At 36.1% G+C, this 57,671-nt stretch carries 61 protein-coding genes and 1 tRNA gene (1 of these 62 running past the window's edge); 23 read left to right on the forward strand and 39 right to left on the reverse strand.

Going from position 1 to position 57,671, the window contains the following annotated elements:
• Positions 1-166: 166 nt before the first annotated feature.
• The 4 genes from CIN_RS09265 to CIN_RS09280 form a co-directional block, all read right to left on the reverse strand.
• Positions 167-991 (reverse strand): calcium-binding protein, encoded by an 825-nt coding sequence (locus tag CIN_RS09265; RefSeq protein WP_008854828.1) that lies wholly within the window; start codon positions 989-991, stop codon positions 167-169.
• A gap of 136 nt (positions 992-1,127) precedes the next feature.
• Entirely contained in the window at positions 1,128-2,000 is an 873-nt protein-coding gene (locus CIN_RS09270) for a hypothetical protein (protein ID WP_008854829.1), read from the reverse strand.
• Between the two features lie 28 nt (positions 2,001-2,028).
• On the reverse strand, positions 2,029-2,646 hold the full coding sequence (locus tag CIN_RS09275) for a phosphatase PAP2 family protein (RefSeq protein WP_040364339.1): 618 nt from the start codon (positions 2,644-2,646) through the stop codon (positions 2,029-2,031).
• A 26-nt stretch (positions 2,647-2,672) separates the two neighbouring features.
• Positions 2,673-3,371, reverse strand: a complete 699-nt coding sequence (locus tag CIN_RS09280; RefSeq protein ID WP_008854831.1) for a nucleoside/nucleotide kinase family protein — start codon at positions 3,369-3,371, stop codon at positions 2,673-2,675.
• A gap of 261 nt (positions 3,372-3,632) precedes the next feature.
• Between CIN_RS09280 and CIN_RS09285 the strand changes: the two genes are divergently transcribed.
• Entirely contained in the window at positions 3,633-4,328 is a 696-nt protein-coding gene (locus CIN_RS09285) for a nucleoside/nucleotide kinase family protein (RefSeq protein WP_040364341.1), read from the forward strand.
• Here CIN_RS09285 and CIN_RS09290 read toward each other — a convergent pair.
• Complete coding sequence (locus CIN_RS09290) at positions 4,325-4,756, reverse strand: hypothetical protein (protein ID WP_008854833.1); 432 nt, start codon at positions 4,754-4,756, stop codon at positions 4,325-4,327. The genes CIN_RS09285 and CIN_RS09290 overlap by 4 nt on opposite strands.
• A gap of 117 nt (positions 4,757-4,873) precedes the next feature.
• Positions 4,874-6,325 (reverse strand): carbohydrate porin, encoded by a 1,452-nt coding sequence (locus tag CIN_RS09295; RefSeq protein ID WP_008854834.1) that lies wholly within the window; start codon positions 6,323-6,325, stop codon positions 4,874-4,876.
• A gap of 243 nt (positions 6,326-6,568) precedes the next feature.
• On the opposite strand from CIN_RS09295, the gene CIN_RS09300 reads away from it, so the two are divergent.
• Positions 6,569-7,105, forward strand: a complete 537-nt coding sequence (locus CIN_RS09300) for a D-glycero-alpha-D-manno-heptose-1,7-bisphosphate 7-phosphatase (protein WP_040364342.1) — start codon at positions 6,569-6,571, stop codon at positions 7,103-7,105.
• Positions 7,106-7,662: 557 nt separating this feature from the next.
• On the opposite strand, the gene CIN_RS09305 is transcribed toward CIN_RS09300, so the two are convergent.
• From CIN_RS09305 to CIN_RS09315, 3 genes are all read right to left on the reverse strand, one after another.
• On the reverse strand, positions 7,663-7,899 hold the full coding sequence (locus CIN_RS09305) for a hypothetical protein (protein WP_008854837.1): 237 nt from the start codon (positions 7,897-7,899) through the stop codon (positions 7,663-7,665).
• A gap of 100 nt (positions 7,900-7,999) precedes the next feature.
• Positions 8,000-8,260 carry a hypothetical protein gene (locus CIN_RS09310; protein ID WP_040364343.1) on the reverse strand — a complete coding sequence of 87 codons (261 nt, stop codon included), beginning with the start codon at positions 8,258-8,260 and terminating at the stop codon, positions 8,000-8,002.
• Between the two features lie 82 nt (positions 8,261-8,342).
• Entirely contained in the window at positions 8,343-9,251 is a 909-nt protein-coding gene (locus tag CIN_RS09315) for a LysR family transcriptional regulator (protein ID WP_008854838.1), read from the reverse strand.
• 127 nt (positions 9,252-9,378) lie between these two features.
• Here CIN_RS09315 and CIN_RS09320 point away from each other — a divergent pair, with 127 nt between their 5' ends.
• Positions 9,379-10,014 carry a YceI family protein gene (locus tag CIN_RS09320; RefSeq protein ID WP_008854839.1) on the forward strand — a complete coding sequence of 212 codons (636 nt, stop codon included), beginning with the start codon at positions 9,379-9,381 and terminating at the stop codon, positions 10,012-10,014.
• A 322-nt stretch (positions 10,015-10,336) separates the two neighbouring features.
• Here the strand turns inward: CIN_RS09320 and CIN_RS09325 are convergent, their stop codons facing one another.
• Positions 10,337-10,786 carry a hypothetical protein gene (locus CIN_RS09325; RefSeq protein WP_008854841.1) on the reverse strand — a complete coding sequence of 150 codons (450 nt, stop codon included), beginning with the start codon at positions 10,784-10,786 and terminating at the stop codon, positions 10,337-10,339.
• Between the two features lie 534 nt (positions 10,787-11,320).
• Here CIN_RS09325 and CIN_RS09330 point away from each other — a divergent pair.
• Positions 11,321-12,097: an L-iditol 2-dehydrogenase gene (locus CIN_RS09330; protein ID WP_008854842.1), complete on the forward strand. Its 777-nt coding sequence runs from the start codon at positions 11,321-11,323 to the stop codon at positions 12,095-12,097.
• A gap of 52 nt (positions 12,098-12,149) precedes the next feature.
• Here CIN_RS09330 and CIN_RS09335 read toward each other — a convergent pair whose 3' ends face one another.
• On the reverse strand, positions 12,150-13,070 hold the full coding sequence (locus CIN_RS09335; protein ID WP_083813390.1) for a cytochrome-c peroxidase: 921 nt from the start codon (positions 13,068-13,070) through the stop codon (positions 12,150-12,152).
• Between the two features lie 17 nt (positions 13,071-13,087).
• Positions 13,088-13,675 (reverse strand): hypothetical protein, encoded by a 588-nt coding sequence (locus CIN_RS09340; protein WP_008854844.1) that lies wholly within the window; start codon positions 13,673-13,675, stop codon positions 13,088-13,090.
• A gap of 147 nt (positions 13,676-13,822) precedes the next feature.
• Here CIN_RS09340 and CIN_RS09345 point away from each other — a divergent pair, with 147 nt between their 5' ends.
• The 6 genes from CIN_RS09345 to CIN_RS09370 all read left to right on the forward strand — a co-directional run bounded on the left by CIN_RS09345 (position 13,823) and on the right by CIN_RS09370 (position 22,699).
• Positions 13,823-15,922 (forward strand): TonB-dependent receptor plug domain-containing protein, encoded by a 2,100-nt coding sequence (locus tag CIN_RS09345; RefSeq protein ID WP_050798414.1) that lies wholly within the window; start codon positions 13,823-13,825, stop codon positions 15,920-15,922.
• A 282-nt stretch (positions 15,923-16,204) separates the two neighbouring features.
• Entirely contained in the window at positions 16,205-17,905 is a 1,701-nt protein-coding gene (gene cydD, locus CIN_RS09350; RefSeq protein ID WP_139016999.1) for a thiol reductant ABC exporter subunit CydD, read from the forward strand.
• A 1-nt stretch (position 17,906) separates the two neighbouring features.
• Positions 17,907-19,604 (forward strand): thiol reductant ABC exporter subunit CydC, encoded by a 1,698-nt coding sequence (gene cydC, locus CIN_RS09355; protein WP_050798416.1) that lies wholly within the window; start codon positions 17,907-17,909, stop codon positions 19,602-19,604.
• Positions 19,605-19,760: 156 nt separating this feature from the next.
• The gene (locus CIN_RS09360; protein ID WP_050798417.1) at positions 19,761-21,335 is read left to right on the forward strand and encodes a cytochrome ubiquinol oxidase subunit I; all 1,575 of its coding nucleotides are present in this window, start codon (positions 19,761-19,763) and stop codon (positions 21,333-21,335) included.
• Between the two features lie 11 nt (positions 21,336-21,346).
• On the forward strand, positions 21,347-22,483 hold the full coding sequence (gene cydB, locus CIN_RS09365; RefSeq protein WP_040364345.1) for a cytochrome d ubiquinol oxidase subunit II: 1,137 nt from the start codon (positions 21,347-21,349) through the stop codon (positions 22,481-22,483).
• Between the two features lie 15 nt (positions 22,484-22,498).
• Positions 22,499-22,699: a hypothetical protein gene (locus tag CIN_RS09370; RefSeq protein WP_008854850.1), complete on the forward strand. Its 201-nt coding sequence runs from the start codon at positions 22,499-22,501 to the stop codon at positions 22,697-22,699.
• Between the two features lie 181 nt (positions 22,700-22,880).
• Here CIN_RS09370 and CIN_RS09375 read toward each other — a convergent pair whose 3' ends face one another.
• The 3 genes from CIN_RS09375 to CIN_RS09385 form a co-directional block, all read right to left on the reverse strand.
• Entirely contained in the window at positions 22,881-24,161 is a 1,281-nt protein-coding gene (locus tag CIN_RS09375) for an aspartate aminotransferase family protein (protein ID WP_008854851.1), read from the reverse strand.
• Between the two features lie 66 nt (positions 24,162-24,227).
• A complete protein-coding gene (locus CIN_RS09380; RefSeq protein WP_008854852.1) occupies positions 24,228-25,001 on the reverse strand; it encodes a nuclear transport factor 2 family protein in 774 nt (257 codons plus the stop codon).
• 10 nt (positions 25,002-25,011) lie between these two features.
• The gene (locus tag CIN_RS09385; protein ID WP_008854853.1) at positions 25,012-26,445 is read right to left on the reverse strand and encodes a gamma-aminobutyraldehyde dehydrogenase; all 1,434 of its coding nucleotides are present in this window, start codon (positions 26,443-26,445) and stop codon (positions 25,012-25,014) included.
• A 410-nt stretch (positions 26,446-26,855) separates the two neighbouring features.
• On the opposite strand from CIN_RS09385, the gene tehB reads away from it, so the two are divergent.
• Positions 26,856-27,455 carry a tellurite resistance methyltransferase TehB gene (gene tehB / locus CIN_RS09390; RefSeq protein ID WP_008854854.1) on the forward strand — a complete coding sequence of 200 codons (600 nt, stop codon included), beginning with the start codon at positions 26,856-26,858 and terminating at the stop codon, positions 27,453-27,455.
• Between the two features lie 91 nt (positions 27,456-27,546).
• Here tehB and CIN_RS09395 read toward each other — a convergent pair whose 3' ends face one another.
• From CIN_RS09395 to CIN_RS09425, 7 genes are all read right to left on the reverse strand, one after another.
• Positions 27,547-28,752, reverse strand: a complete 1,206-nt coding sequence (locus CIN_RS09395; protein ID WP_040364346.1) for a c-type cytochrome — start codon at positions 28,750-28,752, stop codon at positions 27,547-27,549.
• A gap of 2 nt (positions 28,753-28,754) precedes the next feature.
• Entirely contained in the window at positions 28,755-30,647 is a 1,893-nt protein-coding gene (locus CIN_RS09400; RefSeq protein ID WP_008854856.1) for an NAD(P)-binding protein, read from the reverse strand.
• 213 nt (positions 30,648-30,860) lie between these two features.
• Positions 30,861-31,100, reverse strand: coding sequence for a hypothetical protein (locus tag CIN_RS09405; RefSeq protein ID WP_040364347.1), 240 nt, complete (start codon positions 31,098-31,100; stop codon positions 30,861-30,863).
• Between the two features lie 405 nt (positions 31,101-31,505).
• Positions 31,506-33,449, reverse strand: a complete 1,944-nt coding sequence (locus tag CIN_RS09410; RefSeq protein ID WP_050798418.1) for a DUF4422 domain-containing protein — start codon at positions 33,447-33,449, stop codon at positions 31,506-31,508.
• 76 nt (positions 33,450-33,525) lie between these two features.
• The gene (locus CIN_RS09415; protein ID WP_008854859.1) at positions 33,526-34,413 is read right to left on the reverse strand and encodes a glycosyltransferase; all 888 of its coding nucleotides are present in this window, start codon (positions 34,411-34,413) and stop codon (positions 33,526-33,528) included.
• Positions 34,414-34,562: 149 nt separating this feature from the next.
• Positions 34,563-36,065 carry a glycine betaine/L-proline transporter ProP gene (proP, locus tag CIN_RS09420; RefSeq protein ID WP_008854860.1) on the reverse strand — a complete coding sequence of 501 codons (1,503 nt, stop codon included), beginning with the start codon at positions 36,063-36,065 and terminating at the stop codon, positions 34,563-34,565.
• 130 nt (positions 36,066-36,195) lie between these two features.
• Positions 36,196-36,519, reverse strand: a complete 324-nt coding sequence (locus CIN_RS09425; protein ID WP_008854861.1) for a hypothetical protein — start codon at positions 36,517-36,519, stop codon at positions 36,196-36,198.
• Positions 36,520-37,149: 630 nt separating this feature from the next.
• Here CIN_RS09425 and CIN_RS09430 point away from each other — a divergent pair.
• From CIN_RS09430 to CIN_RS11565, 8 genes are all read left to right on the forward strand, one after another.
• A complete protein-coding gene (locus CIN_RS09430; RefSeq protein ID WP_008854862.1) occupies positions 37,150-38,091 on the forward strand; it encodes an aliphatic sulfonate ABC transporter substrate-binding protein in 942 nt (313 codons plus the stop codon).
• A 5-nt stretch (positions 38,092-38,096) separates the two neighbouring features.
• Positions 38,097-38,774: an ABC transporter permease gene (locus CIN_RS12095; protein WP_008854863.1), complete on the forward strand. Its 678-nt coding sequence runs from the start codon at positions 38,097-38,099 to the stop codon at positions 38,772-38,774.
• A 33-nt stretch (positions 38,775-38,807) separates the two neighbouring features.
• Positions 38,808-38,954: a hypothetical protein gene (locus CIN_RS12100; protein ID WP_245527836.1), complete on the forward strand. Its 147-nt coding sequence runs from the start codon at positions 38,808-38,810 to the stop codon at positions 38,952-38,954.
• A gap of 2 nt (positions 38,955-38,956) precedes the next feature.
• Complete coding sequence (locus tag CIN_RS12165) at positions 38,957-39,316, forward strand: ATP-binding cassette domain-containing protein (RefSeq protein WP_008854865.1); 360 nt, start codon at positions 38,957-38,959, stop codon at positions 39,314-39,316.
• A complete protein-coding gene (locus CIN_RS12170; RefSeq protein ID WP_280985067.1) occupies positions 39,249-39,695 on the forward strand; it encodes an ATP-binding cassette domain-containing protein in 447 nt (148 codons plus the stop codon). Before CIN_RS12165 ends, CIN_RS12170 begins: the two co-directional genes overlap by 68 nt.
• Positions 39,696-39,733: 38 nt before the next feature.
• On the forward strand, positions 39,734-40,555 hold the full coding sequence (tauD, locus tag CIN_RS09445; protein WP_008854867.1) for a taurine dioxygenase: 822 nt from the start codon (positions 39,734-39,736) through the stop codon (positions 40,553-40,555).
• Between the two features lie 222 nt (positions 40,556-40,777).
• Positions 40,778-41,317 carry a hypothetical protein gene (locus CIN_RS11560; protein ID WP_008854868.1) on the forward strand — a complete coding sequence of 180 codons (540 nt, stop codon included), beginning with the start codon at positions 40,778-40,780 and terminating at the stop codon, positions 41,315-41,317.
• Positions 41,318-41,338: 21 nt separating this feature from the next.
• Positions 41,339-42,259 carry an alginate export family protein gene (locus CIN_RS11565; RefSeq protein ID WP_008854869.1) on the forward strand — a complete coding sequence of 307 codons (921 nt, stop codon included), beginning with the start codon at positions 41,339-41,341 and terminating at the stop codon, positions 42,257-42,259.
• On the opposite strand, the gene CIN_RS11940 is transcribed toward CIN_RS11565, so the two are convergent.
• Positions 42,256-42,396: a hypothetical protein gene (locus CIN_RS11940; RefSeq protein ID WP_008854870.1), complete on the reverse strand. Its 141-nt coding sequence runs from the start codon at positions 42,394-42,396 to the stop codon at positions 42,256-42,258. The genes CIN_RS11565 and CIN_RS11940 overlap by 4 nt on opposite strands.
• Before the next feature lie 88 nt (positions 42,397-42,484).
• On the opposite strand from CIN_RS11940, the gene CIN_RS09455 reads away from it, so the two are divergent.
• Complete coding sequence (locus CIN_RS09455; protein ID WP_040364348.1) at positions 42,485-42,712, forward strand: TauD/TfdA family dioxygenase; 228 nt, start codon at positions 42,485-42,487, stop codon at positions 42,710-42,712.
• Positions 42,713-42,736: 24 nt separating this feature from the next.
• Here the strand turns inward: CIN_RS09455 and CIN_RS09460 are convergent.
• The 15 genes from CIN_RS09460 to CIN_RS09525 all read right to left on the reverse strand — a co-directional run bounded on the left by CIN_RS09460 (position 42,737) and on the right by CIN_RS09525 (position 53,894).
• A tRNA-Phe gene (locus CIN_RS09460) sits at positions 42,737-42,812 on the reverse strand.
• A gap of 52 nt (positions 42,813-42,864) precedes the next feature.
• Positions 42,865-43,077, reverse strand: a complete 213-nt coding sequence (locus CIN_RS09465; RefSeq protein ID WP_008854871.1) for a DNA gyrase inhibitor YacG — start codon at positions 43,075-43,077, stop codon at positions 42,865-42,867.
• Complete coding sequence (locus CIN_RS09470; RefSeq protein WP_008854872.1) at positions 43,070-44,191, reverse strand: ribonuclease E/G; 1,122 nt, start codon at positions 44,189-44,191, stop codon at positions 43,070-43,072. Before CIN_RS09470 ends, CIN_RS09465 begins: the two co-directional genes overlap by 8 nt.
• Before the next feature lie 45 nt (positions 44,192-44,236).
• Positions 44,237-44,809: a sugar O-acetyltransferase gene (locus tag CIN_RS12175; protein WP_008854873.1), complete on the reverse strand. Its 573-nt coding sequence runs from the start codon at positions 44,807-44,809 to the stop codon at positions 44,237-44,239.
• 73 nt (positions 44,810-44,882) lie between these two features.
• The gene (locus CIN_RS09480) at positions 44,883-46,028 is read right to left on the reverse strand and encodes a glycosyltransferase family 61 protein (protein WP_008854874.1); all 1,146 of its coding nucleotides are present in this window, start codon (positions 46,026-46,028) and stop codon (positions 44,883-44,885) included.
• Positions 46,029-46,097: 69 nt separating this feature from the next.
• Positions 46,098-46,709: a Maf family protein gene (locus CIN_RS09485; RefSeq protein WP_008854875.1), complete on the reverse strand. Its 612-nt coding sequence runs from the start codon at positions 46,707-46,709 to the stop codon at positions 46,098-46,100.
• Positions 46,710-46,719: 10 nt separating this feature from the next.
• Positions 46,720-46,938 carry a translation initiation factor IF-1 gene (gene infA, locus CIN_RS09490; RefSeq protein ID WP_008854876.1) on the reverse strand — a complete coding sequence of 73 codons (219 nt, stop codon included), beginning with the start codon at positions 46,936-46,938 and terminating at the stop codon, positions 46,720-46,722.
• An 82-nt stretch (positions 46,939-47,020) separates the two neighbouring features.
• Positions 47,021-48,319, reverse strand: coding sequence for a histidinol dehydrogenase (gene hisD / locus CIN_RS09495; protein WP_008854877.1), 1,299 nt, complete (start codon positions 48,317-48,319; stop codon positions 47,021-47,023).
• Positions 48,320-48,332: 13 nt separating this feature from the next.
• A complete protein-coding gene (hisG, locus tag CIN_RS09500) occupies positions 48,333-49,007 on the reverse strand; it encodes an ATP phosphoribosyltransferase (protein ID WP_040364349.1) in 675 nt (224 codons plus the stop codon).
• Between the two features lie 135 nt (positions 49,008-49,142).
• Complete coding sequence (gene murA, locus CIN_RS09505) at positions 49,143-50,405, reverse strand: UDP-N-acetylglucosamine 1-carboxyvinyltransferase (RefSeq protein ID WP_008854880.1); 1,263 nt, start codon at positions 50,403-50,405, stop codon at positions 49,143-49,145.
• Positions 50,406-50,426: 21 nt separating this feature from the next.
• On the reverse strand, positions 50,427-50,981 hold the full coding sequence (gene dcd / locus CIN_RS09510; protein ID WP_008854881.1) for a dCTP deaminase: 555 nt from the start codon (positions 50,979-50,981) through the stop codon (positions 50,427-50,429).
• Between the two features lie 88 nt (positions 50,982-51,069).
• Positions 51,070-51,204: a hypothetical protein gene (locus CIN_RS12180; protein ID WP_008854882.1), complete on the reverse strand. Its 135-nt coding sequence runs from the start codon at positions 51,202-51,204 to the stop codon at positions 51,070-51,072.
• 18 nt (positions 51,205-51,222) lie between these two features.
• Positions 51,223-52,239 carry a glucokinase gene (gene glk, locus CIN_RS09515; RefSeq protein ID WP_008854883.1) on the reverse strand — a complete coding sequence of 339 codons (1,017 nt, stop codon included), beginning with the start codon at positions 52,237-52,239 and terminating at the stop codon, positions 51,223-51,225.
• A gap of 101 nt (positions 52,240-52,340) precedes the next feature.
• The gene (locus tag CIN_RS09520; protein WP_008854884.1) at positions 52,341-52,913 is read right to left on the reverse strand and encodes a hypothetical protein; all 573 of its coding nucleotides are present in this window, start codon (positions 52,911-52,913) and stop codon (positions 52,341-52,343) included.
• Between the two features lie 45 nt (positions 52,914-52,958).
• On the reverse strand, positions 52,959-53,894 hold the full coding sequence (locus CIN_RS09525; protein ID WP_040364351.1) for a hypothetical protein: 936 nt from the start codon (positions 53,892-53,894) through the stop codon (positions 52,959-52,961).
• 319 nt (positions 53,895-54,213) lie between these two features.
• Here CIN_RS09525 and CIN_RS09530 point away from each other — a divergent pair, with 319 nt between their 5' ends.
• Entirely contained in the window at positions 54,214-55,329 is a 1,116-nt protein-coding gene (locus tag CIN_RS09530; RefSeq protein WP_008854886.1) for a glycosyltransferase family 32 protein, read from the forward strand.
• Between the two features lie 99 nt (positions 55,330-55,428).
• Positions 55,429-56,565, forward strand: a complete 1,137-nt coding sequence (locus CIN_RS09535; protein WP_008854887.1) for a glycosyltransferase family 32 protein — start codon at positions 55,429-55,431, stop codon at positions 56,563-56,565.
• A gap of 41 nt (positions 56,566-56,606) precedes the next feature.
• Here CIN_RS09535 and xth read toward each other — a convergent pair whose 3' ends face one another.
• Positions 56,607-57,374: an exodeoxyribonuclease III gene (xth, locus tag CIN_RS09540; protein WP_040364352.1), complete on the reverse strand. Its 768-nt coding sequence runs from the start codon at positions 57,372-57,374 to the stop codon at positions 56,607-56,609.
• A gap of 139 nt (positions 57,375-57,513) precedes the next feature.
• Between xth and CIN_RS09545 the strand changes: the two genes are divergently transcribed.
• Positions 57,514-57,671, forward strand: partial view of a deoxyguanosinetriphosphate triphosphohydrolase gene (locus CIN_RS09545; protein ID WP_008854889.1) — the 5' portion only. 1,021 nt of this gene lie beyond the right edge of the window; the window shows 158 of its 1,179 coding nt (coding positions 1-158); it begins with the start codon at positions 57,514-57,516; the stop codon falls past the right edge of the window.

Genomic DNA, 57,671 nt, shown 5'->3' on the forward strand with positions numbered 1-57,671 from the left:
AAAATTATATATACTATCTATACAGTTAGATACAATGTTTTGTAAGTAATTCAGAGACAATTATAAGCTGTTGTCATATTAATAAATATTTTTATCAGTGTAATAAAAAAGCTTATAGAATAAAATCTATAAGCTTTAAACGATCATTTAATATTTGGTTAGATAATTAAATATTAAATTGTTCAGTATGAAGGTTATTAATAGATACACCTTGTACTGTAATTTGATGATTGTCTAAGTTTAAAACAGCATTCCCATTAGAATCATTATGAGAGCTAGCTAAAAGGGCACCTAAACTGTCTTGCGTTAAATTGTAATTATAAAGAGATATTTTATTACCAGCTGATACTGCAAAATCACCAATAACTGTTCTACCACCAGCATCAGTATCTTTATTAAAGACAAATATATTGTTACCTGCACCACCGTTTAATGTGGAGTTTCCTGTACCAGCATCTAGTTCATCATTACCGCTACCTGTTGTGACTACAAGGTTGGTATTATGATTAGAAGTTTGAGATGCGTATACAGTTATTGGTGAAGTAGACCCTGCAGCATTTAAAGTTTCGTTTCCTTCATTTGCTACAAATAAAGCATCGGAATTATATGATCTTAAAACTAAATTTAATCCATCAGTTCCAAATATAAAAGTTTGGCCAGTGTTTACAATCGAATTAAAACCGGTGCCTTGGCTAAAGAGTAAGCTGCCATCTGCATTAAAATTGTTATTATTGCCACCACTAACAGTGGTAGGACTGCCAGAGATCATGAAGTTACTATATTGAGCACCATTGATTGTTGTTGTACCACCCATGACATTAAAGTTACTATTTTGAGTACCATTAACCATAATATTAGAATTCATAGCTGTGACTGTGCAATTATAGTAACGGGGAAGAACTCCTGATCCACCTTGAATTGTAACCGCACTATTTGATACTAATGATTCTTCATCACTATATGTTGTTGGTGTTACGATATTATTACTCATAATATATTCTCCAAAATTAATTGTATATTATAGTTACAATGCAGAATTAATTATGTAAATATAACCAATATATATATGATTAAGTCATGAGTTGTTGTTGTATAATTGTCTCAGTATGTGTGCTTTGTATAAATGGTTATCTAAAAGCTTTGATAAAGATATTTAATCTTTGGGAAATCTCTTTTGGTAACGAAAATTGATCAAAGAAATAGTTTTGGGTTCTATTAATCTTCTTTTCTATTAATACATCATGATAATCACCCATTAAACCATTAATGGTTGCTAGATATTGGAACGTTTGATGATGGTAAGAAGAGGGATATAATACATCAAAAGTTCCATAAAGTGCAGAGAACATGCTCATTTGTTTTCTTAAAATATGGAACTGATGAGCAGATAAAGTTTGATTCTTGTGGATTTCTTTTTGGATGAAAATAGCTCGTTTGTGAATGGCAGATTTAAAGTCATCTAAATCGCATGGGAAAAAACGATACACTTCTCTTTTTAAGAGTGATAGTCCTTGTTCATTCCATAAAGCATTTAAAAGGATTGCATTTGGAATTACAATGCTACTTTTGTGATTTTTAAAACCATCCTGAATCATTCCTAATAATCCAGTAATATTACCAAGTAGGAAAGGGCGTTTATGACGAGCATCAAAGCCGCGATATGCGTAGCAGAGATGCTTGAATTTAGCCCTCATCATCTTATAGATGACTTTATCTTCTTCAGAAATAATACTGGTAGTACATAGACTTCTAATAATTTTAGAAAAACGTTGATCCAAAATACCGTCAAGCCATACTTTACGGCAAATCATAAAACTTTCTATCAGTTGCTGTTGTGTATACTGGAAATCAATTGTGCTGGGTAATGTAATATCCAGATTAATTTCATCATCAACGCAAATCATATCATAGAGCTGATCGCATTGTTGTTGTGAAAATTGAAAACGTTCGAAATCGACAATTTGTTTGGCATTGATAGGTGTTTTTGTTTTGAACATCATTTTGGATCTTTATGGGTTATATTTATTGTTATCGATGTGGAAGGTATTTATTGACATAAGTTTGCAAAGGGATAGATATTTTAGCTTGATAAGTGATAGAGATCCACATTAAACCACATCCCCAACCAGCAAGAACATCGCTGCACCAATGTGCCCCAAGTGCTAATCTTGTCCATCCAATGAGTAGAGTGGTGATAATTGCAATAAACAGAATAGATTTTCTTTGAGAAAAAATGAAATAACAAACAAGTAAAAAGGCTATAGAGTTGACAGAGTGCCCACTAGGAAAACTATAACTGATTGCATGGGTTAAAGAATCATTAAAAACAGGACGTTCTCTTCCTACGATAATTTTTAATATTGTAAAAACTATTCTGCAAGATCCCATTGTGGCAACGGCCCAAAGCGCTTCATAGAAACGTCTTTTTAGCCATAACCATCCTCCTAAGGCTAGTGTCATAGGAGTGATAATTGCAAAAGATCCCAATTTTGAAATATTTTTGGTAATAGACGTAAGTCCATCCGTAGGGGATAGAATAAAAAAATGGCTAAGGATAGCATCCCATGGTGTTAAAAGTGCAATAAGGATAGCTATAAAAAATAACGTTATTCCGCTTATAAAAAGAGGTTTGCAATGAAAAGACAACAATTCGCCCCAATAAAAGAAAAATATTAGATAATTTCTTTTACCACATTAGAGACAATTTGACAGACTTCTTTGTAAGGGAGTGTTGAATCAATATCAACAATTCGTGCGCCTCTAAAAGAAAGTTTTGGTGTTGCATCGACTTTCAATTGTAACAAGTCATAATCGTGGTCTTGTTTTCGTTGATATGCCGAATCTACGTCGATATTTAATCGAAATACGACATCAGGTTTAACGGATGCCATTTGATCATAAAGTTTATACTCCCATTTAACTAGCTTAGATATTAGCCAATTGGTTGTATGTGCAGCAGAGAGGCCTGGACCATCATAAAAGCCACTGACTTCAGTTTGGGGATAGCGATCGGTAATCGTGATTACGCCCTTTTGGCGAGCTTTCATCATTTTTTGAAAGTTGTAATATCGTATACAAGAAAAAGCAAAGATAACAATTGCTGTGGTTAAACCAGGAATTTTATTGCCTTTATTACGAGCTGTGGTTGCTTTTTTATCGATAATTCGATCAAGAATAGGGCCGATAAGCTTGATCTCTTTGATTCGACGACCAATATTTCCTGAACCTTGTCCTAAGTAACAGCGTTGCGTCGGATATGATTGAGATAACACATTGGTTAAGTCTATACTTAATGTAGACTTACCAGAACCATCACAACCGATAAAGGCGATTAAGGGAGCTAAAGGCTTTTGGGATTTTTGATACGACATATATATTTTCTAAATTTTAAAGAACTCACTAGGACCACAGAATTATGTTTTTTTTATTCTAAATAGAATATCAATGCATATTCTCCGAATTTTGTGATAGTTTATGGCGAGTTCGAATAAAAGAATGTTCCATGTACCACATTTACTAAAAGTATTAAGAAATTGACTTATAATAGTTCTTGCCGATAAATCAAATCAAATTTTATCGTAATTTATTGTAATATACAAATAATGAATCAAAGATATAGAGAAATAAACTTTATGAAAAACGATATGTCCCTTCCTGTTATTGCGGTTATTGGTGCTGATGGTTCTGGAAAATCAACTGTTTGCATAGAACTTAAAGCATGGTTGGAGACACGTTATCCTGTTAAGTTATGTCATTTGGGACGCCAAACAGGTGGTATTGGGCGTATGATTGCTAAGCTTCCATTTTTTGGTAAAAAATTAGATCATGGCATTGCAGGTAAAGCAAATAAGGCTCGCTCTGATAAAGGGCCTAAAGCGGGGGTTGCCTTGATTATGTTTTTACTATCGTTGAAGCGTGTATATCGTTTTTACAAGATGCTCAGGTTAAAAAAACAGGGTTTTTTAATTATTACGGATCGTTTTCCTCAGACTTCTGTTATTGGTGGGTTGGATGGGCCTGACTTAACGGTTGATCATCCTGATAATATTATCTCTAGCTATTTCACAAGGTGGGAGCGTAAGCTTTATTATTGGATGACTGATCATAAACCAGATTTGGTTATTCGTTTAAATGTTGATATTGATACAGCAATGCAGCGCAAGCCTGATCATCGTTTGTCTTCGATGGTAAAAAAAATCGAAACTATTCAAAAAATTACTTTTAATGGTGCGCCAATTTTAGATTTGTACAGTAATACACAACCTCTTGAAGAAATTGTTCAAGAGGCGAAAAAAGCGATTACAGAGATTTTGTCTAAAAAATATTAATAACTTGGGTCGTAAACAGGCATTGCACGACGAAAAACGCCACGAGTTTTATTTTGTGTCGGATCTGCTGTTTGTGCAACAGGAGCATTGATCCCTAAGTCATACTTACTTTTCCGATGTTTACTATTGACCCATCCTTCGCTGCCATTTACTTTTTTTGCTGAAGAGCTCGCGTAACGACGAGGGATTAACGCAGCAGGTGCATTGCTTTTATCGATTGCATTTTGTTTTGGGTTGACTTGTTGTGCAAAGGGGGTCATATCATTTTCGCTTTGCTTTGGATTTAAGTGTGTGTCTTTAGGCGCAACAACAGGTGGAGGTGGGCCACGTTTATGATGGTTACGTGCAAACGCAAGCTGACTACTGCTTAAACCAATGGTGATAATTCCTAGGGAAAAACCATATAAGTATTTTTTTACTGTGAACATAAGGGGTAGAACCTTGTTATTGTCTTTTTAAGATAGGATATAATTATAGTCTTATCTTAAAAAGATATAATCAAATAATGGCAAGATTTTATATAATTAATACGATAATAGTCTTAATTAAAATACAACATTTGTTCTGAAGCCTAAAACAGCAGCATCTGTATAGGTGCTTTTGGTCGCAGCAACATTATGAAAATATTCGAATACAGGCATGATCATTACGCCGCGATAGACGGAAATACCATAATTAGCTTCAAATAAAAGACTGTTTGACTGAACGCCAGGAGCCCCATTGAGTAAGCCATTAAAGATTCCATTTGCGCCAGAAACCATTCCATTATTGATTTGATATTCTTGTGCTCTGCTTAATCCTCTAGGAACCGTATAATAAGTCATCATCAGGCCAAATTGGTCATAAGGTCTAGCATGCCAAAACCCTTTATCAATGACGCCGATATTATAGAGATCTTTAAAGCTAGATGTTGTTGGAGAATCGTGTCCCCAGTTGGCAATAACATATAGTCCATGATCTTTGATTTGGTCATTACGATGGATCATTTGCCCCATCATGACCCAATATTGTGCACGATTATCTTTTTTACCAGAACCTGTTGCTTGACTTGACCATGTTTGAAAGCGACTGGTATCTAAACCGGCACCTACGTGGATATAACCATTTAAATGACTTTTACCAAAGTTGGAGGTATAACCAACCTCAACAGGAACAAAAGCACCTGTTGCAGCTTTTACGCCCCAATCAAATCCTGCAGGTCCGCCTTTTCCTGTTCCCCAAGGAGAACTCTCATAAGCACCGACTTGTACATAAGCATTTGACGTGAAGTTATAAAGAATTTTTGCACCCCATACCGTCCCAGGCCAAGGGCTAAATCCTTGTTGAGATTGAACACTTCTGGGTTGTCCACAAGTTGCAATTAACATAAATTGACAAGAGAAAGGGCTTAGCGCAAAATTATTTCCAACGCTATCGCGTCCAAAGCGGATTTCAACTTTATCATCCCATAGTTTTTGCAAACCATAAACATAGTTCATGTGGAAGAAACGGGCATAACCCCCACCATAAATCTCTTGCGCTTGGATTTGAGAATCTCCAACATAATCAGTGCTGGCATTTCGTCCAGCAAGATTTAAAATCATGGCATGGGTTGAAAAACCTTTCCAACCAATAATTTTTTCCCAATCCATATCAATGGAAAAAGCAACTTGGTGGGCATAATCTGCCCCTTTCTTTTTCCCGCCATTAATAACGCCTGCGGTTTCTGTTAACCAGCTGAGCCCTAATTGAATGCCGTATTTATCCAGATATTTATTGACGCCTCCAAGGAGGAGTTCGCCTGATGGATCGATGTCAGGATCGGCTTCGGGATTATTTAACGCCGTATCTTGATCGGGCGTGTCATCTCTTTTTTCAATAAGTTGATTGAATTGTTGATCTTTCTTTTGATGCAGTGAAGGTTTTGCAAAAGCTGTGGCGCAATGCAAAGTTACAATCAAAGAAGAAGTGCTTAAATAAAGTATAAAGCGAGATTTGCTACTAATTTTATTTACCATCCAATTAACATTTTACCTTTTTGATTTATAGATTAAACAATAGGGATGACTAGGCAAGTCATAACGAAAAAAGGCACTCTAACATAACTTTTTCAAAAAGTAAAAAAGAAGACTATTTTAATACTATTAAAGCGATAAGATAAACTATAGTAAAATAGATATTTTTTAATATAGAATATTTCTTTTGTGTTAAGCAATATTACTACACTATTTTTTATTATTCCTATGGATGAGGATATATCAATGATTACTCAATCTGCTTTATCTACACTAAAACCCTGTATTTTTCTGGATCGTGATGGGGTGATTAATGTGGATACAGGGTATCCGCATCGTAAAGATGAATTACAATTGATTGATGGGGCAGGGAATGCAATTGCCAGAATGAATCAGTTGGGTTTTTTAGTCATTGTCGTGACGAATCAGTCTGGGGTAGCAAGAGGATATTTTACCGAAGCAGATGTCCATCAGTTTCATCATTATATTTCAGAAGCATTAACACCTTACCATGCGTATATTGATGATTTTTATTTGTGCCCGTATCATCCTAAATCTGTCATAGAGGCTTACCGTCAAGATCATATCGATCGTAAACCTAATCCAGGGATGATTGATCGTGCTTGTAAAGAATGGCCAATAGATCGAGAGCGTTCTTTTTTAATTGGAGATAAAGACACAGACGTTAAAGCTGCTGAAAATGCAAAGATCCAAGGATATCTATTTAATGGCGGGAATTTAGATGGTTTTGTACAATCGATTTTAAAAGAAAAAGCGATTTGAATAATTTTTTGGAATGCTCGTTTTAGATTTCCTATATCGCATTATGATGTAGGGAAAGTAAAAATTAAAGATATTTTCTGTATAGTTCTGCGTTTTCTAACAGTTTCTATAGATAGCAAGTTATAAAGACGTATGAGCCTCGTTATTTGGAGGAGATATGTTGTCGTTTGTTGTTTATAACAAGAAATATTTTTATTGATTTGTTAGATAGTTTTATTTCTTATTGGTTACTTTGATGGGCGTTGGGATCGGTTGCATAAAGAGGGGTATAGCCCGTATTCGTAAAATAAACCCATTTCTTACCCATCATGTTTAGATAGTTAGCAAATACTGTTGCCGTTAAATGGTCTGTATTAATAGTGCTAACCTTATTATCAGTTGTTATCGTTGCATATCCAGTAAAGATCGTTTTTTGAGGCTCTGATGCCTTGTTATTTTTTGCTGCTTTTTTGTATCCGTTTTTTCTTGATGACGATGTTCAAGAAGCTTTAAAGCCACCTTAAGGCTGTCCATCGTCTCTTATTTTATCTTGAACACGTCTTTTCTTAGCTTCAAGCTTAACTTTCACAAGGATATTTCAAAACGTTATAACCTTTTACGTCATCTTCCGTAGTGTTTTCTAAAAAACCTTCATTAATGCATGTATCAATTTGATTTAGAGAAATATCGTCCATTCGAGGTTGAAGCATTTCTCCAATAATTGTTAGAAGGTCATCAAGGGTAATAAAATTTGTTTCGTCTTTTAATTTTTTTTTAATATTATCCATGATAATGATAGTCATTTTAGAAACCATTTCTAATCCTTTCTGATTGACTCTGTTCACCGTTAATCGGTTAATTTTTCATTATGCATAAGAAAAAGAAAATGAGTCAATAGAGGCGTTTTGACCCTGTTCATAAAACAGTAGTTTTTGAACCTTCAATTGGCGCAGAATCAACCAATATAATGACCGTTGGATGACCACCATTTTTACCATACATATTAGAAAGTATTATTGGATAATTATTTGGTATTATTACACGAATAACATCATCCTTTGATAAAGGTTTTGCATCACCCGTCTGATTATTAATAGGAATATAATATTCACTATTATAGATCGCGCATCCACAGAGCAACAAACTTAAAGACAAACTAAATACTAATTGTTTCATTATACTTTATATGCTTCATGACAATGATAGAGTGATATTTCAGAAAATCTGAACAGATTTTAAAAATAAGAATTCATATTGGCTAATCCCAAGGTGCTTTTTGAGAGAAATGTTGCACGAGATAGTCGATCATTACTCTACTTTTTAGTGGTACATAATCAGCGGGTGGATACATAATATATAAAGCAGCCTCTTGAATCGTTGGGTAATCTAGGGTGATAGCAACGAGTTTTTTCTCTTGAAGCTCTTTATTTAAGAGAAATTTAGGTAAGTAAGCAATTCCTTGTCCCATAATGGCAGCATCTCTTAACATCTCACCATTATTAGCCGTTAATGATCCATTTACTCGAATATTATGTTCTCCATTTTTGCCAAATTTCCAGTAAGATCGGTTCATTAAGGTGCCTAAACTATACAGTAAGCATTGATGTTGAGGTAGGTCTTGGATGGTCTGAGGTGTTCCGTGTTGTTTTAAATAGTCAGGTGAAGCGCATAAAATAAACTCGATTGAAGTCAACTTACGTGCTTTTAATGTACTGGAAATCATTTTTCCTATACGTAAGGATAAATCCCAACCTTCTTCGACTAAGTCGACAATACGGTCATTGAGCCCTAACTCAATCGTAATATCTGGGTATTGCTTTGAAAATTCTATCAGTAAGGGAGAAAAGTGCCTTAATGTTAATGAAAGGGGCGCATTGATTTTGAGGTGTCCTTTTGGACTAACATGCTGAGCGGTGATGGTTTGTTCAATCGCATCCATATCCAAGAGGATTTTATCGCAGCCTTGATAAAATAAAGTGCCAGCTTCGGTTAATGAAATTTTACGCGTGGTGCGGTGTAATAAAGTGCAATTTAGACGTTGTTCCAGAGCATTAATATGTTTGGTTATCATTGTGGGGGATAGGTTAAATGCTCGACCAGCGGCAGAAAAGCTGCCTGTATTGACCACTTTGACGAAGATTTGCATGCTGGTTATACGATCAAGCATTTTATTTTATACTCACAGTTTATAATCTTTTAATAAAAAGGGATATTATCAAATCAAAAGAAATAGATCATATTCTATTACAAGAGATTTAAATATAATTTCAAATATTAATCAAAGGAAAATGATCATGAAAAAAATTATCGCTAGTGTATTAGGTGCAACCGCATTATTTTTTGCAGTAGAAGGCGCACATGCTGCAACCGCTCAACAAGCAAGCTCAGACGTTGTGACTGTTGTACAAGATGTAAAAAACGGCACTTATAAAATCGATCCTCATCATACTCAAGTATTATTCTCAGTTTCTCATTTTGGATTTACGAATTATTCAGGCAATTTTTCTGATATTTCTGGTTCTTTGAATTTAAACGTGAAAGACGTCAGTAAAAATAAATTAACGATTGAGCTTCCGATCCAAAGCATTCAAACCACCAGCACAAAATTAACCGAAGAGTTAAAAGATCCAAATTGGTTTGATGCAGCAAAATATCCAACTGCTCAGTTTGTTTCAACAAAGTCTGTAAAAACAGGTGAGAAAACAGCGGATGTTACAGGGAATTTAACCTTGCACGGGATTACAAAAACAGTGACGTTACATGTGACTTATGTAGGTGCAGGGATTAATCCATTGGATAAAGCTTATACGGTTGGCTTCCAAATCACAGGAAAAATTAATCGTGGAGATTTTGGTATTATGACTTATTTGCCTAAAGTTGGGAATGAAGTGGATTTAAATATTGCTGCTGCTTTTGAAAAAGCATCATAAGATTAAATTACCATAAATAATAAAATGACTAAGGAAATATGTTGGTATTCATTGCCAACATATTTTTATTTTTTGTATAGTGAAATGAGTTTTTTTATGGATTATTCTGAAATAACGCCACAAAATGATTTTTTATATGTAAAGTTTGTTACTCTACATTCTGTCTGATGGGAGCTACTAATCTTGCTCAATTATGTTGGTTTGATCGGAATAAAGATAAATCACATCATCAGTCAATAAGCCGAATTTAAAAAATACAAATAATATATTTTTTAAACTGACTTCTAAAATTTCAATATTCGTTGTTATTAACAACAATAAATTATTTTTGTAAGCTTTCTAACAAGCCATTTTCAAATGCACCAGTTGAGGTACAAGCGGTTGGTTTTATCTTGTCATTTCCATCAGCGGCGACTAAACCAGCATATCCATTGACTTGAACGGAAACGTTGCTTCCTTTACCATTACTCCATACTTGCGTGACAATGCGATAGTATTTTTGAATATTTTGTGTTTGCTCTACACTGGAACAATCTAAGTAAAGACCCGCTATTGTTAAATCATTACCAGCTGTTGCGACAATACCAACCTGTGTGTTTTGAACTAAGGGTGTTAATCCTTTGCTTTGGTAATATGCTTGAACTCGGGTAATAAGCTCATCAGGGTTACGATTTCCTATTTGTGTCGTTACAGGACTATCTGTGCCACCTGCAGTTGATGATCCTCCACTGTGACTGGTTCCTTCATTTTCTGTTTTAACAGGGCCATACACTGAAATACCTCCTGTGACACACCCAGTTAAAGACAAAATAAAACTTATGGCACATATATTTTTTATTATTACTTATTAACTGTATTTTAATTGCTGGATGTGCCAACTTTTATTATCGATAGGTATTTAAAATACCAGGTATGGTATCCATCATGCATAGTTCTTTATTGATTGATAAAAGTGAGTGATGTTGGAGGCGAAGAGGTTTGTGAAGAGCATACTAGTGTAAGTAAGTATGTAGTAATGATATATATTCTGTTTTTATGTATGCTCTATTGTTAGGAATTATGATGATAACTATATGTAATGTTTGATAAGCATTACTTATTTCTTTTAAGCACATTGGTTTGACCATAAAGGTAAGTTGAAAAAACGTTATGAGCATCATTCCAACAAAATAGGATAAAGATTATTCTTCCACTAAAATATCAATAAGAGGTCGTTGTTTTGTGCGGTAATAAAATACATGTGAATTAAAGTTTTTATTTTTTTTGATACAATCTTTGTAAATTATTTGAAAATAAAGGATTTACAATGAAACTAACCAATAAAACAGCCATTATTACAGGTGCAGGCAGTGGCATTAGTAATGCAATTGCTAAGAAATTCTTAGAGGAGGGCGCAAACTGTGTCTTGGTTGATGTAAAACATGTAGACGAAGCTTTTGCACCTTTAAAAGACAAATATAAAAATCGTATTGTAACGGTGACTGCGGATATTAGTAAAATTGAGGATATTGCAAAAACTGTTCTAACGGCGGTTAAAGTGTTTGGTGAGGTTAATATTTTGCTGAATGGTGCTGGTATTTACGGGATGCGTCCTTTGTTAGAAGATTCTTTTGATGATTTTCAGCGTTTATTTTCCGTAAATGTGCAAGGTTCCTTTTTTATGATGCAAGCAGTTGCAAAACAAATGGTAAAACAAGGAAAAGGAGGCAAGATTTTAAATATATCTTCGCAAGCTGGCCGTCGTGGGGAGGCACTTTCTGCGCATTATTGTGCAACAAAAGCTGCGATTATCAGTTATACACAATCAGCAGCTTTGGCTTTGGCAGAACATAAAATTAATGTAAATGCAATTGCTCCAGGGGTGATTGATACACCAATGTGGGATCATGTGGATGCATTATTTGCCAAATATGAAAATCTTCAAATTGGAGAGAAAAAACGTCAGGTTGGCAAAGCTGTTCCATTAGGAAGAATGGGCGTTGCAGAAGATTTTACAGGAACAGCTGTTTTTTTGGCTTCTTCAGATTCAGATTATATTACAGGCCAGACGCTGAATGTGGATGGTGGGAATTGTATGAATTAAATCATAACAAGGTGGAGTTACAATATAAGTGTGATTGTAACTCCAGATATTTTTACTCGCAAGGTTCTGCAGGTAAAGAAAATTTAGGATCGCTAATAAATTGTTTATCGGTTAAAGAGTTCAAGAAAGCGATGACCTGATTGAGCTCTTGCTCAGAAAGTTGTGGCACTTTGGTTAAATGAGGATCGTGATTTTCAATGGCTTCTTTTAGAGTATCCAAAGAACCATCGTGGAAATAAGGTGCCGTTAGAGCAATATTTCGTAAAGTAGGCGTCCTCATTGCTTTGCTTGCATCTTTATTCACTTTATAGAATTTTTGATCTGTAAATAAAGGCGGCGTATGGCAAGTCGCGCATTGCCCTTTACCAAAGAATATTTTCTCGCCTTGTTGCATTTCTGGCGTATAGCCTTGTTTCGTATCCCAGATACTATGATCAGAAATCAAAGTGCGTTCAAAGCTTGCAATGGCTTTGGTAATATTTTCCATGGTCACTTTGTTGCCTTGCGCATCAGGAAAGGCTGAATTAAATAAACGAACATAGCATGCATTCGAAGCAATACGTTTTTCAATTTCTTTTTCATTTTTAAACATACCCATTTCAACAGGAACTGTTCCTGTAACAGGCATTAATGCTTGTTTTTCTAGGGTGTGGACATGTTGTTCAGTCCAAGTAAAGGTTTGAAATTGCCCGATATTTGCCAAGGTAGGAACGTTATACACCCCTTGATCATTATTTACGCCAGGATGAGTCGGATTACCATCGGTAAACGCATGTTTTTGTCTGTGACAAGTCGCACAAGACATACTGCCGTCTTTTGACATATCCGCATCATAGAAAAGATAACGACCCAGTTTCACTTGATCAGCTACCGTCGTTTGATTGCTTTCTTCTGATTTTGCGATGACAGTATAGCTGAAAACAGCTGAACAGCTTATCGCAAAGGTGAAAATAAGAGTCTTTATCTTTATCATATGATCATTACCAATGTTTATTTAGAACTAGAAACAGGAACAATTATAAATTTAATGGTTTCTTTGCCGTTTGCTGTGAATTCCATGGTGTGGCGACCTGCAGATAATGGAAAGTCTAAGATTTTTTCCATTCCTAAGCATTGAGCCCCGTGTTGATGCTTAATAGAATCAATGGCTTTTCCGTCTTTAACCATTTCAACCCACGGGCGACTATCGGTAGTGACTCGATATGTTCCTGGTGTTGGCACATCAAATTGAATCATACCTGCAAAGCTGACACTGCCACCACGTTCTTCTGGAGCGACAACAAATTGTACAGTTTTTGATGGGAATAAAGTGGCTTGAACGGCTTTGTTGATCTCAACAACAGACTGAGAGAGTTCAGCACCTGTTTTCGCAGCAGAGATCGCAATAGGCGCTTTCCAAGAGCTCATCTCTGTTGGAAGGGCTGTGCATGGTTGTTGGTGATGATTGGCATGAGTGGCTTTATTTTTGCCATGATCAGCACATTGCTCTGGTTTATTTTGAGCATAAGATTGAGCTGCGAAGGAGGCTAGTCCCATGGTTAAACATAAAGCAAGAAATTTTGGATTGAAAGAGCGCATAAAAGAAATCCTTTATTGTTTAGAAACACTTTATTTTATTTGAAAAAATAGAAAATACATCATTAGGACTAGTCCTTTGTATCTATTGACATTAAAAGAGATCGTCCTAGTTTACGTTTGATAAAATCTTACACGATGTTAGTCCATATGATGCATAAAAAAATTATCTACATGTTCGTTGCTTGCATGAGTTTGTTGCCTCTAAATCCTTTTTCTGCGGCTTATGGACAAGAGGCGGATCCTTCTAAGGATACTACAAAAGATAGTTCCAAGGATGAGAAGAAGGATACAAAGGAAAAAACACCTTCTTCAGAAGAAATTACCGTTTATGGACAACATAGCAAAATGCTGGTGGGGAATTCGGTTATTTCCTCAAAAGTTATGAATGATCTCAACCTGAATACATTAGATGATGCTGCGAATATTTTACCAGGGGTGAATGTTGCCACAACAGGCAATTCTCGGAATGAGAGAATGTTGTATGTTCGTGGATTTAGTCGTTTGCAAGTGCCTTTATTACTTGATGGGATTAGAGTTTATTTACCGTATGATAATCGACTGGATTTTGGTCGTTTTGTAACCCCTGATATTGCTGAAATTCAGATTAGTAAAGGTTATGCATCTGTCATTGATGGCCCTGATGGTATGGGCGGTATGATTAATCTGGTGACGAGAAAACCCAAGAAACCCCTTGAAGCAGAAGCACGTGGTAATGTTAATTTAGGGAATGGAGGCGGATATAATGCTTTTAATTCTTTTGGGTATTTGGGAACAAAACAAGAGAAATGGTATGCTCAAGTCAGCTTTGATGACAATAACGTTGGCCATACGGATCTATCTTCAAAATTTACCCCGACAGTGTCTCAAGGAAAAGGAAAACGTCTTCTTTCTGGGTCTGAAGATTGGCGGATTAATACAAAAATTGGCATTACACCGAATGATACTGACGAGTATGTATTGAGTTATACACGTCAGGAAGGAAAGAAAAACGCGCCGTTAAGTACGGTAGATCCGCCATCTTTGCAAAAAATATGGAATTGGCCGACATGGGATATAGATTCTCTGTCGTTCATGAGTAATACGCAATTAACCGATAGTTTGATTTTAAAGTTTCGTATTTATCGCAATACGTTTGATAATTTGTTACGAAGTTTTGATAATATTACACAAACAACTCAGTCTTTGAAAAAAGCATTTAATAGTCATTATTATGATGTTGCTTATGGTGGGGACGTGCGTCTGACTTGGGATGTGAGCAGCAGAGATGTAATGAATTTCGCCTTTTATGGGCGTTTAGATGAACATAATGAACATACTCAAAGCTTTCCTGGAGGGTATACGCAGCCTAATCAGGAATCAATCGAAGAAAGTTATAGTATAGCAGCAGATAATACATATGATCTTTTGCCGTCTTTAAAATTGACGGTGGGTGGTAGCTATGATTGGCGTATTTTGGATCAGGCTCAGGGTTTCTCTTCGGATACAAATAAAATTATTTCATATCCTACCAGAAATAGAGGCGCTTTTAATGAGCAAGCTCGTTTAGCATGGACGATTGATCCGAAAACCAATGCGTATGTCAGTTTCTCTGATCGTGTGCGTTTTCCTTCTTTATTTGAACGGTTTAGCACGCGTTTTGGTGGTGCAGTTTCTAATCCAGGGTTAAAGCCAGAACGTGCACAAAATTATGAAATTGGGATGTCTCATAATTGGGATAAAGTCAAAGTGGCTGGAGCTGTCTTTTATTCTCATATTGAAGATGCGATTGTTGCTATTCCAATGGTGTATGAAGGCGTTTCAATTACTCAAAATCGGAATGTCAGTCATGGAAATTATGTTGGATTTGAATTATCAACAGAGATTGATTTGCTCTCTAATTTATTAATTGGAGGGAATTATACCTATATTCATCGTGAAATGACCGATCCGACCAACGCGAATTTTCGTCCAACCGATGTGCCAAAGAATAAAGCATTTGTTTATGCGTTGTGGAAACCTATTAAAAAATTACAAATTATGCCCAGTGTTGATATTGCTTCCAATCGATGGACAACGGATAGCTATGGGATTGATTATTATAAAACAGGGCATTACGTTAATTTAGCAACCAGTGTGATGTATCAATTGACCGAGCAATGGCAAATCAGTGCTGGTGCTAAAAATTTGTTAGATCAAAACTATCAACTTGCGATGGGTTATCCAGAAATGGGTAGAAACTTTTTTATCAAAGCGCGTTTTGTTTATTAAAAGATTGAAGTTCTCTCAATATGGATTGTGCGAGTAGGAGTTCTTGCTTATTGTAAGTCTTGAGAAGAGCCATTTACATTAATTTTTAAGTTTTATCTATTTTATAAAATACTTATATTTAGAAAATTGAAATCCAGGCGTTGTTTCTTCTCCTTGATCTGTTGTCTTGTGTATTATGATTGAAAATAACAGTATTTTAAAAACAAAAACTTTCATATGGATTGATAATTCTGTAAATCGTAACAATTATAATAAGAGTAGTCTTCTATAATGTATGGCTGATTGAAAGAGATTGTATTAACCCCGATGGAAAACGTAAAGAACTCAGAGTTAGATCTTAAGAAATTAATAAAGCGTGCCTCGCTCTGGTTTCTTATTTCCATTATGCTTGGGGGTGTTTCAGCTGTATTTTTAGTGCTGCAATTTATTGTGTTAGCACATGTGATTGATAACTTGCTCTTTCGTCATGCGTTGATGGAGAGCCAATATACGAATATTATATGGATTATTCTCTGTTTTATTCTTCAGATCATAACGCGATTATTATCAGATATCTCTGGCACCAAAGCAGGCATAAAAATCGCAGCGTCTTTACGTAGTGATCTTTATGCACGACTATATTCTACAGGGCCGATAGCTTATAAAAATCTTCCGATTGGCGAGATGGTGAATAGTTTAACGGAAGGAATTGATAATTTAATTCCTTATTTTGCACGTTATATTCCCAGTGCTGCGATGATGGTGATTTTACCCATATTTATTTTGGCGGTGGTTGCTGATGTCGATGTGTGGAGTTTTGTTGTATTGGCTTGTACGGGACCATTAATCCCTGTTTTTATGGCATTTGTTGGGTATAGTGCTCAGGTCATTATGGATAAACAATGGCGGCAACTATCGATCTTAAGCGGTAGTTTCCTAGATATGTTGAAAGGGTTAAAAACCTTACGTTTGTTTGGCAGAGCAACTGAAAGCTTAAGTTATATTGAAAAACTCTCTGATGAATATCGTAAAACAACATTATCTGTGATGAAAGTTGCGTTTTTAACCTCTGCGGTATTAGAGTTTTTTTCTAGCCTTTCCATTGCTGTTATTGCTGTGATTTTTGGCAGTCGATTATTGGCAGGAACTGTGGATTTCAGAGATGCGTTTTTAGTGCTTTTATTAGCACCAGAATATTTTATGCCTTTGCGGAATTTTTCTGCCAGTTATCATGCACGACAAAATGCGAATGCGGCGTTGGATCAACTTAAAAAACTTTATGAGTTGCCCAAATTAATTATGCGCTCTGCTTATGTTCCTAATGATCGTTGTGTGGAGAAAATTACGCTCGATCAAGTGACGGTTCAAAGCACAGAAGAGCAGAATTTATTGGATAATATTTCTTGTTCTTTTGCAAGAGATCAGTTGAGTGTTGTGATTGGACAAAGCGGAGCAGGCAAAACCAGTTTATTAAATATGCTTCTGGGATTTCTACCGATTTCGTCTGGGAGGTTAAGCATTTTTGATACGCATGGTTTGGAAATGAAATTAGAGGAAATGCGTATCGCTTGGGTGCCTCAAAAACCTTATATGATTTTTGGAAGTATCAAAGAAAATTTATGCTTGGGATCTCAAAAAATATCAATGGATCGTTTAAAAGAGGCTACACAACAGGCTGGAATTTTATCATTTATTGAACAACTTCCCAAAGGGTTTGAAACGCATGTGGGTGAGGGTGGTAAACAATTTTCTGGTGGTCAATTACGTCGCTTTATTTTGGCACGGGCATTATTAAGAAATCCTGATATTTTGATTTTAGATGAACCAACTTCGGGATTAGATCAAGAAAATGCGTTAAAAATCATTCAAACGATTAGGGAATGTAAGAAAGATCGGGTTGTTATCGTTGCAACGCATAATACGGAATTAACAGCGCAAAATGATGCATTATTTCGAATAGATCATGGCAAGCTCATAGAGCAATCAACTGGGAAAGAATTATAAAATGCAAGACACAAAAATATTTCCCAACAAACTCTCACTAATCAATTTTGTGAAACCGATTAAATGGCACTTGGCATTAGGGATGCTGTTATCTTGCGTTGCTGCATTAAGTAACTTTGGATTATTGTTTGTTTCTGGCTGGTTAATTACCAGTGCAGCGGTGGCTGGATTGGCTGCTCTTGCAGTATCTCAAGCGTTTAATATTATGTTGCCTGCTGCGGGTGTACGCTTTTTTGCTATGGCGCGTATTTTATCCAGATATTTAGAACGTATTATTACTCATGACGGGGCTTTTCGGTTAACGAGCTCTCTTAGAACCGCAGTCTATGCGTTATTAATTCCTCAAACCCCTTCTGGATTAATGGATAAACGAGGCGGAGATATTTTAGGGCAGTTTGTCTCTGATACAGAAACTGTTTCAGCCTATTATACAGATGCAGCAATCCCTTTTGGTCGTGCTTTATGTTGCTCCATCGTTTTTATCGGTCTTATTTCCTGTTTCTTGCCCATAGCTGGGATGACATTAGGTGCTGCATTGATTATTGCTGGTGCTATTGTGCCTATTGTGACGTATTGGATGTCTTATCGGTTGATTAAACAGATGCGTTTTGTGAAAAGTAGGATGCAAGGAAACCTTGCAGAAACCTTGCAGAATTTAGGTGAGTTATTGATCTTAACAATAGCAGATAGCTCTGTGAATAATATCAAACAAGACCAACTCTATTTAGATCAAGGTAAATTAAAACTTGATATCATTGAAAGCACAGCGAGAAGTCTTATCACGGTGATAATGATGATTGTTGTCTTGTTGGTATTGTTTCAGTCTATTTCGGCTTATCAGGTTCATTTGTTAAGCGCTGCTGAAATACCAATGCTTGTGCTTGGAATAATGGCGGCATTTGATGTGATTTTACCATTGCCAGCAGCTACTCATGCAAAGATCAAAGCAGATATTGCAGAACAACAATTACAAGCATCTTGTAATCATACGGTGGCAGATCAAACTGAAGAAGATCTTTTTGTATCTCCTAACGCACCTTATGATTTAGTTATGAAGCAAGTGAGTTTTAGTTATCCTCAACAACCATCGATTATTTTAGATCATGCATCGTTAACGATTAAACAAGGTGAGCATGTTGCGATTGTTGGAGCTTCTGGAATGGGAAAGAGCAGTTTGATTAATATGCTCTTTTCTTTTTATCCATTGCAGACAGGATCAATATTTTTGGGTGGTGTTGATGTTAAAAAAATAACCTGTGATAAATTATCCTCCTTTGTCAGCGTGGTGTCTCAAGATTTTCACTTATTTTCGGGGACAATTAAGGAAAATCTGAAATTAATTAACCCAGAAGTAACGGACAAAGAAATAAAAGACGTCTTAAAGATTGTTCAACTCGATCAATTTGTTAAAGAATTGCTAGAAGGAATTCATACGTTTATCGGGAATGAAGGGGTGAGATTATCAGGAGGTCAAGCACGTCGATTGGCAATTGCTCAAGGTCTGTTACGTAAAACACCGTGGTTGATTTTGGATGAGCCAACAGATGGATTGGATTCACAAACAGAGCAAGCATTAATGCAGCAATTAATGACGCATTATACTGACCAAACAATTGTGGTAATTACACATAAAAGCGAAATATTACCGTTAATGGATAGAGTTATTTTATTACAAGATGGATGTTTCCACGCTGTTTAATCGTATTTATTATCTATAATATTAGTCAAAAACATTGATTATTCAATAATAAAGGTTACAATTATTAGGGTCGTAACCTTTTTATTTTCTAAAAAAACATTAGATATAGGATAAGTATTGTCCTTCATTTCTAGAAAAAAATGAAAGTTTTGTAGAATGGATATCGTATCCCCTTGGGTGGTTGAGCTCTCTCGGTTTCAATTTGCCCTCACAGCTTTATATCACTTTATGTTTGTTCCATTGACCTTAGGCATGGTCTTTATCCTTGCCGCGATGGAAACAGTTTACGTGGTAACAGGTAAACAAATCTATAAAGATATGACACAGTTCTGGGGTAAATTATTCGGAATTAACTTCGCCATTGGGGTTGCGACAGGGCTGACAATGGAATTCGAATTCGGAACCAACTGGTCTATGTATTCCAGATTTTTTGGAGATATGTTCGGAACGCCTTTGGCTATTGAAGGCTTGATGGCATTCTTTATGGAATCAACTTTTGTTGGTCTCATGTTCTTTGGTTGGGATCGGTTAAGTAAAGGTGCCCATTTAGCGGTGACTTATCTTGTCGCTTTGGGTTCTAACTTATCCGCATTATGGATTTTGGTAGCGAATGCCAGCATGAATGTGCCTCATGGTGCACATTTTGATCCAGAAACTATGCGAATGACGTTTGATAGCTTCGTTGCAGTGGTCTTTAATCCTGATGCTCAGGCTAAATTTGTGCATACGTCTGTTGCAGGATTTGTAACGGCCTCTATGTTCGTGATGGGGATCAGTGCGTTTTATTTATTAAGACGTGAACATCGTAGCTTTGCTGCACACTCCTTTCGTATTGCTGCTTTGTTTGGGATTATGTCAACGATTGCGGTCATTACCCTTGGGGATGTGTTAGGACGTTTGGATTATATGCATCAACCTACCAAAGTCGCAGCAATGGAAGGCTTGTGGCATACGAGTAAACCACCTTCAGAACCTTGGTTATTATTTGCTATTCCTGATGATCAAAAACAAACCAACTATTTTGAAATTGGGGTTCCTTATGTGTTAACGCCATTATTAACCCATACGTTTGATACGCCGATTGAGGGGATTGACGAGTTACAAGAACAAGCTGGCCCACGTATTGAAAATGGGATTAAAGCGGTAACAGCATTACGTCGTTATGGTGAAACACGCCAACAAAGTGACTTGGATCAGTTCAAGTTATATGAAAAAGACATGGGTTATGGTTTCTTGGCGACGCGCCATGCGCCTAATCAAGATGTAAGCAGTATTACAGCTGAAGAAGTTCCTAATGTTGTGGCAAAAACAAAATTAGATATTTTCCCTAATGTTTTTGTAACATTTTGGGCTTTCCGCATCATGGTTTTCTTAGCAATGTATTTCTTCATTGTTTTTGCGATGGCATCTTATCTTAGTTTAAAAAGACAACTTGAAAAATATCGCTTCTTTTTAAGAATGGTGATGTGGTCTATTCCGTTACCTTTTATTGCTTGTGAGTTTGGGTGGATTACCGCAGAAGTTGGCCGTCAGCCTTGGACAGTGTTTGAGATCTTACCAACCTTTATTTCCTCTTCTACACATGGAACAGGGTATATGATTTTCTCATTATGTGGATTTTTATTGCTCTATAGTATCTTTATCGCTGCAGAATTATATCTCATGTTTAAATATGCACGATTAGGCCCTCCTAGCAGTGATTCAGCTACTGCAACACAGTCCAGTCATTAAGAGGTGTTATGATGGAATATTATGTAATTTTAAAATTGATTTGGGCTGGGTTACTCTGCGTTCTATTAATCGGTCTTGGATTAATGGTTGGTATGGATATGGGGGTCGGAACGTTATTGCGTTTCGTTGGCAGAAATGATGCAGAGCGTCGTACTGCATTGAATATTATTGGCCCACATTGGGATGGAAATCAGGTTTGGTTTATTTTGGGTGGAGGGGCTATTTTTGCAGCGTTTCCAACCTTATATGCAACGTCGTTTTCAGTCTTTTATGTTGTGATGATTTTGTTGTTATTCAGCATGATTTTGCGTCCTGTGGCTTTTGAATATCGTTCCAAAGTCGATGCACGTTTTTGGCGTGCCAGTTGGGATTGGGCATTCTTAATCTCTGGCTTTTTACCAATGTTCGTTTATGGCGCAGCTTTTGGTAATATTTTGCAAGGGGTTGGATATCATTTCATCTGGAGTGGTCAATATTTCCAAGATGAATCTTTTTGGGGATATTTAATTAATCCTTTTGCGATTTTATGTGGATTAATGGCTGTGTCATTAAGCGTCTATCAAGGTGGCGTAATGCTGATGATGCGTTCTGAGAACCCCATATATGAGCGTGCAAGACGTTATGCGAGTATCGCAGGGATTGTGGCAGCATTCTTATTTGCGGTTGGTGGTGTATGGATTAGCAAACTAAATGGCTTTGTCTTAGAAAGTGGTAATCCAGCAATGCAACCGAACCCAATGTATGGACAGCAAGTTTCCGTGCATGAAGGGGCATGGCTACATAACTTTGTTGCGCATCCTATCTTGTGGGCAGTTCCTGTGCTTGGTATTTTGTTTATGTTGGGTGGATCAGCTGTTGCAAGACGTAATATGCCTCATCTTGCATGGTGGTTTGGACTAGGGTCATGGTTAGGAACGATTGGTACGGTTGCTAGTGCAATGTTTCCCTTCTTTATGCCGTCAACGACAGCACCTAATCATAGCTTAACCATATGGAATAGCTCAGGAAGTGCTTATGGTTTAACCTGTATGGTGATTGTTGCCTGTATCTTTGTGCCGATTATTATTTGTTATACTTCATGGTGTTTTTACATTATGCGCGGCAAAGTCAAAACTTCTGACATCATTAAAGATCATCACAGCTATTAAAAGGAAACAAAGAAAATGTTAACAATTTTATTACGTTTTGCTGGGTTGGGCTTGGTTTTAGTCGTTGCATTATTAATCGCTGTTTTTGTAGGAGATCAAGGCCCTTGGTATTTTGCTTGGTTAGTTGGCACGGTGATGATTGTTTTAATCGCTGTTGCAGGGGCAATTTTGTTTGATACGCAAGCCGATGGTCAAGATTCAAAAGGAGAATATTAATGGGTAATCATGTTGAATGGGTTGTTTTTTTTGTGCCTTTTGTTTATTTATGCTTTTATTTGATTGCATATTTAGTGACACGGAAACTCTTCCCTTAATGTTTTTTACGACATAGAATAAAAGAAAAGGCACTGTATATATTTATACAGTGCCTTTTTTAATCATCGGATGATTTTAGGGTTTACTTTAGAACGGTTGCTAAAGATTTTTCTAAAATTCCAAGACCTTCGTCTAAGATGTTCTCTTCTACGGTCAATGGCACCATAATACGAATGGAGTTGCCAAATAAACCACAGCTAGCTAACATTAATCCATGATCTCTGGCATCCAAAACCAAGTTCTTTGTGACATCAGCATCCGCTTTTCCATGAGCATCCAAAAGATCAAAAGCAAGCATCGCACCACGGTGACGAATTTCGCCAATCCGTTTAAATGCACCGCCTTTTGATTTCAATCCGCTCAAGAAAGCTGCGATTTTCTCACCAATTTCTTTGCTACGTTGTAAAAGATTTTCTTCTTTGAATACATCAAAGACAGCCAAAGCAGCTGCAACAGCAACAGGACTACCAGCATAGGTTCCACCTAATCCACCAGGGGAAACGCTGTCCATAATATCTGCTTTACCCACAACACCAGATAAAGGATATCCACCAGCTAAACTTTTTGCCGTGGTCATTAGGTCAGGTTCAATACCGAGTTGTTCGGTAGCAAAGAATGTGCCTGTACGTCCATATCCGCATTGGACTTCGTCACAGATGATTTTAATGCCATATTTATCAGCAATTTCACGAAGTTTTTTCGCAAAAGAAGGCGGCATAAAGTGGAAACCACCTTCACCTTGAACAGGTTCGAAAATGATTGCTGCAACATCAGTTGGTGCAATATCTGTTTTGAAGAGTTTTTCCAAAGCAGTTAAAGATGCTTCTTCTGTAACGCCAAAACTTGCAACAGGGAAAGGAATACGGAAAATACCACCAGGCATTACACCGAAATCTTGTTTATAAGGGGCAACTTTACCCGTTAATGCCAAGGTATAAATCGTACGACCATGATACCCAGCATCAAATGCAATCACGCCAAAACGTTTTGTTGCTGCTCTGGCAATTTTAACGGCGTTTTCAACAGCTTCTGAACCTGTGGAGAAAAAGACTGCTTTTTTAGCACCAGAAATAGGAGCTTTTTCACAGACTTTCTCTGCCAAAGTGATGATATTTTCATAACCAACAATTTGCGTTGCAGTATGAGAAAATTTATCAAGTTGTGCTTTGACGGCTTCGGTAATTTTAGGGTGTGTATGACCTGTATTTAATACTGAAATCCCGCCGATAAAGTCGATATAGCGATTGCCTTCAACGTCCCAGATTTCAGAATTTTTAGCACGATCAGCAAAGAAAGGAAAACCAATAGCAAAGCCATTTGGCATAGATTTTTCTTTACGTTTCATCAAGTCAGAATTTTTCATTTTCTTTCCCGTTAAGATAAGAGGTTATGTTTGTTCAAAGTTAATGTGTTTATAGAGTGCTGTATACTAAAAAATACCATAATTATGCACGGCTTCTTCATCGCTTGGGACTGCTGGAATAGCATCCCATAATTCGATGATTTTACCGTTTTCAACGCGCCATAACTCGAAATAAGCATGACGAGCACCTGCAATAGAGCCTTCAGAATGCGTTAGAACAAATTGACCATCGGCAACAGTGCGATGAATTTTGTCATAATGTAACGCAGAACTTTCGGTTTTTAATTGTTCTAGGAATTGAATAACCGGTTCAACGCCGTCACCAATATCTGGACTATGTTGATAGAAGGTATGTCCATCACTAAAGCGTTTAAAGCCACTATAATCGCCACCAATTAAAGTTTCGGCGAAGAATATTTTAACCAACTTACGATTTTCTTCGCTATCTGCTTTTGTATCGACTTCGGTAGGGCCATCGAGCTGACTGCGATCACTGATATTTTTTGGTGCTTCTGGAACTAAACCATCCCAATGCTCGACAATTTTACCATTTTCAACACGGTAAATATCAAAGCCAACCAAAGGGTGCTCATCTAGCCCAACGAAACGACCATGTAACGCAACAAGACCAGAGTCATCGCCTAATACACGACTAACTTTATAATCCATATTAGGACAACTTGTGACGAGCTCTTTTAGTCCTGGAATACCATCGGTTACCAAAGGAGAGTGCTCGATGAAATCTGGTGAGAAATAAAGCTCTAGTGCTTTGATATCTTTATCTGAAAACAGCATATTATGTGCTTTTAACACTAATGCTTTATTTTGTTCTTTCGACATTCACAAATTCCTAGTCTTCGTTAGAGCTCATGACGTGTTTCACGCGTGTATATTCTTCTAAACCATACATTGATAAATCTTTGCCGTAACCAGAAGATTTAAATCCACCATGAGGCATTTCAGCAGTCAAAGGAATATGGGTGTTAATCCAAACTGTTCCGAAATCTAAATCACGAGAAAGGCGCGTTGCTCTGGCATGATTTTTTGTCCAAACACTAGAAGCCAAACCATATTCAACATCATTTGCTTTGAATACGGCGTCTGCTTCATCATCGAAACTTTGAACGGTAACGATTGGGCCAAAGATTTCACTTTGAACAACTTCATCATCTTGTTTTACATGACTGATAACGGTTGGTTCAAAATAGAAGCCTTCACGATCGCCAGCTTTTCCACCTGTTTCAACTTTTGCATGTGCAGGAAGACGTTCAATAAAGCCTTTAATACGGGACAGTTGGTTTTCGTTATTGAGAGCACCGTAAAGCGCATCACTATCATCAGGAGAACCAAATTTAATGGCTTTTGTTGCTTTGACTAAAAGGCTAAGGAATTTGTCATGTGCTGATTTTTCAACGAGAATACGCGTTGCAGCAGTACAATCTTGGCCAGCATTAAAGAAGCCTGTGGTTGCAATATGTTCAGCAGCTTTTTCAAGATCAGCATCTGCGAATACGACAACAGGTGCTTTACCACCTAATTCTAAATGTGCACGGGTAAGGTTCGCAGCAGCAGAAGCAGCAACCGCCAAGCCAGCACGAACAGAACCTGTAATAGAGACTAATGCAGCTGTTTTATGAGAAACGATTTTTGATCCAGCATCTGCTTTACCCAAAATAACGTTAATGGCACCAACAGGGAAGAAAGGTGCAGCAATTTCTGCAAGTAACAAGGTGCTTTCTGGAGTAGTATCACTTGGTTTTAAAACCACAGTATTCCCAGCTGCAAGTGCAGGAATGATTTTCCAAATTGCCATCATCAAAGGATAGTTCCAAGGGGCAACTTGTCCAACAACGCCTAATGGTTCACGACGAATGCTGGAGGTTAATCCATGCATATATTCGCCTGTTGATTTTCCTTCTAAACAACGAGCAGCGCCAGCAAAGAAACGAACTTGATCCGCAGAAATAGCAACTTCTTCAGAAGCAATTAATGCTTTGATTTGTCCTGTGTTACGGCTTTGTGCGTCTACTAATGCATCACCGTTTGCTTCAATCGCATCGGCAAGTTGTAAAAGGGCTCTTTGACGTTCAGAAGGGGTGCTTCTGCCCCAAACTTTAAATGCTTCTTTTGCAGCTTTATACGCTGCGTCAACTTCTTCTTGGGTTGCATTTGGGGATTGAGCAATGACTTTGCCTGTTACAGGGCTGATAAGATCAAAATACTCAGAAGATTTCGCTTCAACAAATTGTCCATTAATAAAATGTTTTAGTTTTGTTACACTCATTTTGGGTTCCTTAAATTCTTCATAATCATGAAAACGGGGTTAGCTTAGCATCTGAGTAAGCTTGTCTCAAAATAAACAAATTATGATCAGTGGAGAATATCGATAAAATAAAGAGATTTTTTATAAATATGACAGCTGTCAAAATAGTTTTGAAACAAAAAGGATGGTGAATAAATATAGATAAATAAATCACTTTTTCTTTTGAGAAAGAAATAATTTATGCAAACTATTTGCGTATTATGCTTTGTAAATATTTTAAAAGTAAAGGGATATTTTGTTATTTTTTTCTACCTATTCATCTTTAAAGTAATTATTGTTTGCAATAATATTGAAAACAATAATTTTTATAGTGACAACGGCGTTTATAAAAATGTATAAAAAATACATCTTTAGGAAAAGGATAAAAGATTATGGATTCATTTAAAGATTATTTTACACAAAAATATAATTTAATGCCTCCTCATTCAGAAGTCTTGCAAGCAATGCCTCATTTAACGAAAGGCAATGCCCTTGATTTAGGGTGTGGCGGTGGCAGAAACAGCTTATGTTTAGCACAAAATGGCTTTATTGTGGATGCTTGGGATAAAAATCGAGAGAGTATTCAAAAGCTTGATATGATTTGTAAAAATGAATCCATTAAGGATATTGCAACAAAGATTGTTGATTTAAATACGCTCGAGTTTTCAGGTCAGTATGATTTTGTTTTATCGACTGTTGTGATGATGTTTTTGAAAGCTACTTCTATTCAGAACCTTATTAAACAAATGCAAAATTCAACAAAGGTTGGGGGATATAACCTGATCGTTGCTGCAATGGATACAGAAGATTACCCTTGTAATTTTGATTTCTTTCCCTTTACGTTTAAACCCAACGAATTATCCTCATATTATGAGAATTGGTCGATTAAAAAATACAATGAAGATACTGGTTTTTTACATAAAACCGATCAAGATGGAAATAGAATTCAGCTTCGTTTTGCTACGATCTTAGCACAAAAGACAGAAGTTTAATAAAGCTGTAAAAGCTTTAAATGCACTTTATAGAATGTGGTATTCTAAGAGATAAAAGGCAGTCATTGTTAAAAAATGACTGCCTTTTATTTTACTCGCTTTGTTTAATAATTTCTTTTGTTTTCTTTATATCGTTAGGCGTAATCTCTGCGGCATGATTTCCCCAGTTTGAACGGATATAGTTCAAAACGTCAGCCGTATCTTGATCGGTTAAAACCCACCCATAACCAGGCATTGCATAAGGTAAATGATTTTGAGTTACAGGTGTTTTTCCACCATCTAATACAATACGAATTAACGTTAATGGGTCTGCACTATTGACGGTTAAATTATCTTTTAATGGAGGAATAACATGGTTATTGCCTTGGCCATCAGTTCCATGGCACGTAGAGCAATAGCGCATATACATAAACTCACCATTTCGTGCTTTAGCTAATTTAGGATCTTCTTGGGGCGGAGGGGGGGCTTTATGGGTGCCATCAATATCGGTGAGGTAAGTTGCAATCGCATCAAGATCTTGATCTGTTAAATATTGGGTGCTTTCACTAACAACTTCATCCATAGGCCCAGCAATGGCTTTATGCTCACTGCGCCCCTTTTTCAATAAATCAACAATTTCTTGTTTTGCAAAAGGTGGATTGCGTAGAGAAGGGGCATACCAACCAGCGAGCTGGCCGCCAGTTAAGTAACTTTTCTTGGTTTCATCAAAGCTTTTTTCTTGCATTCCATAACCACGAGGTGTGTGGCATGTTCCACAATGGCCAGGGCCTTGCACTAGGTAAGCACCACGGTTCCATTGAGCACTTTGATCAGCTCTGGGTTTAAAGCGTTTATTTTCTGTATACATGATATTCCATACGCCAAGAGGCCAACGCATGGATAAAGGCCAAGAAATATCAGAAGGACGATTAGCAACAGCTTGAGGTTTCACGTCTTGCATTAAATAGCTGTAAAGTGCGTGCATGTCCTCGTCAGTTAATTTGACGTAAGAAGGATAAGGCATGGCAGGATATAAACGATGGCCATCTTTGGCAACGCCTTTACGAACAGCGCGAACGAAATCGTTATAACTCCAACTCCCAATACCATACGTTTTATCAGGCGTAATATTGGTAGAGTAAATATGACCAAAAGGTGTAGGAAAACGAACCCCGCCAGCGAGGTCTTTACCATTTGGAGCTGTATGACAAGCGGCACAATCACTGGCGCGGAAAATATATTCCCCCCGAGATACAGTTGGATCAGCGTGTGCGATGCTGGGTAATGCCATCAAAAATAATATAGAGAAGCGTTTCATGATTACCCTTTCATCTTATGGAGTTCATTGACAGCACGCCATCCTTGATCAATGGCAGCATGTGCATAAGGTGCCCAGTCAGAATCAGAATTAGCGATGGTAATTTTTCCAACAGGTTGACGTGCGGTTTCGATAATTTTTTGTGCGCTATCCTCGCTATCTTCTGATAACCCACTATAGGTATAAGAATATCCATGTGCCCAACGATTAACAGTAATGGCTTGAATATCTTTTTGGTTATCAAAGCCAGCATCTCCAAACATCCCTTGTAATTGGTCACGGACCATTTGTTCATGTACCTCAAATGGTGTGCCGAGTAAGAATGCACGTCCTTTTCGAGATTGCTCACGAATACTGAGCCCACTGCCAGGGAAGGTTGGAACATAAACCATATGTAGACAAATCGGCTTTTTAGGGTCTCTTGGGTGCTTGTAATCGCCCATATCGACAGGATAATCGAGTTTGACACGACTATAAGGCGCAGCAGGAGCGTAAATTTCATGCACACCTTTTTTGATAAAAGGTTCCCAATTATTAACGATTACCTTCGTATAAACTAACGGTGCTTTAACATTTTGTTTTAAAGCTTCTTTTTGTGCTTCTGGCATTTCTGGAACAATATAAGGGATCATCATATTATATCCAGCCATCACGACTTGGCCAGCTTTGACTTTGTTTAATTTGCCTTCTTTTAAATAGATGACTTCCACACCATCATCCACATTGGCAGCATGAACACCAGTGCTGCTTAAACGTATTTTAACGGGATTTTCTGGCTTATCGAGTTGGCTATAATCAAATTTAGCGGTAACGATGCTTTCCATTGTATCACCAGGAGCAATCGCAGGTACTAAGTGGCGCACAATAGAGCGTGCCAGTCCAGCATTGCCATCTGGAAAGTGATAGATATAAGGATCGTCTAAATCAGCAAGATCGTCGGCATCCATTGGAGGTAAGTTCATACCCTCAAAGCCTGGAAGTGCGCAGAGGCGAGCATCACTACAAGAAACACCATCAATTCCAATGGCTTGGAAATCATTCGTTCTTTGTTGGAAGTAACGAATAGCACTATCGTTTAACTTCACTTTATCTTTTAAAAATTGCGTATAGCTATGTTTATCTAACCAAGCGGATTTTTCATCGGTGCTCATTCCTGCTAAATAATCTTTGTTTTCAGTATGCAGCGTAATCAGAGCTTGGCGATCTTCTTCGCTTAGTGGAAAGTCATTGATAAACTCAACAATATTACGTCCATTTAAACGGTTAGGCGGAATATCATCAGAAACTGCACGTCCAGGATCTCCGCTAACGATTTTATTGATACCAAAATTTTGTTTATCAAAATAAACACCACGGCTAAGGTTTAAATCTGGATAAAAGGTGGTGTCAAAGTCTTTGGCCATAACATCAACATTGATATTGAGTTCTTTGATTAAATCTTTGACGGTTTGGCTGAAATTATGTTCAGGAGATTGAAAGGATTCACTGCCACCATAACCAAGGATCATGCGATCAGCAGTATGAAACTCATTTCTTTTTGCGTGACCACCAAAATCATCATGATTATCAATGATTAAGATTTTACTATTTTTGCCTTGCAGTTGTTGCCAGAAATAAGCAGAGGCAAGGCCACTAAGGCCACCACCAACAATGACAAGATCATAATTTTCTTCAATGGGCAGATTTTTGGGATCAAACTTCTTACCCTCACGTGCCAATGCGTGGGCTCCTTCAAAAGAGCCAGGATGGTTGCCACGTAATCCCGTGAGTGTAGGGGGATAATAAAGCGTTTGCGTAGCCGTTCGTTCGGATGCTTTTAGTATTTGAGTAGGAGCCATTCCTGCAACAATACTAATCGCCACACCATTTAAAAAATCACGTCTTGTGACCGTCATAGATAAAGCCTTGTCGATATTATAAGTTCACTTTTTATATCATAAATATACGTATATTTAAAAATAAACAATTGATGAGGTTAATATTGGCAAGGTTAGAGGTCGTTTTAGTTGTTAAATAAACGATATATTACGTAACTTATTAAAAGATAATGGATGTGATATCATTCGTCACTTAATTGGATCTTAAGATAAACGGCGCCATCATTTTGTTTAGTTAATTGATATGGAATCAGTGTCATTCGTTAACATGGTTGTTGCTTTATACCGCTTCTTGGTAGAAGAAGAGCTGACTTTTTGGATATTTTTTAAGTTTACAGAAGAAAATCCTAAATTATGCATCAGCGGAATTCGATTAAATGTACGTAGCGTTAATTCTTGAGTAAAAGGCGTATCGCAATTTGGGATACCATTGGTCGTAGATGTTGGAGGTCCAATAATGATAAAAATCATTATAATTTTGACTAATTCCTTGCGATCCATTCATAAAAAGGATTTTTTTGTAAAAATGATTAGGGTGATCATAATGTGGACATATCTTAGAAACAGATGAAATCTCTTTGTGGCATGTTTTACAGTCAATTATTTGAATTGTTTGAAACTATTTATTCGATAAGCATTTAACGATGAAAAATATAGGGCGGAAATAGAAACGTCAATAATACTCAGGTTGAGTTTCTATTTTTTGTTTAACTGCTGAATAAGTTGTAAAACGTGATAAAACACATAAAACAAAGCTAATTAAAAGAGCTTCGTTTTGAGAGTAACAATAGTTTATGTGTTTTATCTTTTAAATAAAATTAATTACTTGAGGTAAAGTATTTCATCAAAAAAGCTTATCTCAAGTAAAGTTATCAATTATAATCTATTTCTTGCAAACAAGTATAATCTATACATGATGTTTCTGCGTTTAGTACCTAATGGTAGAAAACGGTTAACAAATGGTTTTAGAACTTGTCTGATCGTCATGGTTTGGTTGACATATATTTGCTCCACTCTATGTTCTACATTTTGTGTTACTTGTTCTGAAGCTGAGACTCTATAGTTACGCCAAGGTGTATTACGAAGGTAATAGAAAAATATTGAGGCAAAATCAGCTGTTGGATCTTTCCATGGTTTTTGATCTCCTGCAAAATGGATAACCCAAGGATCTTTTCTTGCATTAAAATAATTTTCCATAATCGTTACAGGAAGTTTTTTAAAAAATGAATCAACATTTCCGTTACCATGTAATACATTCCAATGTGTATCAAGATAAAAAATATCACCTTCAAAATGTTTATTTAAAAGGTCTTGATCGAGGAACCAGTAGCTTGCGTTACACATATCTTTTAAAATATCTTGATCTTTAGCAGTTTTTCTGATTTTTTCTGTGTTTAATATCAAAACGCCTGCTTGGACATAGTCTTGAGGATTTTTCAAACCTAGATATTGTTTTAAATAGTCGCCTGCGGTAAACGATCCACAAACATCTCTACACATAATTTTATGTTTGACGAAACCACTCATTACATAGTCTTTAACAGCAGCGACAGATTTCCCTTTCATATCGATATCAAATAATTCTTGCATATCTTTATTGACGACCATATCAGCATCTAAATAAATTACTTTATTATATTGAGGAAGAATGGTCGGAATTAAAATGCGGTAATATGTTTCTTTAGAAAAATGAGAGTGAAGGTTTAGGTCTTTATTTTCAAAATATTGATCGACATTGATAATATTCAATCTGAAATTTTTTAGATTTCTAAACATAAATCTAAAATTTAATTTAGTATTTTCAGATAAGGCACCTTCAATAATATAATAATCATAAAAACAATTCGGATCGCTATTTTCAATTACTGACTGAGCTAGTGCTGCACCTGTGATTGCATAATTTTCGTTAAATGCAGTAACAATTGGAACTACTTTTTTATATTTTTTTTGGTTATTATCAAGAGGAATGACTTGTGTGCTAATAGAAGCTGTATTTTGTTTAGAGGACAAAGAGTAAGCTCCTGTATGTGTATTATTTACAAATGTTCTACGGCACTCTACAATATTTAACTTTTGAGTGGCTCGTAATTGTGTAACATATATTCCTAATAACCATTCTGAAATATAGCCAAATACCCTGTATTCTTGGACATCTCGATCATCCAAGTTAATTCTTTTTTCAAGTTCAAATAAAATATCAAATAACCAAGCACTATAATGTTCAAAAATTTTACGTTTCATAATGAACATGTTGGTATAATATCCATGCGTGGAGATATTATAATTTGTTATAGAGTCAGTATACTCTGGATATTTTTCTTTTAAAATGTCAAGGCATGTATAGTAATCATTAATATCTAAACTTTGGCCTTGTTTATATTGATCTAAATTATTTTTAGCATATAAATTTCTTACATCCCATTTTTCTGGGGTAACAATATCAATATCTTTCAGGAATTGTTCTAAATATTGATCAGAATAACCAATATCTTCTAGGTATTGTTCGTTAATTTTATTTGCATTTACAACGCCATACATGTCGCTTTTTGTTGTGTTTTGTGGGTTGAACACAAAGTGACGTCTATAATGGCAAAAGCCAATATAATCGCTAGTTAAATCATTTTTCCATGCCCAGTATTGTGCTGTGAGTTCGCAAAAACTTTTATTCTTTATGGAAATGTTCTCTCCAGTAGCATCATTTAACTCTGTTGGAAACAAAGGTGAGCTATATACCGTACCAACTTGAATAGGTTTAAAATAATCTGTTTTAATCAAATCACATTTATTGTGATACGAAACGTAGAGAGATATTTTTTTCATTTTTTTATTCATACTGTTGATGTCAATAACCGCATATATTTATCAGTTCATATTTTATTAGTAAATTAATAATTGATTATTTATCGACATTTTCATTCTTACAAAGAAAACCATCCTTAATTCCTTTAAGTGCATGTATAATAGAATGTATATTTCTACCTTTCACAATACACAAAATTAATATGTACATTGCTCGTAAATAGATTGTTGATTTTGAAAAGGGAGAATATTGATATTGTCGTAGAGATAAAAGATTTCTTATTAAATAATATATTTTTTTATTTTGATAAATATTTGTATCTATTATTGTATCGTGAATAAATAATAAATTTGGATCAAAAAGAATTTGATAGCCAGATTTTGTTAAATAATAAGAAAATAAAAGATCATCGAAATAAAGAAATAGTTTTTCATCAATATGATCCGCGTAATGACGAATGATGTCTTGATGTAAAATAGCCCCAACAAAAGAGAAGGTTTTTACATTTTCTTGTTTATTAAAATTTGGAAGGAATTTGTTATTGTTGATACTGTACAAAAAAGTTTCATAGGTACTATATGGAATTTTTTTATAAGGTATATTCATTTTACAGATTTTACCGGAAGGTAATAAAACTTTACTGCAAAAAATTTGATAGTCTTTTTTTTCAATATGTTCAAATTGATTTAAAAGATTAGCACTAGGATATGCATCATCATCATAGAAGAATATCCATTCAGTGTCTAAATTTTTGCTAATATATTGTGCACCATATTTAAACCCGCCAGCACCTCCAAGATTTTGTTTCATGGTGATGACATGTAATCGAGGGTCTTTTTGTTCACTTAACCATTGTGCCGTATCATCTAGAGAGGCATTATTAATTATCACAACATTATCGAATGATAAAAGCAATGTTGCCTTTAAACAGTTTTTTAATTTTGATAACCGATTGTAAGTAACAATTAATGCCACAGATTTCATAGAATTAAGAACCAATAATCTTTCAATACATATAGTTTAGACAATTTTCCTAAATTATAAAACGAATATAGAATATATAAAATAAGCTAAGGTAATGTTACTACCTTAGCTTATTTGTATCATTGTATTACTCTTTTGAAAAGTTAGTTTTAATCGAGTTTTGGATGTTGATCGACTAAGTTTTGACGCTTTTTCTCAAGTTCAGCAATGGTTTCGTCAAGCTCTTCAACTTTTTGTTCGATGGTATCAAAATGTTGAGACAAGATTTCTTTTGCTTCTTCTTTATCTGAAGCCGTAGGCGTTGCACCTCTTAAGGGTTTGTTTGCTGTTTCTGGCATTGTGAATGCTGTTGCAAGCCCAATAAAAGAAATTGCCATTAAATAAAAGGCAGGCATATTTAGATTTTGTGTTAAGGAAACTAACCAAGCTACAAAAGCAGGGGTAAAACCAGCAATAATAATGGAAATATTAAAAGAGATTGCTAGAGCACTATATCTTACGTGCGTTGGGAATAAAGCGGGTAAAATAGACGCCATGACTCCAATTAAACAATTCAGTAAGATTGCCAAGATTAATAAACCAATAAAAATTAACCCAACAGAGTCACTTTGAATCAGCCAAAAAGCAGGGTAGGAAAGTAAAAATAACCCGATGCTTCCAGCAATAATGAAGGGTTTTCTACCGATTTTATCACTGGTTAACCCGACAAATGGTTGGACAAAAAGCATCCCAGTCATAATGGCGATGATAATTAATAATCCGTGATCTTCAGAGTAGTGAAGGCTTCCAGATAAGTAGTTTGGCATATAAACAAGTAACACATAATAAGTAATATTTGTTACAAGAACCAGACCAACACAGATTGCAAAGCTTTTAGAGTATTTGGTTGCAACTTCCATAAAAGAAAGCTTTGGGCGATCTTGTAAGTTATCTTTACTTTCTTTCTCCATTGCTTCTACGTGTTTTTGGAATGCAGGAGTTTCTTCTAATTGATGCCTTAAGTGTAAGCCAACAAGCCCTAAAGGAAGAGCTAGGAAGAAAGGTAATCTCCAACCCCATTCACCCATATGCTCATTGCCAACGATGCTAGAGATTAGTACAACAACACCAGCTCCTAAAACGAAGCCAGCAATGGAACCAAAATCTAACCAACTGCCAAGAAAACCACGTTTACGATCTGGGGCATATTCGGCAACAAAAATTGCGGCACCAGAATATTCACCACCAACAGAGAAACCTTGTGCTAATTTACAAAGTAATAGAAGAAGAGGCGCAAATAGTCCTGCAGTTTCATAAGATGGAATTAGACCGATACTAAAGGTAGCGATGGTCATAATCACAATGGTTGTGGCTAATATTTTTTGTCGGCCGTATTTATCCCCCAGCATTCCAAAGAATATTCCGCCCAAAGGACGAACGAGGAAAGGGACTGCAAAAGTTGCCAATGCAGCGATCATCTGAACGGTAGGAGAGGAACCTGGGAAAAATATTCTTCCTAAAACGGTTGCTAAGAAACCATAAACCCCAAAATCAAACCATTCAATCGCGTTACCAAGAGCAGCGGCAGTAATGGCTTTTTTTAATTTGTCATCATCAACGATGGTAATATCATTGATGTGAAGGGGTTTATGTTTTTTCTTTAGAAGTTTCATATAAAATCCTTTAGATACTTTTTTAGCTTTTAATGATTGCTTATTGATGATGTTATTGTGTCGATATAATTATTTTAGACACAAAAGATCTGCTATATTTTTGAAATATCTTGGTTTTTTATCAAATAGCTTACCTTACACGTCTTTTATCAGCGACTAAGTCTTCTTTTTCAATGTGGTATCCAGCATCAGACAGCGCTTTTAGAATCAAATAACGTTTTGTAACACGTTTACCAGCGGCAATTTGTGTCAGTTGATTATCCAGATATGTCGGAATCACCAATCGTAATGATGCCATTTTTTTATCAGAATGAGGATCTAAGCCATCCAGTGAAATATATTCTTCAGATGGATGATGCGTTGCAATGTGATGCGACGCCTGATGATCATTATGACGAACAGAAGATCCTTCAGAGGTATCATCTGTTGATGTAAATTCCTTTTTTTCGATCATATTTTTCAAATCGTTATCGTAAGATTATTTAACATTCTATTCTTTAATAATGCACCCTGAATATTGTCAGTATTCATGTATATATGTACATATTATCATGTTCACTTATACACCTATTCAAAGATAAATCAACTTTTTATTTTTTTAACATATTGGATTAATTGAAATTTTTAAATTTAAGTAAAATTATCTTATAAAAAATCAAACTATTTTCATTATAAAAATATGAGTAAAAACAACAAAGTTTGTTCATATTTTATTTTATATGGGGAATAAAGGCATATGTTTTTTATAGCTCTGTATTAAACTTGATGATGATTCATTGCGTAAATTAAGTTGGTTTAATGATAGCAGTGATATTGGCTCATAGATTATGAGATTCGATAAGTCATTTGATATTTTATGGTATTGATTATTTTTTTCTCTTTTGTGATTTAAGTTTGAAGTGATTCTGGTGCTGCCCCTTTAGAGTTAGCATAGATTTTTTATAATCAAGTTAGATTTTTACTTGATAATTGTACTATATAAAATAGTTTTTATATAAAAAACACTTTTATATACGTAAAAAGATATTATACTACTAATATATTGTTATTTTATATTAAATACATTTTTAGAAAGTATATTATTATGTATAATAGAAGACAGTTTATAAAAAATATTGGAGTAGGGGCTGGAGCATTAGCTTTGCTCTCTAAAACTCAACAGGGATTAGCACAAGAGGTTGGAACAATAAGGGTCGGGTATCAATCTTGTGATCCATTGGATTTATTTAGAAACAGCGAAATTATCAAAAAATTCCCAGGAAAAGTTAGTTGGAGTCAATTTGTAGCGGGGCCTCCATTAGTACAAGCATTGCTTGCTGGATCTATTGATGTTGGTGAAGTGGGTGATACGCCTCCTATTTTTGCTCAGAGTGCATCAAAAAATATTGTTTATATTGCTCAAGAACCACCATCTCCTGACAGTGAAGCGATTATTGTCCATCAAGCGAGTAATATTCAAGACCTTGCTGGATTAAAAGGGAAAAAGATCGCAGTAACCCGTGGATCAAATGCAAATTGGTTATTATTAGCAGCCTTAAAAAAAGTAGGACTATCACTTAAAGATGTTCAACCTGTTTTTCTTCCTCCTGCGATTGCGCAATCAGCATTTAACACAGGAAGGGTTGATGCATGGGCTATTTGGGATCCTTTCCTAGCCATTGCTCAAGCAGATAATACAGTCAGAACCTTAACAACGGGTAAAGGCATTGTTGCCAATAGAACTTATTATATTGCTAATAAAGATTTTGTAAAAAACAATCCACAGTTAGTAAAAGGTTTTGTTTCTTCTCTTGCTGAAAATGATCAATTAATCACTCAAGATAAAACAAAATTTATCAAATATTTACAGAGTGCTAGTGGTTTATCTCCACAAATTTTAACGGTGATTTTAGACAGATGTAATTTTGGAGCCACTCTTGTGCAACCAGATGCGATTGCTGAACAACAAAAAATTGCGGACAGCTTTTTTGAGCAACATCTAATTCCAGCCAAAATAAATGTACAAGATAGTATTTGGAAAGGTTAAATCCTATGAGTAATGTTCAAGGTTCTGAATATATTTTATTTAATGACGCAGAGCGATCAAGAGTTGTAAAGAAAAGTAAAACCAAGAAAAGTGCTCCATTTTCTTATCATAAATTTCGCCGTTATCTCTCATGCGTTGCGCTTCTTGTTTTGTGGCAATTATCATGCAGCCTTGGATTAGTGAATACGTCTATTTTTGTTTCTCCGATGACTGTTTTACATACGATGAAAACAGAGTTATTCACTGGAAATCTATCGACTAACCTTTATGTTTCTTTGTCTCGTATTGTATTAGGGTTTAGTTTTGCGTTGATTGCTGGGGTAACACTTGGCTTGTGGGCAGGTCTTACCAAAATTGGGGAAGATATTATCCATTCTCCTTTGGAGATATTACGTAATCTTCCAACGCTTGCTTTGGTTCCTTTATTTGTCTTCTGGTTTGGTATTGGGGAATCTTCTAAAGTTATCTTAATTTCAGTAGGTGCTTTTTTCCCGATTTATTTTTGTTTGTATAATGGGATTAAAAATATTGATCCAAAATTACTAGAGCTTGCCAGAACGATTAAACTTGATCGTAAAACAGTTATTTTTCATATTATTTTTCTTGGAACATTGCCAGACCTTTTACAAGGGATCCGTTACTCTGTTGGGGTTTCGTGGTTAATGTTGGTGGTCGCAGAATAGGTTAATGCAGATAGTGGTATTGGCTTTATGATTATGCAGGCACAAGAATTTTCTAGAATAGATATTATTATTTTAGGCCTCATTATTTACGGTTCATTGGGATTGCTTTCAGACTTTCTAATTCGTGTGGTCGAAGAAAGAATTCTAACTTGGCATCCATTATTTTTTAAAGAAAACTAAAGATGTTACAAAGTGTAGAAAATAATAAAGTGGATGTCTTTTCGTCCAGCGCAGTTCACATTAAACATTTAACGAAAATATTTAATGATGTTGCTGTTCTTGATGATATTCATCTTTCTATTCCTGCTGGGCAATTTACAGTGTTGTTAGGGCCAAGTGGTTCTGGAAAAACGACATTATTACGTATTCTGGCTGATTTAGAAGAAGCAACAACTGGTGTCGTTGAAAAGCAGGGTGAGCAAGCCATTATTTTTCAGGAAAGTCGCTTGCTTCCATGGAAAAAAGTTTGGCAAAATGTTGTCATTGGATTGGATACTCCGAACAGTAAAGAAAAAAGCACTACAGGTCTTACAAGAGGTTAATTTAGAGCATCGTGCGGATGCTTGGCCAAGAACTTTATCGGGTGGCGAAGCGCAAAGAGTAGGGATTGCCAGAGCTTTGGTGAGAGAGCCTGCTTTTTTAATGTTAGACGAACCTTTTGCAGCTTTAGATGCATTAACAAAAATTCAAATGCGTAAATTGGTTATTGATTTATGGCGTAAGCATCATTGTGCGGTGCTGTTGATTTCTCATGATATTGACGATGCATTATTAATGGCCGACCAAGTCGTCGTCTTAAATAAAGGAAGCATTAGTTATAGCCTCGATATTCCTTGGGATAGAGCCAAAAGACGTCAGCATCCTGAGTTTGAGCAATATCGTTTACAGCTTTTATCTGCATTAGGCGTGCAAGAAAATTAATTTTTTATTTATTTACCATTACATTAAGGGAATTAAAAATGAGTGCAACACAACCGCTTACCCCAGCAGTGGGGGCTCTAATTAATCATATTGATTTGTCTTTACCGTTATCCACTAAGGATAAAGCGTTCATAGAAGAAGCTTTATTGAATCACAAAGTTGTTTTTTTTCGTAATCAAAATATTTCCCCACAACAGCAAGTTGATTTTGCATCCAACTTTGGAAATTTGCATATTCATCCTATTTATCCACATGTTCCAAATCATCCAGAATTAATTGTATTAGATACTCAATTAAATGATTTGCGTGATAATGCCTTGTGGCATAGTGATGTTTCTTTTTCAAAAAATCCACCTTATGGCGCAGTTTTACAAGCTAAAAAAGTGCCTGAATATGGAGGGGATACATTTTGGTCAAACGTAGAAAAAGCTTATGATGAGTTATCACCTGCTTTGCAGTCTTTTTTGGAAACATTGACCGCTACTCATGATTTTTCTAAGTCATTCCCAACGTCAAGATTCGGTGAAACAGATGAAAATTTAGATAAATTAGAAAGAACTAAACGAGAAAATCCTTCGATAACGCATCCTGTTATTCGCACGATACCGGAAACAGGAAAAAAAGTTCTCTATGTGAATGAAGGGTTTACAACCAGAATTAATGAGCTTTCGGAAAAAGAAAGCCAGTTATTATTAGATTATTTATTCCAGCATATTACGAAACCAGAATTTACAATTCGCTGGCATTGGCAAGCGGGAGATATTGCTTTTTGGGATAATCGTACCACGCAACATTATGCAGTTTATGATTACGACAAATCTGTACATCGCATTATGAATAGAGCAACAATTTTAAAATAATGTTCAATTTTTCAAAATTTTCGTAATCAGTATTATAAATAGAAAATAAAAATAAACGTTTGTAATACATTACGAAATATAAAATCAAAATATATTACAAGAAATATTTAAATGTTTATTTTTTTATTCAGTCGCTTTGCGACGTACAAATATTATGTATATTTTTACAGTATAAGTCAAAAGAGAAGTATTTATCTGTATTTTACTATTATTTCAATATTTATGTACTCTAATACTACATTTGGAGAAATTGTTTCTTTTCAAAAAGATAAGGTTTCTTTATCATTATCTATGGATGTTGGTGGTGTGGGTATTTATCTACCGAATACCAATTTTGGTGGTGGTTCATATGTTATTCATAAAAATAATCGTATTACAAAAAATAGTAACACAACCTATGGTGAATTATACGCATATCCAGTTCTAGACGGCACATGGCAAACACCGTGGCATTTTGATATCTTAGGTCAAATTTCAACGGTTGCCTCTACAACACTGGGAGATGGTGATGGGATGAGTATCTCACAAACCGCAGGAAATAAAAAAGGTATTAATATCGAAGATGCTAATCTTGATATGAGATTTCCTTTTTCTATCAACAATAAAGAACAATCAATATCCATTATAGGTAGAAAGCAACACTTTGCTATTGATGATGGTTTTCTTCTTGGTAAAGGAACTTATAACAGCAATAGCGGTGCTTGGTGGTATGCACCACGTTTTGCTTTTAATGGCCCAGGAACCATTAAATATAAAGGGTAATCCTCACGTGCTGATATTTTCATGTTAGAAAATAACAGTGACAATTCATATAATCATAATAACGATAGGCCAAAAACAAAATTTATAGGATTTGATATTAGTTTATTTAAAAAGAAGCAAGGTGCAAAAAATGGAGCAGATTATAAAAACAGATCTGCTTATGTAACGATGACCTATATTCATGTTAGAGACGCAGATAGTTCATCTCATTATGATGATAATATCCGTGGAAACAGAAATGGGATGAATATTGTAGGCCTTAGTTTTGGCGGGATATTTGTTCCGATTAACTGGTTGAATATTAATAAAAACTTTACGTTTTATGGAAATTTTGTGGGGCAGCAAAATAGTCATGGAAATAATCAATATCGCTCTACCGAGGCTTATGGAATGTATATCGAACCAGGATATACCTTTTCAAACCTTTCTTGGAAGCCTCATATTTTTTATCGTTATACGCGATTCAGCGGTAATAAAAATCCTAATGGAACTGTTAAACGCAGTTATGATCCTTTTTTCTTGATTGATGGTAAACGGTATACCTATGGAGGATATTGGCCAGGTGAAATTGTTGGTATGTATATGGTTGGTCTATCTAATCTACAAATACAGCAATTTGATATTACAGCTGTTCCTCCTATTCATTTTTTTACTAAGGATGATAGTTTAACTTTGGGTGTACATTTTTATAATTTATCGTTAATTCACCCAACAGGAGCAGGCTTTAAAAGAGGAAGTAGTCATCATATTTCTAATGAAATTGATTTTTCAGGGGAATATAATTTAGATGAAAACACTTCATTTTCTCTTTTGGGCGGAGTTGCCTTTTCAGGACCGGTAGCAAAAAAATTAGCTATTAACGATGCACCTAAATACGTTTCTCCTAATCAAATAGGCAGCACAAGTGGTGTTCTAGAGGCATATTTCTATAAGCATTTTTAAATTAATAAAACTACAAAACGATAAGTTTTCTTTCCTTTAAGCTCATTATAGAGCATTGTTGCGCTTACTTTAATATGAGCAGTATCTTCTTTGACATATTCTAACAAGGTTTGTAATTTAAGTCTTTGAGTATCCATACCACTTAGTTTTATCTGTAAAGATTTTATCTAATCTGTATTTTGAATTTTTCGAAGTTCTTTCCAACGTCAAGATTTGGTGAAACCGATGAAAATTTTGACGTTGGAAAGAACTAAACGAGAAAACCCGCCGATACGTATCCTGTTATTCGCACGATACCTGAAACAGGTTACGAAACCAGAATTTACAATTCGCTGGCATTGGCAAGCAGGAGATATTGTTTTTTGGGATAATCGTACCACTCAACATTATGCAGTTTATGACTATGACAAAACTGTACATCGGATCATAAACAGAGTAATAATTTTAAAATAATTATTTTATATTGGGGAATTAGAATGGTGCCCAAGGGCGGAATCGAACCACCGACACAGCGATTTTCAGTCGCTTGCTCTACCGACTGAGCTACTTGGGCACTGATAGATATTCACTGTTTCGGTGCCAGTGAATTACTGTATACAAAGCATTTACCCTACATTGTGATCGGGATCAAGTGTTTCTTTTAAAGAATTTTGTAATTCTTCGAATTCCTCCTCATCTCTTGGTTCAGAGCTTAGACGATAATCTCCAGAAAACCAACGGTTTAGGTCAATATCAGCACATCTTTTAGAGCAAAAAGGTTTATATTCAGGCACGATATTTTTTTTACAAATAGGACATTTTTCAGATGGATTAGGCATAATGATACTCCCATTGATGATTTAAAAAGGATGGGTTTGATTCGACTTTTAATGAAACGCCACATCTTTGTTCAAAATGATTAGTTGCCCAAGTGTCTTTTTGCAATGCTTGAGTAAGCCCAAGGTTCAATATTAATGTTATTTGATGATATTGGTGGTAGGAAGTTAGACTTTTAAACTGATTCTCTACTATTCCTAGGATTCGAATGGCACGTCCATGATCAGAAAAAAGAATCTCATGCAAAGGGGGGCGTTTACGAGGACGCGTTATTTCTGCTAGCCCCAAATTTGTAAAGCCAAGAAAACGAGGCTGTAATGGATCTTGTTGTAAGGCTTCTTCAAAATCCTCTTGAAAGAGACGACGTTTTTTAATGGGTAGTCCTGCCATATCAACAATAATCACACCTGATAAATTACGTAGTCTTAATTGATGTAACAAAGCAGGTAATGCTTCTTTATTGGCATTAAATTGTGCGCGTAGTTTTGCCTGATTATCATTACTTTGTGTTGCTGTATCCATATCAATGGCAACTAAGGCGGGTGTTGGTGTAATACTGGCTCTCATGCCGATAGGCAGCTCTACATCGGGTGTCTCTAAAGAATCGATTTGCTCTAATAATTCTGGATCGATTGATTCTGTTGTTACCGAAGTTCTTGATTTATATTCAGGAGGTAATAAATGAATGAGGCTTGGATCACTCAGTAAAATATCTGCGTCAGACCATCTTTTTGCGAGCTCTTCAAAAGGGGAAGGGCCGATTACAAGGCATTGAGGTGATTTATTCTCAGGTAAGTTTAGATCAGGAAGATTTCGAGCATCTAGCCTAACGCCTTTTCCACCTTGAGCACTGCGTGTGATGCGAACGGCTGTCCAGTCGCCTTTATGTAAATTTTTTGCCCCGGCATTATCAGCAAGAAATCCAGAGAAATTATTCCCTAGAGTGATGAATGCCCCCCCCAAAGCCGGTAAAGAGCTTTCTACACGCCCTAAATAAATATCGCCAAACCCGTCTGAAAGTCCAGGATACCATATGGCAAAGTCTAAAAGGCTTTGTTGTTGAGTGACGGCAATACGGATTACCCCTGGAGAGGCAAGAAGTCTAATTTCTGTCATACAATAAAATCTTAGAGCTAATCAGGCTGTGAAAGGGCTTGTCTTTTAATCGTTAATATTTTTAATAAATTTAGCAGGAACGCCTGCGACAATACTATTTGCCGCGACATCTTTGGTGACGACAGCTCCTGCACCGATAACCGCATTATCATGAATAGTAATGCCGGGTAAAATAGTGACGTTCGATCCAATCCATACATGGTTTCCAATATGGACAGGGGAAGGAGAGGTCGTTGCTCGGTGTTCTAGCTGTAATCCATGGTTAAGCGTGGCAATAGTGACATTCATCCCAATAAAGCTGTTATCTCCGATAAAAATTCCTCCACGATCCTGAAAAGAGCATCCTGTATTAAAGAATACATTCTTTCCAATATGAATATTTTTGCCAAAGTCAGTATAAAAGGGAGGGAAACATACAAAAGAAGGATCAACAGCTTGACCTGTTAATTGGCTGAACAGATCAACGATTTCCGCCTGTGAATGAAAAGAGTTATTTAACTCCATCGTGATCTTTTGTGCTTCGTAAGCGCATTGATGTAACAATGGCATTAACTCTATGTCTGCAGGAGAAATCGGATGTCCTGCTTTACAATAGGTGATAAAATCTTCCATTTCCATTAAGATTATCCTTTATACATTATGATTGTTTTATCCTAAGATATAATTATGATAGAAACATCAGTTTTATTAATTATATAAAATTAAAATTGTATGCCATTTCTTGTAACTTATCAAAATTGATAGACCATGGAGCATTAATATCACCAGCATATTTTGCAGAAATATAAGCTTCACTTTTTCCAGTTAATAAGTACATTTTTTCAGAAGACTGGCACCTTAGGAAAAATTCACTGTAATGCACAAATGCATTTGATGCTAAAATCATAATCTGGCAATCAGGGGGGGCAAAAGCAATTCCAAACATATTGGTGCCTGAAGGGCCTATGATGTGGCTAGCATTGCTAAACAGAATAATTTGTTGTGCGATACTTAATGTTTCTGGATAAATAGTTGTATATCCATGCGAAGCAAAAAAACGTTCAATTTTATCTTCATCATGTAAAGCTCTTTTGGTTTGAGTCCTACGTGAGATATATAAACGTGCTTTATGATTGTTTACTAAGGGGCGTTTTAATGGGTTCCAGCATAAAGGTAAAGCTGGAGAGCAATATTCTTGGATTTGAAGTGATTTTTTGGCTAAAAATAGGTCTTTTACTAATACGGGTTCTGTAATTTGTATAATTTGCTCATCATTAAACTGATATAACTTTAAATATTCTGTAATATATTGCTTGGTAAAGGTTTGAAGAGTATGAATATTTTTTAAACCATAAAAGTTTTTTAGATAAAGCAGTCCCCACATGCGTGTTAGGCTATCTAACATAAAATGTCCATAGAAGTCAGAGTGCTGATAATCACAAAAGAAAACTGGATAATCTATGGTGATATTGGTAGAAATATTTGATATTCCCCAGTGCGTTTCATCTATTTTTTTTAAAAAATTATGATAAGTCGTATCCCAGTTTGATGCAAAACTATCGATTAGGATTTTATTTTTTGCGATAATAATGCCGCCAGGTAATAGAATGGCATTCTTAATATGGGTAATTGTCATTGCTGGATAAGCAATAGAGGTTGGTATCCCAGAGGTTTGAGGGGGCATACCTATTGGGCATTGGATAGGAACTCTTTTCTGTGTACCATATGCATAATAAAGCTCGGGAAGCTGGATTTCGCCTGAAGCCATAATCTCAGCATAGCCCTCGTTTGTTAAAAGTTCTTCTTGATTAATTTTTTCGAATAAATCTTCTATTTGAGCGATGGTAAAAGAATGCATTGATTAATCTTAAAAATTTGTTGGTTTAGAAGCTTTGAAACAAGATGAAATTATAAATATTATCGTTTACTAAAGAATCAACCCATGTCCGCGCAACAATTGTGCAGTTTCAAATAAAGGGAGACCGACTACATTGCTATGACTGCCACTGATGGCTTGGATAAATGAGGCAGCGATTCCTTGGATGGCATAAGAGCCAGCTTTGTCTTTCCATTCTTCGTTATCAAGATAGTGCTCAAGTTGTTTCTCGGTGAGGCGAGAAAATTGCACCATTGTACATACTTGCCGAGAGGACGTTTTGCCAGTTAGTGTATTTAACAGAACCACACTGGTATAGACACGGTGTCTACGGCCAGAGAGCAAGCTTAAATGCTTTTTAGCAATATGACGTTCTGAGGTTTTATTGAGAATTCGTCGGCCTGCAGCAGCAATTGTATCTGCTGCTAAAATAAACTGACTATCTTTAGAGTTTGATTGCGCAGCCATGGCTTTGGCATTAGCTAACCGTTGCACATACACCCTTGGTAATTCTTGTTTCAAAGGGGTTTCATCAATATCGGTTGCAATGATTGTTTGTGGGGCAATACCAATCTGTTCCAACAGCTGTAACCGTCTGGGCGATGCAGAGGCAAGCACAATTGGCAGTTTGGTAACGTTATAAGTTGGTACAGCGTTACCCATTACGGTCACTTTATTTAAAGCGAAAAGTAATACGACCTTTACTTAGGTCATATGGAGTCATTTCAACACTCACACGGTCACCAGCCAATACACGAATACGGTTTTTGCGCATTTTACCGCTGGTATGTGCCAAAATAACATGTTCATTATCTAACTTAACACGAAACATAGCATTCGGAAGCAGCTCTGTTACTGTTCCATTAAATTCGATCATATCTTCTTTAGACATTTGTAGATATTTTGCCTTATATTTTATTAATCATATTAAAACTGTCACAACTTAACGACTATTTCTTTAAAAAGTCTAGCTTTTATTTTTCTAAACTCTTTAAACGTTGCGAAATGCTGAGCGCATGTGCTGTTAATCCCTCGGTATTTGCAATAGCAACAGCCGCAGGGCCAACATTTTCAATCCCTTGCTCATTTGACTTAAGGAATGTTGTGCGCTTCATAAAGTCAAAGATGGATAATCCAGAAGAAAAACGTGCTGCTCCGCTGGTTGGTAAGACGTGATTAGGGCCACCAACATAGTCACCAATGGCTTCTGGACACCATTTTCCGATAAAAATAGCTCCTGCATGACGAACATCTTCAAAGAGATTATTGGATTCTTCGACCATTAACTCTAGATGTTCAGGGGCAATCTTGTTAATTAAGATGGCTGCTTCATTCCAAGATTGAACCACAATGACAGCACCATGATTTTCCCAACTAACTTTTGCAATGTCTTTGCGTGCCAATATTTCTAACTGTTCATTAACGGCGTTAACAACTTGATCTGCAAATTCTTTGTCATTGGTAATAAAGATTGATTGAGCCATTTTGTCATGCTCTGATTGTGCCAATAAATCCAAAGCAATATGGGTTGGATTATTGTCTTTATCAGCAACGACAACGACTTCAGAAGGACCTGCGACACTGTCAATCCCGACTAATCCATAAACTTGGCGTTTAGCCTCAGCGACATAGGCATTTCCAGGGCCAACGATGTAATCCACAGCAGAAATCGTTTCTGTTCCATAAGCGAGTGCAGCAACGGCTTGAGCACCACCTACACGGTAAATTTCGGTCACGCCTGCTTTATGAGCTGCGGCTAAAACTAATGGATTTAATTGTCCATCAGGGGTAGGCACGCACATTGCTAATCTTTTAACGCCAGCAACAGTGGCTGGAATAGCATTCATTAAAACAGATGAAGGGTAAGCAGCGGTTCCACCAGGCACATAAAGACCTGCAGAATCCATTGGACGCCAACGATATCCTAATTCAAATCCACTATCATCTTCGTAATGTAGATTAGGAGGAAGTTGCTTTTCATGAAAAGATCGAATTCGATAAGCTGCGACATCCAGAGCTTCTAATAATTCAGGAGAAATCTCGTTATAAGCATCTTTGATTTCTTTATCAGTAATGCGTAGTTCCGAAGTGGTAATGGGAAGGCGGTCAAAACGCTCTGTATATTCACAAAGGGCTGTGTCGCCATTTGTTTTAACATTCTCTAAAATCTCGGTTACTGGATGCTTTACAGCAGACGTATCCATTGCTCTTTCTGTTAATAAACGATTAAAAATAGCAGAAAAATCAGATTGTGTGGTCATTAAATATTGCATGACAATACCTTAATTACGCAATGGATTGAGGAGGTAGCGTTTGACGGAAGCGCTCGGTCAGTGCATTAATGCGTGCAGATTGCGTTTTTAATGCTGTACGATTAATAATCAAACGACTAGAGACATCAACAATGGTTTCGACTTCTTGTAATCCGTTCGCTTTTAAGGTAGAGCCCGTATCAACAAGATCGATAATTAAATTGGATAGTTTTAATACTGGAGCCAATTCCATCGCTCCGTGTAAGTTTACGATATCTGCTTGTACGCCTTTTTTAGCAAAAAAGCGACGTGTAATATTTGGATATTTGGTTGCGACACGGATTTGAGACCATCTGGCCGGGTCTTCTAAATTTTTATCTTTGGTATTGGCAAGCTGTGCCACAGATAAACGGCAACGCCCTACATCTAGGTTCAATGGGGCATAAATATCTGGATAATCAAATTCCATTAATACGTCAGAACCACAAATCCCAAGGGACGCAGTGCCAAAAGCAACAAAAGTTGCAACGTCAAAAGATCTGACACGGATGATATCTAATCCAGGATCATTGGTTTTAAATCGTAATAACCGACTGTCAGCATCAAAGAATGCAGGTTCTGGAATAATATTCGCTGCTTCTAGTAAGGGAATGCAGGCTTTAAGGATTCTTCCTTTTGGAAGAGCAAGGATCAAAGAGTTATTGTTCATGTCAGATGCAGATATTCCAGCAATCGATAAAAATAATAAAAAAACTGATTATATTTAATTAATAATGATTAAATATAATCAGAATATAAAGACAAAACAATATAATCTTGTTTTTAATTTAGTATATGAAACAGATTAATTTTTAATTCGCTCGATATTAGCGCCACAAGCAGCAAGTTTTTTCTCTACAGCTTCATAACCACGATCTAAATGATAAACGCGGTTCAAGCTGGTTTCTCCAGCAGCGGCAAGGCCGGCTAAGATCAAAGAAAATGATGCGCGTAAGTCGGTTGCCATTACAGGTGCACCTGATAAAGAATGAACGCCACGAATAATTGCAGAGGAGCCATGAACGTTGATTCTTGCGCCCATACGGTTTAATTCTGGCACATGCATGAAGCGATTTTCGAAAATTGTTTCTGTAATCATGCTGGCACCTTCTGAAATAGAAAGAAGCGCCATGAATTGTGCTTGCATATCGGTTGGGAATCCAGGGTAAGCTTCGGTCATAATATCAATACCGCGTAAGCTGCCTGTACGACGAACGCGAATAGCATTGTCCTCTTGGAAAACTTCCACACCACATTCTTCTAATGCATGTAGGACAGAGCCAAGATATTCTGTTTTTGCACCAATTAAACGCAACTCTCCGCCTGTAATCCCAGCAGCACACGCATACGTGCCACATTCAATGCGATCGAATAGGATAGAGTGTTCCGCACCATGTAAGGCATCGACACCATCAATAATCAGATGGCTAGTGCCTCGGCCTTGGATTTTTGCACCCATAGCGACCAAACAATCGATTAAGTCACAAATTTCTGGTTCACGAGCAGCGTTTAATAATTCCGTTCTGCCTTTTGCAAGGGTTGCTGCCATGACAGTATTTTCTGTTGCTCCAACAGAAACGAAAGGAAATACAAAGCGTGTACCTGTTAATCCTTTTGGTGCTGTTGCGTTAATATACCCACCATCGATTTCAATCTCTGCACCCAAAGCGGTTAATGCTTCTAAGTGAAGATTGACAGGGCGTGTCCCAATGGCACAACCACCAGGTAAAGAAACGCGAGCTTTACCACAACGTGCGAGTAATGGCCCTAAGACCAACACAGAAGCACGCATTTTGGAAACGATATTATATGGAGCTTCAGTATTGGTGATTTCGCCTTTGAAGGAGTAATGATGCGGGTCTTTGCTATCAATACTGATATCTAGGCCATGTTGATGGATAAGATCACACATGGTTTTAATATCCACAATCTGTGGCATATTTTTCAAAGAAAGGGTTTCAGAGGTTAAAAGTGCACAAGGCATAATTGCCAAAGCTGCATTTTTTGCACCGCCAATAACAATATCACCGTGTAGGGGTCTGCCCCCACGAATTAAAAATCGATCCATATTTTTCAGTTTCTCAGTCTATTATAAACGTGGAGTTGCAACGCCTAATTGGCCCATATATTTCCCTTTTTTATCGGCATAGCTGATATCGCAAGGTGCACTGCCCTGGAAAAAGAGAAATTGACAAATGCCTTCATTGGCATAAATCTTTGCAGGAAGAGGGGTTGTATTACTAATTTCAATCGTCACTTGACCTTCCCACTCAGGTTCCAAAGGGGTCACGTTGACGATAATGCCACAACGGGCATAAGTTGATTTGCCAAGGCAAACCACTAAAATATCTCTAGGCACACGAAAATATTCAATCGTGTGAGCTAATGCAAAGCTGTTGGGGGGAATAATACATACGTCTGTTTTTCGTGTAACAAAACTGTTCGGTGTAAAATTTTTCGGATCAACAATAGCGTTATCAATATCTGTAAAAATTTTAAATTCATCCGCAACACGGGCATCATATCCATAAGAGGATACACCATAAGAAATTATGCCTTCACGATGTTGTTTATCCGCAAAAGGTTCGATCATTTTACGATCTTTTGCCATTTTTGTAATCCAACTGTCTGGCATAATTGGCATTCGTGTATTCCTCTTAAATCTTCCGAAATGATGAGTTTTTCAATAAACGACGTTAGAGATTCAAACAAGCTTTTTCTTGAAAAATAGCTTAAGACTGCTGTTCTTTTTTATTGCGTTGCTGCTCTTTGCGTCGTTTAAGGTTTTCACGAAGCGCCGCAGCTTCTTTTTCACGGCGCTTGATCTTAGCCTCTTTTTCGGTTTGTTCAGGTTTATTTGTATTCATTAGGACATGAATCTTAATTTATTTTTTTGTATGTTTTACAGCATAAGCAGCTGCAGCACCTAACAAACCAGGTTGAGGATAAGTTAGAACTTCAACAGGAAGTTGAGCTAACATTCTTTCAAAGCGGCCTTTGTCAACGAAACGTTCACCAAAGCCTGATTGAGGAAGGTAGTCAGCTAGTAATTGACCAATACCACCACTAATGACAACGCGGTTAGAGAGTTGAGCTAATGCGATATCAGCACAGAAAGTTCCCATATTTAAGCAAAATCTTTCAAGTGCAGCAGCTGCTAGATGATCGGTTCCTTTTAATGCTGAATCCCAAAGGTTGCTATCGCTATGATGGCTAACCGGCAGGCCAGCACTTGCAGCTAGTGCGTCATAAATATTGCCTAATCCTGGGCCTGAAATAATACGTTCTGCGGAGACACGGCGATAATGTTGTTTTAAGTAACGTAGGATACTAATATCAATATTATCACAAGGTGCATAAGTGATGTGACCACCTTCACTTGGGATAACGTGATAAGAATCGTCTTCAAACATTAATGAAGCAACACCAAGGCCTGTTCCAGGACCAACAATAGAAGTAACACCTGTTAATGGTTCTTTGCGTTTTGGACCACAGATATGTTTTAAATAAGTGCCATCGCTATGGGCTGTTGCATGTGCGACAGCTTCGAAATCATTAATTAAAACAAGCGTTTCTAATTTAAGTTGTTCTGCCAGTAAAGCAGGACGGATGATCCAAGGACTATTAGAAAATTTGAGAATATCCCCACGGATAGGGCAGGCAATTGCCATAGATGCAGCTTTTGGAAGTGGACGGCCGATTTTTTGTCCAAAAGCATCCCAAGCTAATTGTAATGTCGCATATTCAGCTGTTTTTAAAATATTTTCATTATCAATTGATAATACTTTACCATTTTGCACTTTGGCAATTGCAAATCGCGCATTTGTTCCGCCAATATCTGCAACAATGACTTCGGTAACATCTTGTTGATGAGCTGATTTTTTATTATCTGAAGCGGTCATTATTGTATCCTTTGATGTGGGGTTTAAAGAATAGCGTTAATATACTCTTATCTTTTCCAATCAGAAAAGAGATAATTTTAAGGCGCAGTCATTATTTGTGTTTATTTCGTATTTGGTAATGTGAAATGCAAATCTGGGTGGCTAGAAATAATGGCAGTCATTGCATCATAAACATGCTTTAAAGACAAAGACTGGGAATATGAAGACGGTGTGATTAATCGTGCCTTACGAGAAGAGACTAAGTCATTGATAAAGTCTTGTTGATCCTTTGCACCATAAATAATAGCTTGATAAAAGTTATTTTTATTCGTTTTTTTCAGTAATGTTAGGTTTTGACCAAGTTTGTCACTTTGATTTTTGATGTAAAAAATAATTCCTGTGTCAGGCCAGTTAGGGGTGACTGCATTAAGAATGATTTGATTGGGTAAAAAAGAAATGTATAGTACGGGAACCATCGGCATCCGTTCGTTCCACCACATTAATGTTGGTGGGGTACTTTGCGGATTATAGCGCCACTCTCCATATTTAGGATATGCTAGTTCAGGTGCTGGGCTTGTTTGCGAAGAAGTATTTTTCGCAGAGACTGTGATTGTAGGCACGATTGAGAGTGCGAAGACACAGGTTGTTAACAAACCGACCATTTTCCAACGATCAAAAAGAGAGCGAAACATCATTTTACCTTTTATTGGTTATTTATTAAATATTATAATTGTAGAGGATTAATTGTTCCCGGTTATAGCTTTTGCTTTGTCAAAGTCTTTTTTCGTATTGTTTTTGATTTTTTCAATATCACCTCTAGGGCTCATAGCACATTTTCGCCAGTTTTTATCTTTATCATGTTGATCAACATCACCACTTCCCCAGCACCAGCCTTTGGCTTTCATTTGCTTAAGAAGTTGATTGCGTTTCATGCAAATATTATATCTTGTTTTATTTGATGTAGCGGTGCTACCCATAGATATACATTGTTTTACGTAATAGTTCGCTTCTTGATAAAGAGGGAAAATTTCAGGAGACATACCGTCTAAAGGTACAAAGGTATCATCTTCTATGACATTAACTGCGAGAGGTTTGGGAGCAATTAGATTATTTTGACGAATAAGTCGTATAAAGTCTTCCATAGTAGAATGTAAACCATTTGTACTAATAGGAATAGAATGCAGGACAGAAAGATTCAATATCATGGGTGTTTCGTCTTGTAAGGCAGAAACAAGTTTATCAATATTTTGTGTATAGACAGCAGTTGAAAATTGAACCCATCCTTTGTAATCACTTACTTTATTTAAAGTTACAGAAACATTTTTGATGTTCCAAGTAATGAAGGGCAGTTTATAATCTCTATTTTCTTTTTTCTTTGCAATCACATCAAGAGTAATCATATTTTGTGATGGTGTGATGTAGAGTTTTAAAGAGGAGTTAGGTTGTTGCCATAAAAGGCTTGCATAAGGTTGGCCTGAAATAATGCTCCAATTTCCATAAGCATTCGTATGTTGCACTGTATAATTGTTATCCTCTTGCAACAACGTAGGTACAGGAAAAGATAATGGAGATTGTGTGGCTGATTTTACAGATGGTTGTGCCATGACTAAATGAGAAGTGAGTAAACCAATACTCATTGCCGCGGGAAAAGCCCAGAAAAATGATTTTGTACGCATTTTATACCTTGATTTCATCAAAACGTCTTATAATACGAAAAGATAACAAGAAAGCAAAGGTGTTTTCTGCCTTTTATTATCTTTTTAATTGTTTATATTGATTTATAGTTATATAGAGTTTTCAATGTATGTTTTTTTACAGTTAATATTTGAAAATTTTTAAAATAAATTTATATATAAAAATGATTATAAATGTTTTGATTATTATATCTTTTGCTTTATAAGATACCTTAATAAATTTAACTAATCTAATTAGTTAGGTTGTAAATGTTTCAAGGTATTAATAATTTGGACTTTTTATTTATAGGATTAGTCTTTGATGGTAGATGAAAATGCTTTGCGGGTGTTGGTAACAGAGTGTCCAGTTGCTGAAGGGTTATTTAATCAGCACGGTTGTCATGATGTCATGACGGCTTTTAATATTGCGAATCATCTGCATATGCATAGCTTTTTTAAAGAAGCAGCAGCCTTTTATCAAGAGGCAATTTCTTATCGTCTTAGTGATCCTGAAGGTCATCCAAGAGAAGAAATTTTATTGCAAGTTAAACTCTTATGTTTAATAAAAGGGGCTCAAGAGCTGGCAATAGAAGATCTCAATCGTTTAAAAGAATTATCTGAACCTTTATTTAATTATATTACTGTAGTGCAACAATATAACCAAGGGGAACATTCCATACTGGAAGCGTTTCAAAAGATTGGTTGTAGTTATGAACTTTTTCACACAGGTGAAGAAATTGATGCGATTTGCTTAAAATTAATTTATAATGGTTTAAATCAAGGTAATTTCCCCAATAAAATACGTAGAACAGAAATTCCTAGAAAGCTGTTTTTTTATTGGGATGAAAATACTCCTCAAGATGTTCTTGAAAATCTTGAATTCCATCAACAAAATTTTCCTAAATACTCTATTGATGTGTTTAATAAAGACAAAGCAGTAGAGTGGCTCTATAAGTATTATGGAAAAGAAGCAAAAAATATTTTCTTAAAGTCACGCCATCCAGCAGAAGCTGCTGATATTTTACGAGTGCATGTGATTAATTCATGTGGTGGTTTTTGGGTTGACGCAGATCTTAAAATCGTTTCAGAGGATGTTTTAGAAAAATATATTCCTAGAAATTATGACAATGTGTTGTTGTTAACGGATGGATATTTCATTCATAATGATTTTTTTGCAGCAACGGCAAATAATGTAATTTTAATGGATTGTTTATTGTCTATTTATCGTAATTGTTATGAGTATGAACAATTATTTATTTCTTATAAAACGGGGCCAGGTGTGTTTATGCGTGCTATTAATCGTGCCTACTATCGATGTGTAGAAGGTGTAACTAAAGAGTTTCCTTCTCTAAAATTAATGGATCAAAAAATGTTTGATGAAGTAACAGAACAGTATCCTGTAAGTTATAAACAACGTGGAACGTGGACCGTTGCATAAGATTAAGATATTGATTTCTAGAAAAAAGGGTGTTTTGTAGTTTATTATTGCAAAAAGTTGTTAAAGTTAGGTCGTTATATAGTTTTAGGTAGAAAAAATATGGAAGAAGAGCAAAACGTAGATTATACAGATATGTTGTCTATATGCCCACAGGCATTAGAAGTATATCAACAGAGAGGGTTAAATGATGTTATTGCAGCTTATGATATTGGAAATATTTTAAGCACTAATCATTTTTACGCAGAAGCTGCATTTCTTTTTAAATTGGCTTTTAATATGCATTCAAAAAGCCCATCAGAATATCCGCTATGTCATATTCTGTGGATGATTAGAATGGTTGCCCTTTTAAAAGGAAACTTTCCTATTAAAGATGAAGAACTAGAACAATTAAAAGGTCTTAGTTTGCCTTTCTATAATTATATTGTGGGTTGGAAACAATATAAAGAAAATAAAGACGCTTTTTCGGCACTTTCAGTAATGCAAAATTGTTATGAAGAATTTCCAACAGGAGAAGAAGCAGATCGTACTTATATTTCTATTATGATGGATCTTTTTAATACAGATAGTAAGTTGTCTGTGGAAGGAAGATCTTATAGTACAGGAATGCAAGCGACTATTCCTAATAATCTATTCATGTATTGGGATCAAAACCCTCCTCCTGAGATTGTAGAGAATTTCGAATATCATCAACGATTAGGACATTTTAATTTAAAGATATTTAATAAAGCAGAAGCATCAGATTGGCTTTATCAACAGTATGGTGTAGAAGCTCGTCATCTGTTTTTATCAGCGCGCCATCCAGCAGAAGCAGCAGATTTTTTAAGAGTTCATGTTATCAATCATTATGGTGGTTGGTGGTTAGATGCAGATATTCGTATTAAATCAATTGATCAATTTTATTCTGTTATTCCAATGGTTTATGATCATGTCTTTTTATTAACTGATAATTATGTTGTGCATAATGACTTTTTTGGTTCTATCCCCAATAGTCCTATTTTGAACGAATGTATTCGTACTTTATATCATAATTGTTATGTTAATCGTGATATGTTTATTGCTTATAAGACAGGCCCTGGTATTTTTAATCGTGGAATTAATAGAACTTTATATCATTGTTTAAAAGGTGAAGGAAAAAGACCTTCGTTTATTATGCTAGATTATAATCAATTTTGGGATGTAATTGACGATTTTGAGACGCCTTATAAAACGGCAAGTCAACATTGGATGGCATCTTAATTAATAAAAAAAGCGCTGTAATTACAGCGCTTTTTTTATATTTAAAACTCTATAATTACTGGCACATGATCAGAAGGTTGCTCTTTATCTCTTTCGCCTTTATCAATGACAAAGCTGGTTAAATGTTCTGCAACTCTTGGCGAGAGTAATGCGTGATCGATGCGTAACCCTGCGTTACGTTGCCAAGCCCCTCTGGTATAATCCCAAAAGGTATATAAAGTTTCGGTGGGGTATAAAGCACGTAAAGCATCTGTCATGCCAAGCCATAATAAACGATAAAAACCATTTCGACTTTCAGGGCGCAGTAACGCGTCATCTGAAGATAATGTTTGAGGGGCATAATCTTGATCAGTTGGACAGATATTAAAATCTCCAGCAAAGATACAATCTTGTTTGTTTTTTAATAATGTATCTGCACGTTTTACTAAAGCATCAATAAAATGTAGCTTTCTTTGGAAACCTTCTTCACCGCCAGAATTCCCATTGGGTAAATACAGGTTACATAAAGTAACACCTTGGCTTTCAATTTCAAGGTAACGTGCTTGAGGTTCTTCTTCGTCTAAGTCTGGTAATACAGTATGATTGAGTTGATAGGGATGACGGCTTAAAATTGCTACGCCGTTATAAGCTTTTTGCCCATTTACTATGACTTGATATCCCATTTCCTCAAAGATTTCTTTTGGAAATTGCTCATTTTGGCATTTGATTTCTTGTAAGAATAACCAGTCAGGTTGTTCTTTGGTTAACCATTGTTGCACATGGGTGTGGCGTTGTCGGATAGAGTTAATATTCCAGCTGGCAAGTTTCATAACATAGACCTAAAATGACGTATAGAGTTGATTTCATCAGATGAATACAGTTTACTGGTTATTCAATGATCATATCGTGTTTATTTTATGATAAGAGCAGCGATATGGGCAAATCATTTCATAGCAAAGAGTGAAAAAGATGGATTTAGCGATTTATGCGGTGCAAGAGGCAACAGCCAGGGGACGTGTCTATCCAGAGGCTGAATCCTCATCGGGGCGTAATCCTTGGCAAAGAGATAGAGATCGTGTCATTCACTCAACGGCATTTCGTGTATTGCAATATAAGACACAGGTGTT

It is taken from the genome of Commensalibacter intestini A911 (assembly GCF_000231445.1).
Taxonomy (GTDB): domain Bacteria; phylum Pseudomonadota; class Alphaproteobacteria; order Acetobacterales; family Acetobacteraceae; genus Commensalibacter; species Commensalibacter intestini.

Bases quoted from the DNA above. Each gene is read 5' to 3' on its own strand.
- CIN_RS09265 (WP_008854828.1), bottom strand. From the start codon at position 991: ATGAGTAATAATATCGTAACACCAACAACATATAGTGATGAAGAATCA.
- CIN_RS09270 (WP_008854829.1), bottom strand. From the start codon at position 2,000: ATGATGTTCAAAACAAAAACACCTATCAATGCCAAACAAATTGTCGAT.
- CIN_RS09280 (WP_008854831.1), bottom strand. From the start codon at position 3,371: ATGTCGTATCAAAAATCCCAAAAGCCTTTAGCTCCCTTAATCGCCTTT.
- CIN_RS09285 (WP_040364341.1), top strand. From the start codon at position 3,633: ATGAAAAACGATATGTCCCTTCCTGTTATTGCGGTTATTGGTGCTGAT.
- CIN_RS09290 (WP_008854833.1), bottom strand. From the start codon at position 4,756: ATGTTCACAGTAAAAAAATACTTATATGGTTTTTCCCTAGGAATTATC.
- CIN_RS09295 (WP_008854834.1), bottom strand. From the start codon at position 6,325: ATGGTAAATAAAATTAGTAGCAAATCTCGCTTTATACTTTATTTAAGC.
- CIN_RS09300 (WP_040364342.1), top strand. From the start codon at position 6,569: ATGATTACTCAATCTGCTTTATCTACACTAAAACCCTGTATTTTTCTG.
- CIN_RS09305 (WP_008854837.1), bottom strand. From the start codon at position 7,899: ATGGTTTCTAAAATGACTATCATTATCATGGATAATATTAAAAAAAAA.
- CIN_RS09310 (WP_040364343.1), bottom strand. From the start codon at position 8,260: ATGAAACAATTAGTATTTAGTTTGTCTTTAAGTTTGTTGCTCTGTGGA.
- CIN_RS09315 (WP_008854838.1), bottom strand. From the start codon at position 9,251: ATGCTTGATCGTATAACCAGCATGCAAATCTTCGTCAAAGTGGTCAAT.
- CIN_RS09320 (WP_008854839.1), top strand. From the start codon at position 9,379: ATGAAAAAAATTATCGCTAGTGTATTAGGTGCAACCGCATTATTTTTT.
- CIN_RS09330 (WP_008854842.1), top strand. From the start codon at position 11,321: ATGAAACTAACCAATAAAACAGCCATTATTACAGGTGCAGGCAGTGGC.
- CIN_RS09335 (WP_083813390.1), bottom strand. From the start codon at position 13,070: ATGATAAAGATAAAGACTCTTATTTTCACCTTTGCGATAAGCTGTTCA.
- CIN_RS09340 (WP_008854844.1), bottom strand. From the start codon at position 13,675: ATGCGCTCTTTCAATCCAAAATTTCTTGCTTTATGTTTAACCATGGGA.
- CIN_RS09345 (WP_050798414.1), top strand. From the start codon at position 13,823: ATGATGCATAAAAAAATTATCTACATGTTCGTTGCTTGCATGAGTTTG.
- cydC (WP_050798416.1), top strand. From the start codon at position 17,907: ATGCAAGACACAAAAATATTTCCCAACAAACTCTCACTAATCAATTTT.
- CIN_RS09360 (WP_050798417.1), top strand. From the start codon at position 19,761: ATGGATATCGTATCCCCTTGGGTGGTTGAGCTCTCTCGGTTTCAATTT.
- cydB (WP_040364345.1), top strand. From the start codon at position 21,347: ATGGAATATTATGTAATTTTAAAATTGATTTGGGCTGGGTTACTCTGC.
- CIN_RS09370 (WP_008854850.1), top strand. From the start codon at position 22,499: ATGTTAACAATTTTATTACGTTTTGCTGGGTTGGGCTTGGTTTTAGTC.
- CIN_RS09375 (WP_008854851.1), bottom strand. From the start codon at position 24,161: ATGAAAAATTCTGACTTGATGAAACGTAAAGAAAAATCTATGCCAAAT.
- CIN_RS09380 (WP_008854852.1), bottom strand. From the start codon at position 25,001: ATGTCGAAAGAACAAAATAAAGCATTAGTGTTAAAAGCACATAATATG.
- CIN_RS09385 (WP_008854853.1), bottom strand. From the start codon at position 26,445: ATGAGTGTAACAAAACTAAAACATTTTATTAATGGACAATTTGTTGAA.
- tehB (WP_008854854.1), top strand. From the start codon at position 26,856: ATGGATTCATTTAAAGATTATTTTACACAAAAATATAATTTAATGCCT.
- CIN_RS09395 (WP_040364346.1), bottom strand. From the start codon at position 28,752: ATGAAACGCTTCTCTATATTATTTTTGATGGCATTACCCAGCATCGCA.
- CIN_RS09400 (WP_008854856.1), bottom strand. From the start codon at position 30,647: ATGACGGTCACAAGACGTGATTTTTTAAATGGTGTGGCGATTAGTATT.
- CIN_RS09405 (WP_040364347.1), bottom strand. From the start codon at position 31,100: ATGATTTTTATCATTATTGGACCTCCAACATCTACGACCAATGGTATC.
- CIN_RS09410 (WP_050798418.1), bottom strand. From the start codon at position 33,449: ATGAAAAAAATATCTCTCTACGTTTCGTATCACAATAAATGTGATTTG.
- CIN_RS09415 (WP_008854859.1), bottom strand. From the start codon at position 34,413: ATGAAATCTGTGGCATTAATTGTTACTTACAATCGGTTATCAAAATTA.
- proP (WP_008854860.1), bottom strand. From the start codon at position 36,065: ATGAAACTTCTAAAGAAAAAACATAAACCCCTTCACATCAATGATATT.
- CIN_RS09425 (WP_008854861.1), bottom strand. From the start codon at position 36,519: ATGATCGAAAAAAAGGAATTTACATCAACAGATGATACCTCTGAAGGA.
- CIN_RS09430 (WP_008854862.1), top strand. From the start codon at position 37,150: ATGTATAATAGAAGACAGTTTATAAAAAATATTGGAGTAGGGGCTGGA.
- CIN_RS12095 (WP_008854863.1), top strand. From the start codon at position 38,097: ATGAGTAATGTTCAAGGTTCTGAATATATTTTATTTAATGACGCAGAG.
- CIN_RS12100 (WP_245527836.1), top strand. From the start codon at position 38,808: ATGCAGGCACAAGAATTTTCTAGAATAGATATTATTATTTTAGGCCTC.
- CIN_RS12165 (WP_008854865.1), top strand. From the start codon at position 38,957: ATGTTACAAAGTGTAGAAAATAATAAAGTGGATGTCTTTTCGTCCAGC.
- CIN_RS12170 (WP_280985067.1), top strand. From the start codon at position 39,249: ATGTTGTCATTGGATTGGATACTCCGAACAGTAAAGAAAAAAGCACTA.
- tauD (WP_008854867.1), top strand. From the start codon at position 39,734: ATGAGTGCAACACAACCGCTTACCCCAGCAGTGGGGGCTCTAATTAAT.
- CIN_RS11560 (WP_008854868.1), top strand. From the start codon at position 40,778: ATGTACTCTAATACTACATTTGGAGAAATTGTTTCTTTTCAAAAAGAT.
- CIN_RS11565 (WP_008854869.1), top strand. From the start codon at position 41,339: ATGTTAGAAAATAACAGTGACAATTCATATAATCATAATAACGATAGG.
- CIN_RS11940 (WP_008854870.1), bottom strand. From the start codon at position 42,396: ATGGATACTCAAAGACTTAAATTACAAACCTTGTTAGAATATGTCAAA.
- CIN_RS09455 (WP_040364348.1), top strand. From the start codon at position 42,485: ATGAAAATTTTGACGTTGGAAAGAACTAAACGAGAAAACCCGCCGATA.
- CIN_RS09465 (WP_008854871.1), bottom strand. From the start codon at position 43,077: ATGCCTAATCCATCTGAAAAATGTCCTATTTGTAAAAAAAATATCGTG.
- CIN_RS09470 (WP_008854872.1), bottom strand. From the start codon at position 44,191: ATGACAGAAATTAGACTTCTTGCCTCTCCAGGGGTAATCCGTATTGCC.
- CIN_RS12175 (WP_008854873.1), bottom strand. From the start codon at position 44,809: ATGGAAATGGAAGATTTTATCACCTATTGTAAAGCAGGACATCCGATT.
- CIN_RS09480 (WP_008854874.1), bottom strand. From the start codon at position 46,028: ATGCATTCTTTTACCATCGCTCAAATAGAAGATTTATTCGAAAAAATT.
- CIN_RS09485 (WP_008854875.1), bottom strand. From the start codon at position 46,709: ATGGGTAACGCTGTACCAACTTATAACGTTACCAAACTGCCAATTGTG.
- infA (WP_008854876.1), bottom strand. From the start codon at position 46,938: ATGTCTAAAGAAGATATGATCGAATTTAATGGAACAGTAACAGAGCTG.
- hisD (WP_008854877.1), bottom strand. From the start codon at position 48,319: ATGCAATATTTAATGACCACACAATCTGATTTTTCTGCTATTTTTAAT.
- hisG (WP_040364349.1), bottom strand. From the start codon at position 49,007: ATGAACAATAACTCTTTGATCCTTGCTCTTCCAAAAGGAAGAATCCTT.
- murA (WP_008854880.1), bottom strand. From the start codon at position 50,405: ATGGATCGATTTTTAATTCGTGGGGGCAGACCCCTACACGGTGATATT.
- dcd (WP_008854881.1), bottom strand. From the start codon at position 50,981: ATGCCAATTATGCCAGACAGTTGGATTACAAAAATGGCAAAAGATCGT.
- CIN_RS12180 (WP_008854882.1), bottom strand. From the start codon at position 51,204: ATGAATACAAATAAACCTGAACAAACCGAAAAAGAGGCTAAGATCAAG.
- glk (WP_008854883.1), bottom strand. From the start codon at position 52,239: ATGACCGCTTCAGATAATAAAAAATCAGCTCATCAACAAGATGTTACC.
- CIN_RS09520 (WP_008854884.1), bottom strand. From the start codon at position 52,913: ATGATGTTTCGCTCTCTTTTTGATCGTTGGAAAATGGTCGGTTTGTTA.
- CIN_RS09525 (WP_040364351.1), bottom strand. From the start codon at position 53,894: ATGCGTACAAAATCATTTTTCTGGGCTTTTCCCGCGGCAATGAGTATT.
- CIN_RS09530 (WP_008854886.1), top strand. From the start codon at position 54,214: ATGGTAGATGAAAATGCTTTGCGGGTGTTGGTAACAGAGTGTCCAGTT.
- CIN_RS09535 (WP_008854887.1), top strand. From the start codon at position 55,429: ATGGAAGAAGAGCAAAACGTAGATTATACAGATATGTTGTCTATATGC.
- xth (WP_040364352.1), bottom strand. From the start codon at position 57,374: ATGAAACTTGCCAGCTGGAATATTAACTCTATCCGACAACGCCACACC.